50 protein-coding genes (1 of these 50 running past the window's edge) are annotated in these 57,671 nt (G+C 61.9%); 22 read left to right on the forward strand and 28 right to left on the reverse strand.

The features are described 5' to 3' along the window. Positions 1-266: 266 nt before the first annotated feature. The 10 genes from H6B15_RS09760 to H6B15_RS09805 all read right to left on the reverse strand — a co-directional run bounded on the left by H6B15_RS09760 (position 267) and on the right by H6B15_RS09805 (position 11,895). Positions 267-2,024 carry an Rqc2 family fibronectin-binding protein gene (locus tag H6B15_RS09760; protein ID WP_204647801.1) on the reverse strand — a complete coding sequence of 586 codons (1,758 nt, stop codon included), beginning with the start codon at positions 2,022-2,024 and terminating at the stop codon, positions 267-269. A 54-nt stretch (positions 2,025-2,078) separates the two neighbouring features. Next, a complete protein-coding gene (locus H6B15_RS09765) occupies positions 2,079-2,828 on the reverse strand; it encodes a Nif3-like dinuclear metal center hexameric protein (RefSeq protein ID WP_204647802.1) in 750 nt (249 codons plus the stop codon). After that, entirely contained in the window at positions 2,819-3,496 is a 678-nt protein-coding gene (locus H6B15_RS09770) for a class I SAM-dependent methyltransferase (RefSeq protein WP_243424364.1), read from the reverse strand. Before H6B15_RS09770 ends, H6B15_RS09765 begins: the two co-directional genes overlap by 10 nt. Next, a complete protein-coding gene (locus tag H6B15_RS09775; RefSeq protein ID WP_204647804.1) occupies positions 3,483-3,689 on the reverse strand; it encodes a DUF1858 domain-containing protein in 207 nt (68 codons plus the stop codon). Before H6B15_RS09775 ends, H6B15_RS09770 begins: the two co-directional genes overlap by 14 nt. A gap of 89 nt (positions 3,690-3,778) precedes the next feature. After that, positions 3,779-6,052 (reverse strand): DUF2142 domain-containing protein, encoded by a 2,274-nt coding sequence (locus tag H6B15_RS09780; RefSeq protein WP_204647805.1) that lies wholly within the window; start codon positions 6,050-6,052, stop codon positions 3,779-3,781. A gap of 213 nt (positions 6,053-6,265) precedes the next feature. Then, complete coding sequence (gene dnaJ, locus H6B15_RS09785) at positions 6,266-7,441, reverse strand: molecular chaperone DnaJ (protein ID WP_204647806.1); 1,176 nt, start codon at positions 7,439-7,441, stop codon at positions 6,266-6,268. A gap of 100 nt (positions 7,442-7,541) precedes the next feature. Further along, the gene (gene dnaK / locus H6B15_RS09790) at positions 7,542-9,377 is read right to left on the reverse strand and encodes a molecular chaperone DnaK (protein WP_204647807.1); all 1,836 of its coding nucleotides are present in this window, start codon (positions 9,375-9,377) and stop codon (positions 7,542-7,544) included. Between the two features lie 133 nt (positions 9,378-9,510). Beyond that, complete coding sequence (gene grpE / locus H6B15_RS09795) at positions 9,511-10,152, reverse strand: nucleotide exchange factor GrpE (protein ID WP_204647808.1); 642 nt, start codon at positions 10,150-10,152, stop codon at positions 9,511-9,513. Continuing rightward, positions 10,149-11,174, reverse strand: a complete 1,026-nt coding sequence (hrcA, locus tag H6B15_RS09800) for a heat-inducible transcriptional repressor HrcA (protein ID WP_204647809.1) — start codon at positions 11,172-11,174, stop codon at positions 10,149-10,151. The genes grpE and hrcA overlap by 4 nt, the downstream gene beginning before the upstream one ends. A 178-nt stretch (positions 11,175-11,352) precedes the next feature. Then, complete coding sequence (locus H6B15_RS09805; protein ID WP_204647810.1) at positions 11,353-11,895, reverse strand: stage V sporulation T C-terminal domain-containing protein; 543 nt, start codon at positions 11,893-11,895, stop codon at positions 11,353-11,355. 151 nt (positions 11,896-12,046) lie between these two features. Here H6B15_RS09805 and H6B15_RS09810 point away from each other — a divergent pair, with 151 nt between their 5' ends. After that, positions 12,047-12,523: an NUDIX hydrolase gene (locus H6B15_RS09810; RefSeq protein ID WP_204647811.1), complete on the forward strand. Its 477-nt coding sequence runs from the start codon at positions 12,047-12,049 to the stop codon at positions 12,521-12,523. Between the two features lie 84 nt (positions 12,524-12,607). Here H6B15_RS09810 and H6B15_RS09815 read toward each other — a convergent pair whose 3' ends face one another. The 4 genes from H6B15_RS09815 to rfbA form a co-directional block, all read right to left on the reverse strand. Beyond that, positions 12,608-13,603, reverse strand: a complete 996-nt coding sequence (locus H6B15_RS09815; RefSeq protein WP_204647812.1) for a hypothetical protein — start codon at positions 13,601-13,603, stop codon at positions 12,608-12,610. Between the two features lie 142 nt (positions 13,604-13,745). Beyond that, on the reverse strand, positions 13,746-14,810 hold the full coding sequence (gene rfbB, locus H6B15_RS09820; protein WP_204647813.1) for a dTDP-glucose 4,6-dehydratase: 1,065 nt from the start codon (positions 14,808-14,810) through the stop codon (positions 13,746-13,748). Between the two features lie 3 nt (positions 14,811-14,813). After that, positions 14,814-15,725 carry a dTDP-4-dehydrorhamnose reductase gene (gene rfbD, locus H6B15_RS09825; RefSeq protein WP_204647814.1) on the reverse strand — a complete coding sequence of 304 codons (912 nt, stop codon included), beginning with the start codon at positions 15,723-15,725 and terminating at the stop codon, positions 14,814-14,816. 21 nt (positions 15,726-15,746) lie between these two features. Beyond that, the gene (gene rfbA, locus H6B15_RS09830) at positions 15,747-16,631 is read right to left on the reverse strand and encodes a glucose-1-phosphate thymidylyltransferase RfbA (protein WP_204647815.1); all 885 of its coding nucleotides are present in this window, start codon (positions 16,629-16,631) and stop codon (positions 15,747-15,749) included. Between the two features lie 423 nt (positions 16,632-17,054). Here rfbA and H6B15_RS09835 point away from each other — a divergent pair, with 423 nt between their 5' ends. Beyond that, positions 17,055-17,918 (forward strand): AraC family transcriptional regulator, encoded by an 864-nt coding sequence (locus H6B15_RS09835; protein ID WP_204647816.1) that lies wholly within the window; start codon positions 17,055-17,057, stop codon positions 17,916-17,918. Between the two features lie 87 nt (positions 17,919-18,005). On the opposite strand, the gene H6B15_RS09840 is transcribed toward H6B15_RS09835, so the two are convergent. Next, positions 18,006-19,001, reverse strand: coding sequence for an asparaginase (locus H6B15_RS09840; protein ID WP_204647817.1), 996 nt, complete (start codon positions 18,999-19,001; stop codon positions 18,006-18,008). 229 nt (positions 19,002-19,230) lie between these two features. Here H6B15_RS09840 and H6B15_RS09845 point away from each other — a divergent pair, with 229 nt between their 5' ends. The 4 genes from H6B15_RS09845 (at position 19,231) to H6B15_RS09860 (ending at position 23,394) form a co-directional block, all read left to right on the forward strand. Continuing rightward, a complete protein-coding gene (locus H6B15_RS09845) occupies positions 19,231-19,611 on the forward strand; it encodes a BlaI/MecI/CopY family transcriptional regulator (protein ID WP_204647818.1) in 381 nt (126 codons plus the stop codon). After that, on the forward strand, positions 19,608-21,581 hold the full coding sequence (locus tag H6B15_RS09850) for a M23/M56 family metallopeptidase (RefSeq protein ID WP_204647819.1): 1,974 nt from the start codon (positions 19,608-19,610) through the stop codon (positions 21,579-21,581). The genes H6B15_RS09845 and H6B15_RS09850 overlap by 4 nt, the downstream gene beginning before the upstream one ends. Positions 21,582-21,594: 13 nt before the next feature. Further along, the gene (locus H6B15_RS09855) at positions 21,595-22,833 is read left to right on the forward strand and encodes a murein hydrolase activator EnvC family protein (protein ID WP_204647820.1); all 1,239 of its coding nucleotides are present in this window, start codon (positions 21,595-21,597) and stop codon (positions 22,831-22,833) included. Positions 22,834-22,938: 105 nt separating this feature from the next. After that, positions 22,939-23,394: an Lrp/AsnC family transcriptional regulator gene (locus tag H6B15_RS09860; RefSeq protein ID WP_204647821.1), complete on the forward strand. Its 456-nt coding sequence runs from the start codon at positions 22,939-22,941 to the stop codon at positions 23,392-23,394. A 45-nt stretch (positions 23,395-23,439) separates the two neighbouring features. Here the strand turns inward: H6B15_RS09860 and H6B15_RS09865 are convergent, their stop codons facing one another. The 7 genes from H6B15_RS09865 to H6B15_RS09895 form a co-directional block, all read right to left on the reverse strand. Then, positions 23,440-24,180 carry a hypothetical protein gene (locus H6B15_RS09865; RefSeq protein ID WP_204647822.1) on the reverse strand — a complete coding sequence of 247 codons (741 nt, stop codon included), beginning with the start codon at positions 24,178-24,180 and terminating at the stop codon, positions 23,440-23,442. Continuing rightward, a complete protein-coding gene (locus tag H6B15_RS09870) occupies positions 24,143-24,739 on the reverse strand; it encodes a zf-HC2 domain-containing protein (RefSeq protein ID WP_204647823.1) in 597 nt (198 codons plus the stop codon). The genes H6B15_RS09865 and H6B15_RS09870 overlap by 38 nt, the downstream gene beginning before the upstream one ends. Beyond that, positions 24,736-25,218: an RNA polymerase sigma factor gene (locus H6B15_RS09875; protein WP_207751523.1), complete on the reverse strand. Its 483-nt coding sequence runs from the start codon at positions 25,216-25,218 to the stop codon at positions 24,736-24,738. The genes H6B15_RS09870 and H6B15_RS09875 overlap by 4 nt, the downstream gene beginning before the upstream one ends. A 133-nt stretch (positions 25,219-25,351) precedes the next feature. Further along, positions 25,352-26,020: a hypothetical protein gene (locus H6B15_RS09880; RefSeq protein ID WP_204647825.1), complete on the reverse strand. Its 669-nt coding sequence runs from the start codon at positions 26,018-26,020 to the stop codon at positions 25,352-25,354. Further along, positions 26,017-28,041 (reverse strand): hypothetical protein, encoded by a 2,025-nt coding sequence (locus tag H6B15_RS09885; RefSeq protein ID WP_204647826.1) that lies wholly within the window; start codon positions 28,039-28,041, stop codon positions 26,017-26,019. Before H6B15_RS09885 ends, H6B15_RS09880 begins: the two co-directional genes overlap by 4 nt. Before the next feature lie 48 nt (positions 28,042-28,089). Next, the gene (locus H6B15_RS09890; protein ID WP_204647827.1) at positions 28,090-29,754 is read right to left on the reverse strand and encodes a DUF2142 domain-containing protein; all 1,665 of its coding nucleotides are present in this window, start codon (positions 29,752-29,754) and stop codon (positions 28,090-28,092) included. A 111-nt stretch (positions 29,755-29,865) separates the two neighbouring features. Further along, complete coding sequence (locus tag H6B15_RS09895) at positions 29,866-30,849, reverse strand: NAD-dependent 4,6-dehydratase LegB (protein WP_204647828.1); 984 nt, start codon at positions 30,847-30,849, stop codon at positions 29,866-29,868. 386 nt (positions 30,850-31,235) lie between these two features. Between H6B15_RS09895 and H6B15_RS09900 the strand changes: the two genes are divergently transcribed. Then, a complete protein-coding gene (locus H6B15_RS09900; RefSeq protein WP_204647829.1) occupies positions 31,236-32,642 on the forward strand; it encodes a CNNM domain-containing protein in 1,407 nt (468 codons plus the stop codon). A gap of 167 nt (positions 32,643-32,809) precedes the next feature. Here H6B15_RS09900 and H6B15_RS09905 read toward each other — a convergent pair whose 3' ends face one another. Beyond that, positions 32,810-33,898, reverse strand: coding sequence for a sugar kinase (locus H6B15_RS09905; protein WP_204647830.1), 1,089 nt, complete (start codon positions 33,896-33,898; stop codon positions 32,810-32,812). A 241-nt stretch (positions 33,899-34,139) separates the two neighbouring features. Between H6B15_RS09905 and H6B15_RS09910 the strand changes: the two genes are divergently transcribed. The 6 genes from H6B15_RS09910 to hflX are packed head-to-tail and all read left to right on the forward strand — an operon-like array spanning position 34,140 to position 41,346. Continuing rightward, positions 34,140-35,630, forward strand: a complete 1,491-nt coding sequence (locus H6B15_RS09910) for an MBOAT family O-acyltransferase (RefSeq protein ID WP_204647831.1) — start codon at positions 34,140-34,142, stop codon at positions 35,628-35,630. Positions 35,631-35,632: 2 nt separating this feature from the next. Next, the gene (locus H6B15_RS09915; RefSeq protein WP_204647832.1) at positions 35,633-36,607 is read left to right on the forward strand and encodes a hypothetical protein; all 975 of its coding nucleotides are present in this window, start codon (positions 35,633-35,635) and stop codon (positions 36,605-36,607) included. 25 nt (positions 36,608-36,632) lie between these two features. Further along, positions 36,633-37,952, forward strand: coding sequence for a surface carbohydrate biosynthesis protein (locus H6B15_RS09920; protein ID WP_204647833.1), 1,320 nt, complete (start codon positions 36,633-36,635; stop codon positions 37,950-37,952). 33 nt (positions 37,953-37,985) lie between these two features. Then, entirely contained in the window at positions 37,986-39,422 is a 1,437-nt protein-coding gene (locus H6B15_RS09925; RefSeq protein ID WP_204647834.1) for a lipopolysaccharide biosynthesis protein, read from the forward strand. A gap of 13 nt (positions 39,423-39,435) precedes the next feature. Next, complete coding sequence (locus tag H6B15_RS09930) at positions 39,436-40,026, forward strand: GNAT family N-acetyltransferase (protein ID WP_204647835.1); 591 nt, start codon at positions 39,436-39,438, stop codon at positions 40,024-40,026. Next, a complete protein-coding gene (gene hflX, locus H6B15_RS09935) occupies positions 40,027-41,346 on the forward strand; it encodes a GTPase HflX (RefSeq protein WP_204647836.1) in 1,320 nt (439 codons plus the stop codon). An 80-nt stretch (positions 41,347-41,426) separates the two neighbouring features. Here hflX and H6B15_RS09940 read toward each other — a convergent pair whose 3' ends face one another. The 4 genes from H6B15_RS09940 to H6B15_RS09955 all read right to left on the reverse strand — a co-directional run bounded on the left by H6B15_RS09940 (position 41,427) and on the right by H6B15_RS09955 (position 47,421). Beyond that, on the reverse strand, positions 41,427-42,341 hold the full coding sequence (locus tag H6B15_RS09940) for an SPFH domain-containing protein (RefSeq protein ID WP_204647837.1): 915 nt from the start codon (positions 42,339-42,341) through the stop codon (positions 41,427-41,429). Positions 42,342-42,420: 79 nt separating this feature from the next. Beyond that, entirely contained in the window at positions 42,421-42,861 is a 441-nt protein-coding gene (locus H6B15_RS09945) for an NfeD family protein (protein WP_204647838.1), read from the reverse strand. 206 nt (positions 42,862-43,067) lie between these two features. Further along, entirely contained in the window at positions 43,068-44,918 is a 1,851-nt protein-coding gene (locus H6B15_RS09950) for a glycoside hydrolase family 13 protein (RefSeq protein ID WP_204647839.1), read from the reverse strand. A gap of 97 nt (positions 44,919-45,015) precedes the next feature. Beyond that, positions 45,016-47,421: a glycogen/starch/alpha-glucan phosphorylase gene (locus tag H6B15_RS09955; RefSeq protein ID WP_204647840.1), complete on the reverse strand. Its 2,406-nt coding sequence runs from the start codon at positions 47,419-47,421 to the stop codon at positions 45,016-45,018. Positions 47,422-47,712: 291 nt separating this feature from the next. Here H6B15_RS09955 and H6B15_RS09960 point away from each other — a divergent pair, with 291 nt between their 5' ends. From H6B15_RS09960 to H6B15_RS09980, 5 genes are all read left to right on the forward strand, one after another. After that, the gene (locus tag H6B15_RS09960) at positions 47,713-48,081 is read left to right on the forward strand and encodes a cell division protein ZapA (RefSeq protein WP_204647841.1); all 369 of its coding nucleotides are present in this window, start codon (positions 47,713-47,715) and stop codon (positions 48,079-48,081) included. Positions 48,082-48,083: 2 nt separating this feature from the next. After that, positions 48,084-50,156, forward strand: coding sequence for a peptidase U32 family protein (locus H6B15_RS09965; protein ID WP_207751524.1), 2,073 nt, complete (start codon positions 48,084-48,086; stop codon positions 50,154-50,156). 23 nt (positions 50,157-50,179) lie between these two features. Further along, positions 50,180-50,629, forward strand: coding sequence for a dUTP diphosphatase (dut, locus tag H6B15_RS09970; protein ID WP_204647842.1), 450 nt, complete (start codon positions 50,180-50,182; stop codon positions 50,627-50,629). A gap of 87 nt (positions 50,630-50,716) precedes the next feature. Next, on the forward strand, positions 50,717-51,277 hold the full coding sequence (locus tag H6B15_RS09975) for a Maf family protein (RefSeq protein WP_204647843.1): 561 nt from the start codon (positions 50,717-50,719) through the stop codon (positions 51,275-51,277). A 94-nt stretch (positions 51,278-51,371) separates the two neighbouring features. Next, the gene (locus tag H6B15_RS09980; RefSeq protein WP_204647850.1) at positions 51,372-52,391 is read left to right on the forward strand and encodes a rod shape-determining protein; all 1,020 of its coding nucleotides are present in this window, start codon (positions 51,372-51,374) and stop codon (positions 52,389-52,391) included. 52 nt (positions 52,392-52,443) lie between these two features. On the opposite strand, the gene dnaK (H6B15_RS09985) is transcribed toward H6B15_RS09980, so the two are convergent. Further along, positions 52,444-54,234, reverse strand: coding sequence for a molecular chaperone DnaK (gene dnaK, locus H6B15_RS09985; RefSeq protein WP_204647844.1), 1,791 nt, complete (start codon positions 54,232-54,234; stop codon positions 52,444-52,446). 192 nt (positions 54,235-54,426) lie between these two features. Here dnaK (H6B15_RS09985) and H6B15_RS09990 point away from each other — a divergent pair, with 192 nt between their 5' ends. The 4 genes in view from H6B15_RS09990 to H6B15_RS10005 are tightly spaced (at most 35 nt apart) and all read left to right on the forward strand, a layout consistent with a single transcriptional unit that may run on beyond the window. After that, positions 54,427-55,206: a GntR family transcriptional regulator gene (locus H6B15_RS09990; protein ID WP_275950989.1), complete on the forward strand. Its 780-nt coding sequence runs from the start codon at positions 54,427-54,429 to the stop codon at positions 55,204-55,206. 13 nt (positions 55,207-55,219) lie between these two features. After that, complete coding sequence (gene hisB, locus H6B15_RS09995) at positions 55,220-55,807, forward strand: imidazoleglycerol-phosphate dehydratase HisB (RefSeq protein WP_204647846.1); 588 nt, start codon at positions 55,220-55,222, stop codon at positions 55,805-55,807. A 35-nt stretch (positions 55,808-55,842) separates the two neighbouring features. Further along, a complete protein-coding gene (gene glyA, locus H6B15_RS10000; RefSeq protein WP_204647847.1) occupies positions 55,843-57,096 on the forward strand; it encodes a serine hydroxymethyltransferase in 1,254 nt (417 codons plus the stop codon). A gap of 22 nt (positions 57,097-57,118) precedes the next feature. Continuing rightward, positions 57,119-57,671, forward strand: the 5' portion of a protein-coding gene (locus tag H6B15_RS10005) for a threonine aldolase family protein (protein WP_204647848.1). 494 nt of this gene lie beyond the right edge of the window; only the first 553 of its 1,047 coding nucleotides appear in the window; it begins with the start codon at positions 57,119-57,121; its stop codon lies beyond the right edge, outside the window.

The following is a 57,671-nucleotide window of genomic DNA, read 5'->3' on the forward strand; positions in this document are numbered from 1 at the left end:
GGTGTGGGCGCCGGGGTTGGGGCGGGGTCCGGTGCAGAGGATTCACCGGTGCAGGCACACAGCAGCAGCCCGGCGGCAAGGGTCAGGGACAGGCAGGCAAGGCGGGCGCGCATGGGACATTCCTCTTTTCCCGGCTGCTCCTGCAAGGACAGCGGGACAGCCTTTGTTTCTTATCCCCAGTATAGCATAAAGCGCGTTCCTTTCCCACCAAAAGACGAGAAAAGAACGCGCTTTTTTACAGATGTATCCTACTTGTATCCGGTTGCCTATTTCACCCGCAGCTGTTCTTCCAGACCGGGGCGCGGGGTGACATACACGGTGGTATACACCTCATACAGAACCATGCCCGGCTTGGCGCCGTTGGCCTTCCAGATATTTTTCACCTCGGTGGTATCCACCGGCACCTTGGCCCCGCCGTTCTGGCTGGAATGGAGCACCGCCAGTTCGGCCGCCTCCTCCTTGGTGGTGTCGGGGATGTCCTCGCCCCGGCTCATGACCACGGCATGGCTGCCGGGGGCTTTCTGCACATGGAACCACAGGTCCTTGCCCCGGGCGGTGTGCAGGGTGAGCTTGTCATTCTGGGTATTGTTGCGGCCCACCAGGATTTCAAAGCCGTCGCTGGAGCGGTAGCGCAGGAAATCGGCGGGTTTCTGCCGCTTGTCCCGCTGTTTGAAGTATTTCAGGTAGCCCTGGCTCTTCAGTTCGGCCCGGATCTCATTGAGGGCCTGCTCCCCGGGGGCGGATTCCACCTCATACAGCACAGTGGCCAGATACTCGATCTCGGTTTCCCCTTCCACCAGCAGTTTTTTCAGCATTTCGCCGGCGGTCTGCTTCTTCTTATAGTCCTTGAAGTACTTCTGGGCGTTTTCGTTGGGCCCCAGGCGGGGGTCCAGCCGGATGGTCATAGGCTCCCCGGTGTAGTAGTTTTCCACCGTGGCCTCCCGGTCTCCCTTGTGGATGGCCCACAGGTTGGCCTGGAGCAGTTCGCCGCACAGGCGCAGGGTATCGGCCTTCTGGCTCTGGGCCTGCTCCTCCCGCCGGGCCGCCTGTTTGCGCACAGCACGCTCGTACATGTTGTGCACCGCCTTGTACAGTTCCCGGCTCTTCTGGCGCAGGCGCTCGGCCCGGTCCTTGGTGGCGTAGTAATCCTCCAGCATGACGCTGTAGGAAGGGTACTGGGTCAGCTGGGCCTTGCCGCCGTACTGCTGCGGCGCAAAGAAGCTGAACTCCACCGGCTTGAGGGAACCGTCCGCCTGGGGCAGCCGCACCGCCGTGGGGTGTCCCCCGGCGGCGTGCTCGGCTTTGAGGTCATCCAGCGCAGCACACAGGGCCTGCCGCTGCTCCTCGTTCAGGTCACAGGCGGCCAGGGCGGTCTCGCCGCCGAAGGCACGCCAGGCGGCCTCCCGCAGCACCACCGGGCCCACGCCGCCCACCGACTTGCCCAGGGCCTGGGCCACGGGCAAGTCGGTCCGGCAGGCAGCCTCCACCACGGCTGCCCCGCTCACCGCCAGAAAATCCGGCTTGTTGGGCTTGGGCGGCAGAGTGTAGGGCAGGCCGGGCAGCAGCTGGCGGATCTCGCTGTCCTCAAAGTCCACCCGTTTGAGGGCGTCCACGATTTTGCCGTCCCGGAACAGCACCAGGTTGGAATACCGGCCCATGAGCTCGGCGGCCAGGGTGTTCACCACTAGGTCCCCCATCTCGTTGGTGCAGCGGAAGTCGAAGAAGACGACGCGGTCTCCCGGTTCCCGGCGCAGATCGATGAGGCGACCGCCTGTAAGGTGCTTGCGCAGCAGCATGCAGAAGCCCGGCGGGGTAAGGGGATTTTCAAAGGTTTCCTGGGTCAGGCAGACCCGGGCGGACCCGCTGCGGGCCGACAGAAGCAGACGATAGGTCTCGGTGCGGGTGCGCAGGGTGATGAGCACCTCGTCCCGGGTAGGTTCAAAGATCTTGTCGATCTTGGCATCCAGCAGCTTGTCCCGCAGCTCGGCGGCGACCAGGTCCAGGGTTGCGGCATCCAGTGCCATGGTTGTTCTCCTCTTTCCAAAAGACGGTTTTGCCCGGATGGCCAGGCAGATGAATCAAAGATAGGCAAACGGGTCGGTGTCGGCCAGGGACAGGGTGATGCGCACCTCGTCCGGCAGGGCGGCGGCCAGATGTTCGGCCAGCACCCGGGTGACCGGATGTTCGGTGGCCCAGTGTCCGGCCACCACCAGGCCGATGCCCTTCTGATGGGCCAGCAGGGCGATGTGATGGGCGGCCTCCCCGGTGACCAGGCAGTCGGCGCCCAGGTCGATGGCCTCCTGCAGGTAGCTGCCCCCTGCCCCGCTGACTTCCGCCAGGCGGGTCACGGGGTGATCGGCTTCCACATACTGGGGATGGGCTCCCAGGCGCCGGGCACACAGCTCAGCCAGTTCGGCGGCGGTGGTGGACTTTACGGTGCCGATGCGGCCGCAGCCTTCGGCAAAGGATTCGGTATCTTCCATGCCCAGAATTTCCGCCAGGGTATCGTTGACGCCGCCGGCGGTGGCATCCAGGTTGGTGTGCATGCAGATGGCGGAGATGCCATTTTTCAGCAGCAGCGCCGGCACATCGTCGGCGCCGATCTGCTTGAGAGGATTGAAGATCACCGGGTGGTGGGACACGATGAGGTCACAGCCGCTGTCGGCAGCTTCCTTCACCACATCGGCGGTGATGTCCAACGCCACCGCCACGGCGCTTACCGGACGGCCGGCATCCACCAGCAGGCCCACATTGTCCCAGCTGCAGGCCAGCTCCGGGGGTGCGAATTCTTTGAGAATCTGCAAAACTTGCTGTACGGTCACGGCCATTTTCCTGCCTCCACTTCTGCAATTAGGGCGTCCACCCCGTCGGCTTCCGGGCCGTCGGGCAGGCCCCTGCGGTATTTTTTCAGCTTTCCGGCCTGTTGGGCGCGGTATTCTTCGGCACCGGGCTGGCCCTGTACCAATCCGCACAGGCACCACAATCCGGTGGGGGTATGAGGGTTGCCGGTATAGCGGGCGTTCATAACGGCATACCAGCGCCCGGCGGCGTGGGCCAGGGTTTCCCCCTGCAGGGTAAAGCCTTTCACAGCCAGCCAGCGGCGCAGCAGGCTGTGTTTGGTGGCGGGCACCAGCACCAGGTTGTAGGCCGGATCGAAAACCCAGGGGGCGGCTTCCAGAATCTCCATGATGGTCTGGGCCCCCATACCGGCGATGACGATGTCGGTGACCTCCCCGGGGCGCAGCACCTCCAGCCCGGACCCCAGCCGGAACTGTACCTTGTCCCCGTAAGGGGCACAGGCACGGCGGGCCTTAGACAGCGGGTCGGGGCGAAGATCACATGCAAAAACCAGCGGGCAGCGTCCGCTGCCCACCAGCCATGCACTGAGTTTGCCGTGGTCACACCCGATATCCGCCGCAATGCCGCCGGGGCGGACGAATTCCGCCGCCGCCGACAGCCGGGCGTCCAGGTGCGGTACCGACTTACTGCTTGGCAAAGTATTCATTGAGCTGGGCGACCAGAGTGTCGGGGTCCAGGCCATGGACGGCGCAGGCCTGCTCCACGGTTTCGCCGTGGGCAGCCATGCAGCCCAGGCAATGCATGCCGGCGTTCTGGAAGATGGGCACACAGCCCTGGGCGGGGTCGTTCTTCAGGATGTCGATGATGATGGTATCTCTCTGAACAGTCATGGTAAATTCCTTTCCTGCAGCCGGGATTTCCCGGCTGGATGTTTGATTGTATCAGAACCGGCACAAGGCCGGATTCCGGCATAAAAAGATCAGGTCATCTGCCACTGGGCATACAGCCCGGCGCCCTGCAGCAGTACCAGCGAGGTGAGGCAGACGGTGGCCATCACGGCGGGCCGGGCCACGCTGCGGCGCACCGCAAAGGTGCGGGTACCGCCCAGCAAGATCAGGGCCAGGGGCAAAACCGGCAGCCAGTACCGCCCCTGCACGCCGAAGATGGTGGTGTAGTTGATGGGGGTCCAGCTGAGGGCCGCGAAGAAGGTCAGCCCCACCACCAGGGCCACGATGACCCAGCCCCCGGCGCGCACACGCCCCGGCAGGGACGGCGCATCGGTGTGGGGCAGGCAGGCTGCCAGCAGGGTCAGCACAAGGCCCACGCCCAGCAGCCAGCTGACCGTGATGGGATAGACGATGGGTTCGCCCAGCGCCGTGCCCAGCAGGCCCTGCAGCCAGGAGGCGCCCTCCGCACTCACCGAGCGCAGCAGCAGCTTGATGGTGCCGGGCAGGTTGCGGCAGATATAGCCGGCGGAGTAGGTGTAGATGGAATCGCCGTTGGCCTGGACGCTGTCCACCAGCTGTTCGGGGGTCAGGCCGCCCCACATGTGGGTCAGCCGCCAGAACATCACCGGAACGGCCACACACAACCCCACCGCCAGCACGCCATAAAAGACCTTGCGCAGGCGGGGGCTTCTGTGTATTTTCCAGTATACAAGGGCCAGCAGGGCGGCGGCAATGACCACGGCAACGGCAGCGCGGGTCAGACCCACGTTGTCCACGTCCCGGGTGGCATACACCAACGCGCCCAGGTTGAGGTTCACCCAGCCCAGCACCGCCAGCGCCAGAGCCAGCACCTTGACGAGGATGCCCGGGCGCACCTGCCATCCGCCCAGCGCCACGGTGGGCGCAGCGGGATGGCGGCGGGGGTCCAGATGGGCCGCCGGCACCATGAGCACCAGGGCGGGCACCGGCAGATAGATGGCCTTGGCCGGGCCGATGAGGAAGGCCAGAACCGCCAGCAGCACCAGTTCGGCACGACGGGCGGGACGCTGGCGCAGAGCGAAGCAGAGGGCGGTGAAGCAGAAGACCAGCCCCAGCACGGTGGCGTCGGCGGAAAAGCTGGCTCCCAGCTGCAAGGTCTGGGGCAGCAGGCTCACACAGGTCAGAAGGCCTTTCCAACGTTTGGGAGCCAGGGCCACAGCCAGTGCCGCCAGAATCAGGTAGACCAGCAGATTGCCCAGGCGCCCTGCCAGCAGCATACCGTGGAAGCCGCGGCCCAGCAGACGCGCCAGGGCCACCCCCAGGGTCTGCCCCAGGTACAGGGTATGGTTGAAACTGCCGCCCACGGTGAACTCACTGGAAGTATCGGGCAGGTTTGAAGCAGTTGTATCCCCCAGGTGGGAGAGATATTCCTTATAGGCAAAGATACCAATATCCCCGCTCTGGGCCGCGAAATACGGGGCGTCGCAGGAACGGACCAACAGCCGCCAGCCGTCCTCTTCCCCGTTGGTCAGGGGCTGGCCCAGCAGCTCACTGGCTGCCTGGTAGCTGTTGGCCAGATGGGTGTATTCGTCGGGGCCCACCAGAGGCGGCGTCACCACGCTGAACGCGCCGCCCAGCAGCAGGCCGCCCACCAGCACCACGGCCCAGAAGGCCCGATGCCGCACCAACAGCGCAAAGGCCAGCATCACCGCCGCAAAGAGCAGCCCCCCCAACACGGCGGACAGGGTGCGGGACCAACGGCCGGAATAATCCACCACATACTGCACCGCCGCCGTGGCGTCCAGATTTTTGCCGGTATCGTACTCTTGCAGGGGCATGGCGCCGGACAAACCGGAATCTTCGGCGGGGGCGGCGACGGTTTCACTGACCCACAATCCGATGGGACAGCCGGCATCGTCGCCGATTGTGCCCTCATACCACACATGCAGATACAGTGTTCCCGGATCGGCGGGGGTATACGCCCGGTCAAAAATCACCGCGGCAAAGGTATTGTCCTTGAGGGTGATGCAGTCCAAAGCACCCTGGGCCAGAACCTGGCCGGCTTCATCGGTCAGCTCTGCGCACAGTTGTCCGGTGGCAAAGGCATGGTTGTAGGTGGTCAGGTTCAGGCGCACACCGTACAGCTCCTGGCCTGCCTGCACCGGCAGGGCCTGTACCAGGCCGTCCGGTTGCGGCAGTTCCACCGTCCGGCTGTAATCGTCGTTGACGATTCGGTACACCGGCTGATCATCCACCCGCTGGGACAGGTCATACCCCGCCCAGGCCAGCACCAGCACTGTCACAATCGCCAGCAGGAGCCTTGCCAACACAAGGCGGTGCCCGGCGACAAACTCTTTGATTTTTTGCAACGGTCTTTCGTCCTTTCCTGTCTTGCGTTGCCCGTCTGTGCGGGCGAAAAAGGATGGTTGCATACGGGTTTTATTATATCCCAAAACCGGGCAAAGCGCAACCGCACCGCACACAAAAAGCCGCGCCCCACCGGGGACAGCCCCGGCAGGGCGCGGCTTGGCGCTTATGGGTTATTTGTTGAAGCGATCGCGCAGGTTCTTGAAGAAGCCCTTGCGCTTTTCGTAGTTGTCGTCCTTGAGGGAATCATCAAAGGCTTTCAGGGCGTCGCGCTGGGCGCGGGTCAGCTTCTTGGGGATTTCCACTTCCACGATGACATACTGGTCACCGCGGCCGCGGCCGTTCAGATACTGGATGCCCTGGCCGCGCAGACGGAAGCGGGTGCCGCTCTGGGTGCCTTCGGGGATGCGCTGGGAAACCCGGCCGTCCACGGTGGGCACTTCAATCTCATCGCCCAGCACCGCCTGGCTGTAGGTAATGGGCACACGCACGGTCACATCGTAGCCGTCCCGCAGGAAGATGGGGTCGGGCTTGACGGTCACATGGACGATCACATCACCGGCCGGGCCGCCGTTGGAACCGGCATCGCCCTGGCCGCGCAGCGCGATGTTCTGATCATCGTCGATACCGGCGGGAATGTTGACTTCCAGCGTCTTGCGTTTGCCCACCTTGCCGGTGCCCCGGCAGGTTTTGCAGGGGTCCTTGATGACGGTACCGCGCCCGCCGCAATGGGGGCAGGGCTGCTGGCTCTGCATCACACCGAAGGGGGTGCGCTGCTGGGTCACCACATACCCGCGGCCGTTACACTGGGGGCAGGTTTCGGGGCTGGTACCCTTGGCGGCACCGGTGCCCTGACAATCGGGGCAGGATTCCTGCCGGTTGATGGTAACCTTCTTGGCGCAGCCGTGGGCCGCCTCCTCAAAGGTCAGGATCACACTGGCCTGGATGTCGTGGCCCTTGCGGGGCGCATTGGCGCGGGTACGCCCGCTGCCGCCGCCGAAACCGCCGAAACCACCGAAGCCGCCGCCGAAGATATCGCCGAAGATATCACCCAGGTCCACGCCGCCAAAGCCGCCCGCGCCGCCGAAACCGGCGCCGCCGTTGGCCGCGGCATAGTTGGGATCCACACCGGCAAAGCCAAACTGGTCGTACCGCTTACGCTTTTCCGGGTCGGACAGAACGTCGTTGGCCTCGTTGACCTCTTTGAACTTTTCCTCGGCGGTCTTGTCGCCGGGGTTCAGGTCGGGGTGGTACTTTTTGGCAAGCTTGCGGTAGGCACTTTTGATCTCGGCTTCGCTGGCATTCTTGCCGACGCCCAGGACCTCGTAGTAATCTCTTTTGTCTGCCATAGAATCACACCTTTATTTCTGTACAAGCCCCACAATGGCCGCCGCCGGAAATCCCGGTGGCGGCCCAATGGGAACTTACTGGATTTTGATTTTGGACAGATCAGACTTCATGGAAGTCGGCGTCAACGGCGCCGTCATCCGCCTGGCCGTTGTTGGGAGCCTGCTGGCCGGGGTTCGGCTGGCCCTGGGCGCCCTGCTGCTGGGCAGCCTGCTGATAAACCTTCTCGCTGATGGCGTAGAAAGCCTTCTGCAGGTCGTCCTGCTTGGCCTTGATGTCATCGATGGTGCCGGACTTCAGGGCTTCCTTCAGGGCGGACAGCTTGGTCTCGACTTCGCTCTTCTCAGAGGCGGAAACCTTGTCGCCCAGCTCGTTCAGGGCCTTCTCGGTCTGGAAGACCATCTGGTCGGCGTTGTTGCGGGTGTCGACCTCTTCGCGGCGCTTCTTGTCCTCGGCGGCATACTGCTCGGCGTCCTTGACAGCCTTGTCGATGTCGTCCTTGCTCATGTTGGTGGAAGCGGTGATGGTGATGCTCTGTTCTTTGCCGGTGCCCAGGTCCTTGGCGCTTACGTGCACAATGCCGTTGGCATCGATATCAAAGGTAACTTCGATCTGAGGCACGCCACGGGGAGCCGGAGCGATGCCGTCCAGGTGGAAGGTACCCAGGCTCTTGTTGTCGCGGGCAAACTCACGCTCGCCCTGCAGGACGTTGACTTCCACGCTGGGCTGGTTGTCGGCAGCGGTGGAGAAGATCTGGCTCTTCTTGGTAGGAATGGTGGTGTTGCGGTCGATGATCTTGGTGCAGACACCGCCCAGGGTCTCAATGCCCAGGCTCAGCGGGGTGACATCCAGCAGCAGCAGGCCCTTGACGTCGCCCTGCAGAACACCGCCCTGGATGGCAGCGCCCACAGCGACACATTCATCGGGGTTGATGCCCTTGAAGGGTTCGCAGCCCAGTTCCTTCTTCACGGCGTCATAGACAGCCGGGATACGGGTGGAACCACCGACCATCAGGACCTTCTTCAGGTCGCTGGCCTTCAGGCCGGCATCGGCCAGAGCCTTGCGGACAGGGGTCATGGTGCGGTCGACCAGATCGGAGGTCAGTTCGTTGAACTTGGCCCGGGTCAGGGTCATATCCAGATGCTTGGGGCCGTTGGCGTCAGCGGTGATGAAGGGCAGGTTGATGTTGGTGGAGGTAGCGCTGGACAGCTCGATCTTGGCCTTCTCAGCGGCTTCCTTCAGACGCTGGGCAGCCATCTTGTCCTGACGCAGGTCGATGTTGTTCTCGCGCTTGAAGTCCTCGGCCATCCAGTCGATGATGCGCTGGTCGAAGTCATCGCCGCCCAGGTGGGTATCACCGTTGGTGGCCAGAACTTCGGTCACGCCGTCGCCCATCTCGATGATGGAGACATCGAAGGTGCCGCCGCCCAGGTCGTAGACCATGATCTTCTGGTCGGCTTCCTTATCGATGCCGTATGCCAGAGAAGCGGCCGTGGGTTCGTTGATGATACGGCGCACGTTCAGGCCGGCGATGGTGCCGGCGTTCTTGGTGGCCTGACGCTGGCTGTCGTTGAAGTAGGCAGGCACAGTGATGACGGCCTCGGTGACAGGCTCGCCCAGGTAAGCTTCGGCGTCGGCCTTCAGCTTGCTCAGGATCATGGCGCTGATCTCTTCGGGGGTGTAGTCCTTGCCGCCGGCATGAACCTTTTCGGCAGTGCCCATCTTACGCTTGATGGAAGAAATGGTGTTTTCGGGGTTGGTGATGGCCTGGCGCTTTGCCACCTGGCCCACCAGACGTTCGCCGGTCTTGGTGAAACCGACAACGGAAGGCGTGGTGCGGGCGCCTTCGGAGTTGGCAATAACGACGGGTTCGCCGCCTTCCATAACGGCGACACAGCTGTTGGTAGTACCAAGGTCAATACCGATGATCTTACTCATAGTGTAAAACTCCCTTCAATTATCTTTCCCTTTGCCCTCTTGTCAGGGTCTGGGGTTGTTGTTTTGTTTATGGTTCGATGATGATTGGAAATATCTGATTTATCTGAAACGGGCTTTGCACCCGGTTCATGCTTTATTCGGCCACAACCACCGTGGCGTGGCGGATGATCTTGTCGCCGATCTTGTAGCCTTTCTGGAAGACCCGGACCACGGTGCCGCTCTCCTGCCCTTCTTCGGGCGGAACCTGCTGCACGGCGTTCATGAACTGCGGGTCAAAGGGCTTGCCCAGGGCTTCGATCTCCACAATGTGGAGGGTATCCAGGGCTTTGGCGGCTTTGTCCAGCGTCATCACAACGCCCTTCTTGTAGTTTTCGTCGGTGCAGTCGGCGTTGGCGGCCATATCCAGGGTATCCAGGATGGCCAGGATCTGGGTGACGGCGTGGCTGACACCGTCGTTGAACTTCATATCAGCTTCCCGGGCGGTGCGCTTGCGGTAGTTGTCATATTCGGCCGCGGTGCGCAGCAGCTGGTCTTTCAGCTCCTTGTTCTTGGCTTCGGCCGCTTCCAGCTTGGCCTGGGCGGCTTCCAGCTCCCGGTTCTTCTTGCCGAACCAGTCTTTCTTTTCTTTTTCCGGCTTGGCATCTTTGTCTGCCTTGGGGGCGGTGTCCTCGGCGTTGGGCTCAGCGGCGGGTGCCGTGTCAGCCGGAGCGCTCTGGGCTTCCGCCGCGGGTTCGGCCGCGCCGTTGGGCTTCTTGGTTTCGTTTGTAGAGCTCATGTCTGCTCCTCCTGCTTTTTTCCGGACATCTGCTGCCCGAGTTTGGTTGCAAAATATTCAAGGATGGGAATCATCTGCTGGAAATGCATCCGGTTGGATCCGATGAGAGCCACCGTGCCGGTAAGCCCACCGCCCGCCAGATACCGTTTGCTGACCACGCAGACACCCGGCATTTCGGGGCGGACATCCTCACCCAAAGTGGCGGTGAGTTTGTTGCCATGGGGTTCGATGAGGGTGCGGGCCGCTTCGCTGTCGGAGAAAATCTCCAGAAGCAAGCCCAGATTTTTGCGCACATCGGTCATCTGGGCCAGATGCTGCGCACCTTCAAAATAGACCCGCGGTGTGGTGCGCACCAGCGCTTCGGCGGCGCGGACCACCGGAGCCAGGCGCTGCCCGGCTGCCAGCAGCAGCTCGGCGCTCAAGGTCTCGGTCACGTCCTCCGGCACCACAAAGGTCAGGTTGCAGTTGAGCTGGGTGGCCAAAGTCTGGGCGTCGGCGCGGGAGAACCCGTCCGCCACGCGGGCCACCCGGGTCCGCACGCCGCCGGCGCTGGTCACGGCCAGCACAGCCGCGGTGTAGCGCCCCACCTGTACCACCTCAAAGTGGGCGATGCAGAGGTCGTCAGACCGGGGCGTGGTGACCGCCGCCGCCAGGCCGGTGGTCTCGGCCAGGGCGCGGGCTGCGCTCTGGGCCAGCTTTTCCGGCTCAGCGTCCATGGCGGCAAAAAGCTCATCAATGTGTTCGCGGTCCTGTTGGGGCAGCTCGGTGACGCCCGGGGCCCCCAAAAGATGATCCAGATAATAGCGGTAACCCTGTGCGCTGGGCACCCGGCCCGCACTGGTGTGGGGCTGTTCCAGCAGCCCCAGCTTGGTCAGGGCGGCCATCTCGTTGCGCAGTGTGGCGCTGGAGAGGGCCATGTCGAAATAATTGGCCAGCAGGCCGGAACCGACCGGTTCCCCGTCGGCCCCGTACAGGGCGACGACGGCTTCCAGAATGCGCTGCTTGCGCCGGTCCATTGCCATGCCGCCCACTTCCTTTCGTTCTCGTTTAGCACTCTCTATCTCCGAGTGCTAAGTCTATTATAGCTCACCTTCCCCCGCTGTCAAGAGTTTTTGTAGAAAAGTTTGAAAGTTTAACAGTTTTGACACAAAGCGACCCGCGGACACTTCCCGATGCAGGGTCGATCCGCGGGTCATGGGGTCATTCTTCCATCCATTTTGCCAGAAATGCCGCCGCTATGGCAATGGACGCGGCAGTGTGCTCGTCCGGAGCGGGGTCCTTGGCGGTTCCCAGCAGCAGCACGCCGCCTTCCACGTCCCCGTGGGCCACAATGGGGGCCGCGCACAAAATCTGGCGGTCGCTGCGTTCCAGTGCGCGCATGCGCCGTTCGGGATCATCAGGGGCGGTGTAGGGGGTGCGCATGGCCAGCAGTTTCTGCATGGCATCGGACACCGGACGGCCTTTCAGTTCCCCCTTGTTGGGGCCGGTGGCCGCCACAATGGTATCCCTGTCGCACACCAGCACCGGACGGCGCAGGTTTTTGGACAGCACATCGGCGTACACCCCCGAGATCTGTCCCAGCTCCACCAGGGGGGAATATTTCTTGAACACCACTTCCCCGCCGGAGTCGGTAAAGATTTCCAGCGCGTCGCCCTGGCGGATGCGCTGGGTGCGGCGGATTTCCTTGGGGATGACCACCCGGCCCAGCTCGTCAATGCGGCGCACGATTCCTGTTGCTTTCATATCGATTCTCCTTGAACTTCTGCTTTTGGTATTTGCTTCCTTGGCTGTTGGTATTGTCTGCATCCCCAGCCAAATTATGCAAGCAAAGACATTTGACCCTTGCCGGGCAGCGTGGTAAGATGGAGAAAATCATCCTACCGGGAGGCGTAGTATGGAGTTGTTGCAGACCACCCTGTGTTATCTGGAGAAAGACGGGCAGTACCTGATGCTGCACCGGGTGAAAAAGGAGCAGGACGTGAACAAGGACAAGTGGATCGGCGTGGGCGGCAAGTTCGAGCCCGGGGAGGATGCGGTGGCTTGTGCCCTGCGGGAAGTGTGGGAAGAGACCGGCCTGACCATGCACACGCCGCTGTACCGGGGCATTGTGGACTTTTTCTGTCCGCCCTGGCCTGCCGAGCGGATGCACCTGTTTACCTGCATCGATTTTTCCGGTGAGATGCGTTCCTGTGACGAAGGCGACCTGGAATGGGTGGACAAAAACGCCGTTCCTTCCCTGCCCATCTGGGAGGGCGACAAGATTTTCTTTGACCTGCTGGCCAAGGATGAGCCCTTCTTCCATCTGGCACTGCACTATGACAAGGACGTCCTGGTGCGTGCCTGCCTAAATGGCCAGGACCTGCCCCGGTGATTTTTCTTATTCCTTATATATAAAATAAAAGCGAAAACAGCCCCGCACGGTGTTGCATCCGCGCGGGGCTGTCTGTTTTCTGATTTAATCGGAGGTCGCCGTGGAGGTGGCCGGTTCGTCGGTGGATTCTGCGGAAGAATCGCCGCCGTCGCCGCCATCGCCGGTTTCGTCCCCGGTATTGTCCTCGGTGGGCGTCTCTTCTCCGGTGGTTCCGTCCCCGGTGTTGCTTTCGTCGGTATTTTCTTCCGGCACCAGCTCTTCGGAGGCAGTGTCGCTGCTGTTGGCGGCATCGGTCATGGTGGAATCCAGCTGTCCCTGCACCATCGCCTGGGGATCATCCACCGAGCTGGTGGGAGCCGGTGTGGCGGAATCCTGGGTCTCCACCTGCATTTCGCTTTCCTGCAAAGCGGTCAGGTACCACTGGCGGTTCTCGCCGCGGCTGAACACAAAGTCCATGTACTTGGTGGGCTCGGTGGGTGCCGTCAGGGAAAGTTCCCCTGTGGAGCTGTTGCTGATGGTAGGAATGTAACCCACGGTGACGTAGGTCTTGCCGGACTGGGTCCAGATTTTTTCCACTTCCGGGGTGTACAGGCCCACGGCGCCGGTAACCGGCACCAGATAGCCCTGGCGGTCGGCATCATAGTTGTAGATGAACTCTTCGGTTTCGAAGCTGCCCTCTTCCAGGGGGTAATCCGGTCCCAGAAGGTTGGTCAGGTAGGTGTCGATCTCCAGCTGGGGCAGGATCAGCGATCCGGTCTCGGTATCGCGCTCGTAGTCGTCCAGTGTACCGTCCTTCTGGGCCTGGTAGACGGTGCCCCAGATAGCTGCCTGACGGAACACGGTGGAATCCACCGCCGAAACATCATCAAAGGGCAGTACGTCGAACATAACCAGGCCGTAGACACGGTCGGCAAAGCGTTCACGGCGGTCAGAATCGTCCAGCGCGGCGCGCAGGGCAGCCACACACCAGTTCAGGACGGTGAACAGACCGATCACAACCAGGACAAGCGCCACAGCGCCCAGCATCTGGCGGGCCAGACGGCGGCTGTTGCGCAGTTGTTCCTCACGAGAATTTGCCATGTAGGGGTCTCCTTATAGATCAATCAACAGAAATACCAAAAGCGGGCGGCAGATTGCCGCCGCGTGTCATATGTTGCAGTATACCACAAACGCCGCCGCTTTGCAAAGAGCCGCGGCGGCGTTTTTAGGGTATTTGAAAATTTTACTTGTTCTTGTACATCTGCTCGTAGTATTTCTGGTAATCACCGCTGGTGACATGTTCCATCCACTCGGGGTTGGCCAGATACCAGTCGATGGTCAGCACAATGCCCTTCTCGAAGGGAGTTTCGGGGTACCAGCCCAGATCATTCTTGATCTTGGTGGGGTCGATGCCGTAGCGGCGGTCATGGCCCAGGCGGTCGGCCACATGGGTGATCAGCTCTTCGCTGATGCCCTCATCCTTCAGGCGGTCGTGCAGCTGGGCAATGACGGTCTTGACGATGAAGATGTTGGGGCGCTCGTTGTGGCCGCCCACGTTGTACACCTCGCCCACCTTGCCGTCGGAAGCCACCATGTCGATGGCCTTGCAATGGTCCATGACATACAGCCAGTCACGCACCTGCATGCCGTCGCCGTAGACCGGCAGGGTCTTGTGATGCTTGGCGTTGTTGATCAGCAGCGGAATCAGCTTTTCGGGGAACTGATAGGGGCCGTAGTTGTTGGAGCAGCGGGTGATGTTCACCGGCATGCCGTAGGTGTCGTGGAAGGCCATGACGAACATGTCGGCGCTGGCCTTGGAGCTGGAGTAGGGGCTGTGGGGGCACAGCGGGGTGGTCTCGGTGAAGTAGCCTTCAGGGCCCAGGGCGCCGTAGACTTCGTCGGTGGAGACCTGCAGATACTTCTTGCCTTCCTTCCAGGTGCGGGCGTCGGCATCATACCAGGCGTTCTTGCAGCACTGCAGCAGGTTCACAGTGCCCAGAACATTGCTTTCCACAAAGATTTCGGGGTTCTTGATGCTGCGGTCCACATGGCTTTCGGCGGCGAAGTTGATCACGTAGTCGGGGTCATACTCTTCCATCAGCCGGTTGACCAGTTCGCGGTCGCAGATATCGCCCTGCACAAAAATGTGGCGGGGGTCCCCCTCAATGTCCTTGAGGTTTTCCAGGTTGCCGGCGTAGGTCAGCTTATCCAGGTTGACCAGGCGGATATCCTCATGCTTTTCCAGCATGTAGTGCACAAAGTTGGAACCGATAAAACCGGCACAGCCGGTGACAAGATAGGTTTTCATAAATTATTCTCCATCCCAGTTTTTGAAAAAGTCATTGATGGCGTCTTTCCAGTCCCGCATATCGTCGCCCACGGTGCAGCGCAGAGCCCGGTTTTCCAGGGCGCTCCAGGCCGGGCGGTTGGCGCTTTCGGGGTGCGCAGCCGCATATTCGGCGCTGGTGCAGGGTTTGACGGTGCAGGGCAGGTTGGCCAGACGCATGATCTCGGCGGCAAAATCATACCAGCTGCAAACCCCGTTGCAGGTGCAATGGTAGGTGCCATAATCATGGCTGATTGCCAGTTTCAGCATATGATAGGCCAGGTCCACCGCATTGGTGGGGTTGCCCAGCTGATCGTTGACCACCGTGACTTCGCTGTGGGTCTTGCCCAGGTTGACCATGGTCTTGACAAAGTTCTTGCCGTGGTAGCCGTACAGCCAGGCGGTGCGCACGATAAAATGGCGGCGGCAGAACCGCTGCACATACTGTTCGCCCAGCAGCTTGGTCTGCCCATAGGCCGAGACCGGCGCGGGCACACAGCATTCATCCAGCGGGGTATGGCCGTCCGGACCGTTGGGGGTGCCGGGAAAAACATAGTCGGTGGACACGTGGATCAGGCGGGCGTTGATCTTGTCGCAGGCAATGGCCAGATTCCGCGGGCCCAGGGCGTTGACCTTGAAGGCCGCATCCCGGTTGGTCTCGCAGCCATTGACATTGGTGAAGGCCGCACAGTTGATGACGGTATCCGGCTGGTGGCGGCGGATATAGGCCACCGTGGCTTCCCGGTCGGTGATGTCCAGGTCGTCAATGTCCACGGGAATGACCGTCGCCTTGCGAAGACGTTCGGGCAGTGGCCCCAGCACGCAACCTTCGGCGCTGAGCTGCCGCTGCAGTTCGGTGCCAAGCTGCCCGCGGCAGCCAGTGATCAGAATTTTCATCCGGTAGATGTTCCCCCACTCTCAATACTTGAGCTTGTCATCGGCCACATTGCGCAGGTGGGCGCCGTACGGGCTCTTGCCGTAACGTTCGGCGCTTTCCAGCAGCTTGGCGCGGCTGATCCAGCCATATTTATACGCGATTTCTTCCGGTGCGGAAATCTTGATGCCCTGACGCTGTTCGATCATCCGCACAAAGTCGGCCGCTTCCACCAGGCTGTCCATGGTGCCGGTATCCAGCCAGGCATAGCCACGGCCCAGCAGCTGCACATCCAGCATGCCATCCTTGAGGTACATTTCATTCAATGTGGTGATTTCCAGCTCACCGCGGGCGCTGGGCTTGACCTTCTTGGCCCGCTCCACCACGTCGTTGCTGTAGAAATACAGACCGGTGACCGCATAGTTGCTCTTGGGATGAGCGGGCTTTTCCTCGATGGAAGTGGCCCGGCCATCGGCGTCAAAGGCAACAACGCCGAACCGTTCCGGGTCGTTGACAAAATAGCCGAACACGGTGGAACGGCCGGCCTCCGCGTTGGCGGCGGCGGCTTTCAGCCGCTTGGAGAACCCGGCCCCGTAGAAGATATTGTCCCCCAGCACCATGGCGCATGCATCCCCGGCAATGAACTCCTCCCCCAGCAGGAAAGCCTGGGCCAGGCCGTCCGGAGAAGGCTGCACCTTATACTGCAGATGCAACCCGTACTGGGACCCGTCCCCCAGCAGCTGTTCAAACCGCGGGGTATCGGTGGGGGTGGAGATGATCAGGATGTCCTGGATGCCGGCCAGCATCAGGGTGGACAGCGGATAGTAGATCATGGGCTTGTCGTACACAGGCAGCAGCTGCTTGGAAGTGACCATGGTCAGGGGGTACAAGCGTGTACCGGCGCCGCCGGCAAGGATGATACCTTTCATAGTTACAACTCCTGTTTCGCAGTGCGCCCGCCCATCCCAAAGGGGCAGAAATCGGCACAGTAATTATTTCTAATGATTATAACGTAAATTCATGGCCATGACAAGGGCCACCACAAAAATATCCCCTCACATTAGGTAAAGATGAATAAAACTCCCGCGTCAAAAGTATATGGGTTTGCATATTTCGTACATTTTTGGTAAAATATAGAATATAAAACATTGATCAGTATCCAAAAGCATACTCCCCTTTAGGGAATGGGTTATGGATTTTGTAAAATATTCTGTCGCACTTTACCCTCAACATGGCACAACCAGAATGTTTCCGCTATAGGAAGCTTTCTGTTTTTGTGAATATTCTGCTTGCGATGAGCACGGAACAGCGCAGCCGCGCACATCGTATGCGGGAAGGAAGTGATTGGGAAAATGTTGACCTTCAACATGGACGTGGAACCGCGCAGCCGGTGGCTTCGGACCACGCCCGGTGCCGCGGCGCTGGCCCAGCCATATTTCTGCACCGAAGCCGGCCAGTTTTTCGGCCGGGCCAGGTTTGCCACCGCCCGCACCGACAAGGAATGCTTTCTTCTGCTCTATACGGTAGAAGGCGCGGGCCTGATTGAGCAGAACGACACGCAGGTGACCCTGGGGCCGGGATGCGCGCTGCTCCTAGACTGCCGGACACCGCAAAACTACGGCACTGCTCCGGGCCACGACGCCTGGCACCATTACTGGGCCCAGATCGAAGGCAGCGGCGTACATGCCCTGGCATCGATTCTGTGCCCGGAAAAGCGCCCCGAACCGGTGGAACTGGCCCCGGATACGGCCCTGGAATCCTTTGGCACCCTGCTGAACTGCCTGGAGACCGAAACCGCCGCCAGTGCCGTAACCGCCGCATTGGCCCTGCACAACCTGCTGGCCGCCATGGCGCAGCGCCAGCTGGCTGCCGACTCGGCCGCGGCAAACCGCCGGATGATTGACGAGGCGGTGGCACATATCCGTACCCATTACGCCGAATCTCTCTGTCTGGATGAGCTGCTTGCCAGCGCTCACATCAGCAAGAGTTATTTTCTGCGCCTGTTCCGCCAGTACATGGGCACGACGCCGTATAACTTCCTGCTGTGCTACCGCATCACCAAGGCCAAGGAACTGTTGGCCCAGACGGATCTGCCTGTGGGTGCCGTAGCTCATCAGGTGGGGTTTGGGGATGAAAGCAACTTTTCCACCCGTTTCACCGCCATGGTGGGGCAAAGCCCGCTGCGGTACCGGAAAAGTACATTGCGCGCCAGATAGGACATTGCCATGCATACAACAAATACCCCGCAGGGTCGTGGAGCTTTCCACGGACTCTGCGGGGGTTCCTTTTTTATAGGCCGCATTTTAGACCACGTCAAACTGTACGGGGGTCAGGAACAGGCGGGATACCTCCGCCCTGTCACAGGACTGCCCCAGTGCCCACATCAGTTTGACGGCGGCGGCTTCGGGGGTCATGTCCCGGGCTTCCAGCACGCCGGGCAGTGCCTTGGCGGCGCGGCCCACTTCATACACGCCCAGGTCACTGCCCTCGTGGGGGACCTGGGTGGTAAACACCACCAGACGGCCTGCCGCGCACCAGTCCCGGACCGCCGCGAACAGTTCCCCGTCGTCCCCGCCGGGCAGTCCCCCTACCCCGAAGCTTTCCAGAATCAGGGCTTTGCAGTGGTCGGCCAACAGCGGAATGATGTCCGCCCGCATACCGGGAATCAGGCGCAGCACAAACACCGAGGGATCCAGCTTTTCATAAAAGCGGACCTGGCCGTATTCCGCCGGTCGGGGCAGAAACGGGATCAGCCGCAGGTCCCGGAATTCGGCGGTGTTGGGATAGTCAATGCTGGAAAAGGCGTTGAAGCTCTTGGTGCGGGTCTTGCGGGCCCTGGTCCCCAGAATCACCTTGCCGTCAAACACCAGCTGCACGCCCCAGGCCGTGTCGTGGCAGGCATACAGCACCGCCCGGTACAGATTGTTGCGGGCGTCGGTATCCCGGTTGTAAATGGACTTCTGGCTGCCGGTGAGCACCACCGGTTTGGGGCTCTGCTGAATCATGTAGGACAGTGCCGCGGCGGTATAGGCCATGGTGTCGGTGCCGTGGGTGATGACGAAACCGTCGTAATCGTCATAACGGCGGCGGACCTCGGCGGCGATCTGTGCCCACTGTGCGGGCCCCACGCTGGTGGAATCCAGATTGAACAGCTGGACCGCGTCCATATGGCACACACCGGCCAGTTCCGGCACACAGGCCAGCAGCTCGTCCGAGGTGATCATGGGGGCCAGCCCCCCCGCCGCAGTGGGACGGCTGGCAATGGTGCCGCCGGTGGCAAGTAACAGAATACGTTTCATGGATGACTCTCCTTAGTTGGTTGCTCTTGTCCGATTATAGCACAACCATGTCCGCTTGGACAGCCAGTTTTTTCGCTTTTTCGGCAGGGCGGTCTTGACAGGTCAATCCGGGCATGCTACAGTGTTAGCAAGCAAAAGTCTATTGTAATAGACCAGCCAAAACAAACCGGTCTGCGCCGGAAATTGTTGAGCAGACACGGTTCACCATCACGAAACGAGGTCAACTTTCATGGAAAAGATGCTGCGCCTGGCCGAAGGCGAATACCGCTTTGCTACCCTTGTATGGGAGAACGAGCCCCTGCCCAGCGGGCAGCTGGTACGTCTGGCGGCCGACGCTCTGGGCTGGAAGAAAAGCACTACCTACACCGTTCTGAAAAAGCTGTGTGAGCGGGGCATCCTGTGCAACACCGACGGTGTGGTGACCTCGCTGGTGAAGCAAAGCGCCGTACAGCAGCAGGAGAGCACTGCCGTGGTGGACCGGACCTTCGGGGGCAGCCTGCCCCGCTTTGTGGCCGCCTTTTTGAATGAGAAGCCCATCTCCGAGGCCGAGGCCGCCGAGATCCGGGCCATGCTGGATGCGGCCCGCACCGAACAGGAGGACAACCAATGAATGAACTGGTAAGGTCTCTGCTGACAGCAGGGATCGGCGGCGCGGCGGCGGCCCTGGTTGCCTGGGCTGTGTGCGCCCTGCTTCGACGGGCCCGGGCCCCGGGTTGGCTGTTGTGTGCCCTGTGGCTGGCGGTGGGGCTTCGGTTTGCGGTGCCGGGCGGGATTCTTCCCGTCACCATCCCCCAGCCGGAAAGCGAAAGCCTGCAGCACCTGGCCGTTGTGGCCGAGACGGTGCGGGATACCGCCCCCGAGCAGGCAGCCGCCCAGGCGGTACAGGCGCTGGACCTGGCGGGGCTGGAGCTGACCACCGCGGAGGAAACCGCCTTTACCGTCAACTGGGTCCTGTGGGCCGGGGTTGTATGGGCTGCGGGCGCCCTGTTCTGCCTGGGCCGGGCGACCCTGGCCGGTCTGCGGCTGCGCCGTCGGGTGGCCCTTGCCTGCAAAACGGAGGACGGCTGCTACACCTGCGCCGAGGTGCACGCTCCCTTCACCCTGGGATTCCTGCACCCGCGGATTTATCTGCCCGCCGACTTGCAGGGAGAAGCCCGCCGGGCGATACTGCTTCATGAGCGCACCCACATCCGCCGGGGCGACTGCCTGACCAAACCTTTGTATTATCTGGTAGTTTGTCTGCACTGGTGGAATCCGTTGGCCTGGCTGGCCTTCGCCCAGTTTGAGCACGCCATGGAATGTGCCTGCGACGAGGCCGCGTTGGGCGGCTGTACCGCCGCCCAACGCGGGCTGTATTGTGAAAGCCTGCTGCGCTACGCCACCCGACGGGTTCCGGGCGGTGCCCTGGCCTTCGGCGCGCCGGGCGCAGGGCAGCGCATCCTGCACGCGCTGCGCTACCGGGCCCCCGGCAAGGTGATGCTGGGCCTGTGCGTGGCGGTGGCCACACTGGCCGCAGCCGTGCTGCTGGCGCGCCCCACCCTGGCCCAGGAAGCCCCCGCCGACACGACTGATACCGCGCAGACTTCCCTTCCGGCAGCCAGTGTCCCCGCAGGGACGGAAGACACACCGGAAGAGGCCCCCCACACCGAAGAGGCGCAAAGCCTTTCTGTTTCGGGGGACGCCGTGAGCAACGACCGGTTTGATCCGGTGGGCGGCTTCATCCTGCCGCTGGAAGAGTACAAGTACTACTCCCGCAAGATGAGCTACTACCACAAGGGGGATGACCTGGCCGCAGAGGCGGGCACACCCGTGCTGGCCGCCGCCAACGGCGTGGTGACCTTTGCCCAGTTCCATTACAGTTACGGAAACTGCATTCTCATCGACCACGGTATAGATGCAGACGGCCGGCATTGGTACACTTTGTACGCCCATCTGCGGGACATGGCCGTGGCAGAAAATCAAGTGGTGACCCAAGGCCAGCAGATCGGCACGGTGGGCAGCACCGGAAATGCCACCGGCAACGCCCTGCATTTTGAGCTGCGCTGCGACGATACCCTGCTGGCACCCACCATGTACCTGCCCTACACCCAGACCGTGCCGGTTCTGGCGGCGGAGGAAGGTTTGCTGCTGCCCGACATGCTGGAGGATTCCACCATCCACAACGCCATCGCCAAGCGGGCCATCGACAGTCCGGCCCCGGACCATCTGGCCTATCCCCTGCCTGAAACCACCTCCGTCACCGTCAAATACGTGGCTTACGATCATGCCGGACTGGACCTGCGCGCCGACGAGGGCACCGATGTACTGGCCGCCGCCGACGGTATGGTCCTTTATGTCGGCCAGGACCGTGTCAACGGCTGGACGGTGATTCTGGGCCACGGAAGTGACAGCGCCGGCCGGCCCCTGACCACCATGTATTCCCACCTGCAAGAGAAGCCGGAGGTGCTCATGGGGCAGCTGGTGACCGCCGGGCAGGTGATTGCCCAATCGGGCAACACCGGCAATTCCACCGGCCCGCACCTGCACTTTGGCGTCTATCTGGACGGCAGCGCCGTGGACCCGCAATCCTGGCTGAACTGAGAGAATGCACCTTATGAAACACAAATTTTTCAACGGCACCGCCCGGCTGGCGGCGGTGCTGGTTTTTTGCATCCTTTTTTCCCTGTTCGGCAGCTGTTTTGCCGTTTTTGCCGCCACCCAGCAGGAACTGCAGCAGCAGTTGGATGCCGCCAAAGAGGCCTACGACGACGCGGCCCAGAAGCAGGAAGACCTGGAAAAGCAGGCAGAGCAGACACAGGAACAGATTGGGGAACTGAACGACCGGACCGAACAGATTACCGCCCAGCTGAGTTCGGTATACAGCGCCCTGGTGGACGCCCAGACCCAGCTGGATGCCGCCCAGGGAGAGGCCGACGCTGCCCAGGCAGCTCTGGAGCAGAAGCAGGCGGAATACGACACCCGCTGGGACGAGGCCAAAGAACAGCTGGCCGCCATGCAAATGCTGCATTACAGCGGCAGCCTTTCGATTCTGAGCCAGGTGACCGATCTGTTCCAGCTGCTGAACTTTGCTCGGGCCCTGACCGACATCAACGATAAGAACACCGAGGTCCTGACCCGTCTGAACGACGAAGCCGCCGCCCTGGAGGAGACCCGGAACCAAGCCCAGGCCGCTGCCGAAAAAGCGGAGGCAGCCCGGGACGAATTGCAGACACAGCAAGAGAATCTGCAGGCCACTTCCGACCAGCTGGCCCAGGCCCTGATGGAAGCCAACGCCAACCTGGATGAGCAGCAGGCCGAAGCCGAAGCCCAGGCCCAGATCACCGAGGAGGCAAAAAAAGCCTATCAGCAAGCCACCGCCGAGCTGGATGCCTTTGCCAAGAGCCAGAACAGCAAGTATACCTCCGCCACCCTGTACTGCAGTCTGGATTTCGGCTGTGCCCTGACCCCTGGTATGAGTATCAGCTGCAACTTCGGGGATCCGGACGGCATCGACGGTTCTCCTCACGGCGGCACCGATTTTCCGGCCGCCAAAGGTACGCCCATCTATGCAGTGGCGGACGGGGTGGTCAGCGCCGCCCGGGCCATGTCCAGTTACGGCAACTGTGTGCAGATCAGCCACGGCACCGCCGACGACGGCAACAACTACGCCACCCTGTACGCCCACATGTCCTCCATTGCCGTGAGCGAAGGTCAGACCGTGACCAAAGGGCAGGTCATCGGGTATGTGGGCAACACCGGTGCTGTCAGCGGCAAAAACGGCGGGTATCACCTGCATCTGGAACTGCGCATCAACGGAACCCGCACCAACGCCATGAACTACATTCCTCACTGAGTTTCCGCGCCGCACTTAACGATATTCGGTCTTTGCCTTTACCTTTTACAAAAACTGTGGTACAATACCGAATATCGTTAAGCCGCACCGGGAGGGATTGCTGGGATGGACCATATTGACCGTAAGATCATTGATATTTTGCAGCGGGATGCCCGCGCACCGCTGAAACAGATTGCCGACCAGGTGTTTTTGTCTTCCCCGGCGGTGTCTGCCCGCATCGCCCGGCTGGAGAAGGATGGCTGTCTGACCGGGTATCAGGCCCAGGTGGACCCGGTGAAGATGGGATATCTGGTCAAGGCGTTCATCAATCTGGACATGGACCCCCAGCGCAAGCCGGAGTTTTACCCCTATATCCAGGCCTGCCCCCAGGTGGTGGAATGCTGCTGCGTCACCGGAGATTACAGCATGCTGATTGAGGTGCTGTTTGCCACCACCCAGGAGCTGGACACCTTCATCAACCAGCTGCAGCAGTACGGGCGCACCCGCACCCAGATCGTCTTTTCCACCCCGGTGGAACATCGGGGTGTGCCGGTCAGCCGCCCGGAAGAAGAAACCGAATAAAGCCAAAGCCCTCTGCCAACTTTCGGCAGAGGGCTTTTTGTGTTGTCAGGGCAGGGCGTCCACCTCCGCGGCGGTCAGCGGCCCCAGGTTGATGTCATTTTCGTATTTTTTCCCGCCGGAATATATCAGGTCCACTCTGTAATAGGCAAGGTCCAGCCCGGCGGCGTCAAAGGCGGCTTTGGCATTTTTGAGCAGGGCGTTGGCGTCGGCCTCGGTGGGCAGGCGGTCGGTGTAGACCAGGTAGAAACTGGCAGTGAGGGGCGGCAGGTTACCGGGATCATAGGGCATATCCAACGTAAGGCCCCAATCCTCCGGAGTGCCCTCCCAGCTTTTGCCGGGCTGCACATCCAGCCAGTCCGGGTTCATCCCTGCATTGTTCAGCGCCGTGGTCATGTCCTGCTTGGCGGCTGCAATGATGCGCACCCGGGTGTTGTTCAGATTGGTCACATCCTCCTCATAGGTAGTGCTGCGCACCACACCCCAGGAAAGAATCACCGTAAAGCTGGTATCCTGGCTGGTCATGGACTGCACCCGCACCCAGTAGCTATACCCTGTATCATACCAGGCAGAGACGGCAGTAAAGTTGTTGCCGGGCCACTGTTCGTCGGCATATTCCACTGCGTGGTGCCGGGCCCAGGCCAGGCTGATGGGATCTCCCAGCGCATACCCGGCCGCAAACAGGATCAGCAGCACGATGAGGATGCCGCCCGCCAGAGCAGCGGCGCGGCGGCTTCTGGTGTGGGGACGATCAGCGGTCCTGACGGATGTCTTCTTCCCATGCATCATGGGGTTCCTCCTTTCTCAGTGCATAGCGGAACAGGGCGGCAGCCAATGCACCCAGGGCACACAGAACCGCATACAAAAAGCCGCACAGGATTCCCAGGCTCAGGCCATCGAAAAAGTTGTACCAGTCCCCCTGTGCCAGACGGCCGGCCAGATACTGTCCGCTGGGCCACAACATCACGGCTGTGGTCAGGACCCAGACCAGCAGGGGCAGCCACCGCGCCCGCCGGGGAGACAGCCACTGCACCCCGGCCCCCAGCACCGGCAGCAGGAGGATGTTGTAGCCCGCCTGGCCGGTGTTGGCCAGGGCCATTCCCAGAATGAGTCCCGCGGCGGTCATGGCCCCCTGCCAGGCATACAGGCGGCGGCGAATACGTCCCAGCACCCGGTCCCGGTGCAGGGACGGCGGCGGGGCTTCCTCGCCCCAGAGCTCGCGGCAGGCCGCACAGTGGGCCACATGTTCCTCCACCGCCCGGCGGGATGCCTCGCTGGCCACGCCGTCCCGCACCAGGGGCAGCAGGTCGCGGCAGATGTCACAGGGCAGGTCATATTCGTGGGTCACAGCAACCCCTCCTTTCGCAATGTATCCTTGAGCCAGTGGCGGGCCCGGCAGTCGATGACCCGGGCCGACCCAGGGCTGATGCCCAGCTCGGCGGCGATGCGGTCATAGGGCACACCCTGCACCCGCAGGGCCACCACCCGCCGGGTGCGCTCATCCTTCCGGGCCAGCAGCGCCCGGATGCGTCCCAACAGTTCCCGCTGCACGGCGGTGTCGGGCAGAGTGTCCTCCACATACAGTCCCAGCAGGTCATCATAGCTGACGGTGGGGCGCCGCCTTCGCAGATCCTGCAGCCACAGATGCCGGGCAATACCGAAAAGCCAGGTTTTCTCCCCTGACCGGGCTTCGTACCGGTCGATGCTCTGCAAGGCCTGCAGAAAGGTTTCGCTGAGCAGGTCCTCCGCCCAGGCCGGGTCATGGGTCAGGCTGACCAGATAGCGGTAGACGTCGTCACGGTAGGCGGCGTACAGTTCTTCCATCATCTTCACGGCGGCGTCCTTCCTCCTTTCCGGTCATCTGCCTATATGTCCGCTTTTGGGCCCTGTTGTTACAGATTTTTGCAAAAAAAGCCGGGCCCGCCATCTTCCAGCGGGTCCGGCCGAAGGGTATTCAGATTTACACGCCGCGGAAGATCTGACGCAGCACAGAGAGAAAACCTGCCGCCACCGCCGGGGCAAACAGCAAAAGAATCCACTGTCCCCCGTCCGGCACAAAGCGCAGATACCAGGGGGTGGGCGGGTTCAGTTCCACCCCGGTGAGCAGGGTTGGCACGCCGCCCACGCTGTCGGGGTCGATGCGCAGTCCGGTGACGGTGACCCCGCCCAGGTCAAAGACATAACTGCCGTCGCTGTCCTGCCAGGCGTAGACTTTCTGGGTTTCCCGGTAATCGATCTGGCCTGGTTTGAGGTAGTACAGCGTCACACTGCCCGGGGGCAACAGCTGTTCCACCTGCAGGTGGACCTGCTCCAGGTAGATTTCCCCTTCCCACAGGATGTGGGGATCGTTGTCGGTGGAAAGATACCAGTTTTCCCGGTCATCGGGGGCGGTGCTCCAGGGGTCTTCCCGGTAGTTCAGGAAGCTCTCATAGGTCAGGTCCTGGGGCGTCAGAGTCATCTGACGCAAAGACCCGTCCATCTTGTGGTTGAGCATGAGGGCACTGTCCACCAGGGCATACACCAGCCACAGCATCACCGCCAGGGCGTAGCAAAGGCCCAGCAACCGCACGGGACGGAAAACCAGGTTCCAGCGGGAATGCCCGCCTTTATGGGAAGACACGCGTTTCATTGTACCACCCCGCTTTCCGCCACAGCCACCGGTACAAAGGAGTACGCGGCGTCACGGCCCATGAATTTGTACAGGGTGGCAGGCTGGTCGGCGGTGATGCCTCCCTCAAACCGGTCGCTGAAGTCCCGTTCCAGGTAATCATCCGCCCGGTCCAGCACCAGATAGGTGCAGCCCTTCTCCTCCATATAAGCTTCCAGCGAATTCACCGAGCAGACCGCCTCGTGCTCATACAGTTCCCAGTTCAGGCTTTCCACCAGGTTCATGAAATCCGAATCCCAGCGGTTGGAGTAATCGCCGTCGCCCCACCACACGCCGCCGTAGCCGTTGACCACCTTGGCGGTGAGTTCGTACTTGTAATAGTACCAGCGGGTGGCGTCATCCCCCTGGCTGATCACCAGCACCCGGTCACCCCAGTCCAGCACCTCGTTCATCACAGCGGCGCGGGATTTCACGTCCGCCCGGGTGGTGTACACGCTGTCCGCGCGGGTCCAGAACCCGGCGGTGGGCACACCCCGCCAGGCAAAGATCCCCAGCACCCCGGCCGCGGCCAGGGCCAGCATTCCGGCCCCCGCACGGCGCTGCCAGGCACGGACGGGAATGGCGCTGCTCGCCTGCCCCAGCAGGCAGAAGGTGGCCAGCACCCAGCCCTGCAGGTAGGGGGTGAGGTAGCGCTCGTAATCCTTGAGGGCGCTGCCTTCTTCTTCCGAGAAATTGTAGAAGTACAGAATCAGATGGAACACATACAGCGCCGCAAAGCAGAAAGCCAAAGCCAGGAAGGCCGCCACCACCCGGCGGCGGGCATGGCCCTTGGGGGCGCTGACGGCGGCCGCCAGGGTGAGCACCAGAACCAGGGCCACCACCATGACCGGAGCCCCGACAAGGCAGACCTTGCGGGTAAAGAATGCCTGGCCCATAGCCTGCATGATCTGGGCAAAGCGTTCTTCCCGCCCGATGCCCAGCAGCTGGCGGATACCGCCGGAAAGTACAGCGCCGTAGCCCATCTGGCCGCTGCCCACGGTGGCGGCGCCGGAATCGGGGGCCATGGCGGCGGTGTAGCGGCTCCAGCTGAGGAAAACCGCCAGCACCGGCACGGCCAATACGGCGGTGCGCAGAAAACGGCCGCCCACATGGCGGGGCGTGACGCCTTCCGCCGGCCAGGCCGTACCGAAAAGCTGGTCAATGCCGATGACAAAGACCGCGATGAGACCATAGGCCAGACCAATGTCCTTGGTCATGGCCAGCATAGCCAGTGGCAGGGCCGTGGCATAAAAGCAGGTGCGGCGCCCGCCACCGGCGTAGTACAGGCACAGGCTGCCGCCGAACAGAGCGGCCAGGGGCAGGTCGGCCATGGCGTTCTGGTAGACGGTACTGGCGGTGCCCGCCGGGGCCGTGCTGAAGAAGAAGGGCAGCACCGCCCCCACCGCAAACACCAGAATGCCTTGTCCCCAGCGGGCCCGGGGCAGCACGGTGGCGGGGGCCAGGGCGGCCAGGGCCAGAATGTCGATGGCGGCCATACACTGCCATTCGGAGAATTGCCCCGGCGTGCGCTGGAACAGGTAGGACAGCAGGCTGGTGGCCGGATAGGTGAAGGAAGCGGTCAGATTGACCGGGTCAGCCACATACAGGGCGGCCCGTTCCGCCACCATCTTGGGGGCCAGGCCCCAGGCGGTGAACTCGTCCCACTGGGTGAACATGGGCTGCAGGATGCCGAAGAGCACCCACAGGAAAGCGGCGCCCCCCAAGAACAGCCAGAATCCGGCGCTGCCCATGGCGTCCCGGACGGCCCGGGCACCGGCGCGCACACCGCAGTACACCCCCGTTGCCAGCAGAATGGCCAGCACCAGAAACAAGCCCACGTGCAGCATGCCCGGCAAAGCCGAGATGTACAGCACCACCACCGCACCGCTCAGGGTGGGCAGCGGCAGCAGGGCGGCATCATACCGGGTGCAGGCTGAAAAGCAGAGGCAGAACGCGCCCAGAAACGCCAGCACAAGCAGGCCGGTCAGAATGGGTATCAGCATAAGGCAGGTCCTTTCTTGACAAGGCCGCCGGAAACCGGCGGCCTTGCCTTACAGCTGAATGGTATAAAGTGGTCCCACAAAATAGTGCTGGAACAGCAGCACTGCCCCGAACAGGGCATGGGCGCCGAACAGCGGCACCGCCCATCTTTCGGCCCGGTCCGCCGGAACCGACGGTGCCAGCATCCGGCGCAGCACCGGGACGGCCAGCAAGGTGAAGATCAGGAATACCGGCAGGAAGTACCGGGCCTGCAACCCCACCACCCGCACCATAGCCACCGGGGTGTAGGTGATATACATGGCGGCGATGGCTCCCAGGGCATAGACGACGGCAAAGACACCCAGCCCGGCCCCGCGGCGGCGGTCCAGTGCGGCAGGCTGGGGGGCACACAGCAGGGCGGCAACCAGCAGGAACACCGGCCCCACCAGGTTCAGCGCCTGGATGGGCATGTCCTTCCAGCCAAAAACACCAAGCTGACCCAGGAAAAACTCGTTTTCGCACAAGGTGCCCCAGAAGGTGGCCACACTGCGCAGCGGGTTGGCCAACAGAAAGGCCAGCTGCTGCCCGCCGTTCACCGCTTCCCCGCCCTGCCGGGCAATGACGGGATAGTTGGCCCGCAGCACCCGGGCATAGGTTTCGGTGGCCATGATCACGGCCCAGGCTCCCGCCAGACCGCCCAGGCTCCACCACCAGCGGCGCCCCCGGGCCTGCCAGGTGCGCAGCGGCACCAGCAGAAGCAACACAACCCACAGCAGGTTCAGATAAGGCTTGGCCACATTCACATACAGGCAGGCCGCCAGGTAGAGAACTGCGGTTTTGGTGGTCCAGTTTTCCCGCAGCAGCAGGGCGATCATGAGATAGTAGCAGGCCAGCAGGGTGGCGTCGTAGCTGAGGGAAGCCCCCATGAACAGGGACAGAGGCAGCAGCATGACGCCCAGCAAGACCGGACGACAGCGCCGGGTCTGCCGCAGGGCCAGCCAGCAAAGGGCGGTGTAAGCCAGCAGATTGCCCAGTCGGCCGCCGTACAGGCATCCCAGGGCGCCCAGTCCCACCAGCCGGGCCAGGGCCATGCCCACAGCCCCGGGCAGGAAGGGCAGAATCAGAAAGCTCACCGGCTCGTGCACCGGTTCTTCGGCCGGGGTATCCCTGTGGGCAAAATAGTCGGCAAAGCTGTCGGCAATGCTCTGGATGGCGCCGTCACTGCCCACCTGTTTGAGGGCATAGCCAGCGGAATCGTAGGGCTTTTCCTCCCCGGTATCGGGGTCGGTTCCCACTCCCACCGAGGTGTGGGCGTTCACCCACCCGCCGGGGAAGGCACTGACCAACGCTGCCACATCATCGGGATAGGTGCGGTTGTAATCGAAATCGAACCGGCCCGTGGAGATGGCATAGGTGCGCAGGTAATGATCGGTCTCATCGGGGGTCTGCAGCGGCGGATTGGCAAAGCAGAACAGTATGCCGCAGAGCAGCAGACACACCGCCCCTTTGGCGGGCAGGGTGCGCAGGCGGCGCAGGACCGCCGCGGCCGCCACCACCCCCAGGCACAGGGCCACACAGCCCAGGGTGGGCACCAGCGGGGAGCCCCGGCTGTCCAGGTAAAAGAAGACCCGCCAGTAGTATGCCCACAGCACACCGACCACAACCGCCACAGCGGCGACCAGGCCCCAGCGCAGGGCAGGATGGGCCGGAATACGGAAGGGTTTGTTTTCCTTCATCAAACGGAAACTCCTATTACGACAGAATCAAAAACCGGGCCGGCGGAAGCGCTGCAGCAGGCCGGCATGGCCGCCGCGCCCCAGGCCCCGCCGGCCCCGGTATGCGGACAGTTACAGGATGTACTGTCCGATCTTATACGAATCCAGATGACCGCGCAGAAACTCGATGGTTTCGGCCAGGCCCTGCTCAAAGGTATACTTGGGCGCCCAGCCGGTGAGCTGGCGCAGCTGGGTGGAATCGCCCAGCAGCCGGTTGACCTCGCTCTTTTCGGGGCGCAGGCGCTCGGCCTCGCAGACGATCTTGGCATTGGGGTTGATCTGGGCAATGAGCTCGTGGGCCAGATCCCCGATGGAGTGCTCCACGCCGGTGGCAATGTTCAGTTCCCGGCCGATGGCGGCGTCACAGTCCGCAATGGCCATAAAGCCGGCGGCAGTATCCTTGACATAGTTGAAGTCCCGGGTGGGGGTCAGGTTGCCCAGACGGATTTCGGTCTGGCCTGCCAGCAGCTGGGTGATGATGGTGGGGATGATGGCCCGGCCGGACTGACGGGGGCCGTAGGTGTTGAAGGGACGCACAATGGACACCGGCAGGTTGAAGCTGCGGTAGAAGCTTTCAGCCAGGCGGTCGGCGCCGATCTTGGTGGCAGAATAGGGGCTCTGGCCCTGGAAGGGATGCTTTTCATCAATGGGCACATACTGGGCGGTGCCGTAGACCTCGCTGGTGGAGGTGACCATGACACGGGCGGTGTCCAGCTCCCGGGCGGCGTTGAGCACGTTCAGGGTGCCTTTGATGTTGGTGTCCACATAGCTGTCCGGGCTGTGGTAGGAGAAGGGAATGGCGATGAGGGCGGCCAGGTGGAACACCCGTTCCTGCCCGCGCATGGCGGTGCGCACACCGTTGGGGTCCCGGATGTCCCCCATGAAGATATCCATCTCGTTTTTGATCTCCGGCGGCAGGGTGTCGATCCAGCCCAGGCTGCCGAAAGAGTTGTACAGGCAGAAGGCACGGACCTTTTCGCCCTTCTTGACCAGTTCTTCGGCCAGGTGGCTGCCGATAAAACCGTCGGCGCCGGTAACCAGAACAGTATGAGACATAAAACAGTTCTCCTTTGTAAAAGAGGCGCGGGCGGCAGGCGCCCGGCACAGGTATTCCAATATATTACAAATTAGTATACCCGATTGGGCGCTCAATTTCAACCTTGGGGACGCATTTTGCCCCTTGCTTGACACTGTGCTCCTTTTGCAGTATAGTAATAGATGTTCTATTCAGATGCGCCGCGGGGCGTTCGCCGCTCCGCCATGCAGAAAGGAAATTCGAGTTTTATGAACGCCGACGGTGACAGTAACCCGCGACGAAAGGTGAATCAGCGAGAATAACAAAGGCAAAGCCTGTGCCCTCTGCGGCATTGGGCTCTGCCTTTTTTTGCTGCGTCATCCCCTGTCGCACCTATGTTTCAACCATTTGAAGGAGTGTTTTTTTCGTGGAAAATCTTCCCGCCCAAATTCTGCTGCAGGTGGTTTTCATCCTGCTCAACGCGTTCTTTGCCGGGTCCGAGATCGCGTTTCTTTCCCTGTCCCCCATCAAGCTTTCCAAACAGGCCGAGGACGGTGACAAGACCGCCGCTGCCCTGTTGAAAGCGGTGGAAAATCCCAACAGCTTTCTTTCGGGCATCCAGGTGGCCATCACCCTGTCCGGCTTCCTGTCCGCCGCCTTCGGTACCGAAAACTTCTCCGGTTATCTGGACCGGTTCCTGCTGGAGACGCTGGCCCTGCCTTTGCCCGCCGGGGTGGCTTCGGTGATTTCCACCGTGGTGGTTACCATCATCATTTCCTTCTTTTCCATCGCCTTCGGCGAGATGGTCCCCAAGCGGGTGGCCATGCAGAAGCCCATGATGTTTGCCGTGCCCGCCATCAAGGTCCTGCGGGTGGTCAGCGTGGTTTTTGCTCCCATGACTGCCCTGCTGGACCTGTGCACCAACGGGTCGCTGCGGCTGCTGGGCATGAAGACCGAAGCCGAGGACGGTGTGGCCAGCGAGGAAGACCTGCGCCTGATGGTGGAGTCCAGCGGCGAGCAGGGCACCATCGACCAGGACGAGCAGGAATGGATCGAGAACGTGTTCGACTTCGGGGACACCACCGCCAGCAATGCCATGACCCCCGAGCCCGACGTGACCGCCTTCTCCCTGGAAGACAGCGACCAGGAGATCATGGAGACCATCCGCCGCACCGGCCTGAGCCGGTATCCCGTGTACGAAGAGGACATCAACGACATCTGCGGCATCCTGAACGCCCGGGACTTTCTGCTCAACCTGCAGGAGGAATCTCCCCGCCCGCTGAAGGAGCTGCTGCGTCCCGCCTATTTTGTGCCGGAAAGCGTCCACGCCGACCAGCTGTTCAAGGACATGCAGTCCCAGAAGCAGCATCTGGCCGTGGTGGTGGATGAGTACGGCGGCACCGCCGGCATCATCACCATCGAAGACCTGCTGGAAGAGATTGTGGGCGATATCTTTGACGAGTTTGACCCCGCCGAGCCCCAGGACCTGACCCAGGTGGGCGACGGTGTCTGGCGGGTGGCCGGCTCCATGCGGGTGGAAGATTTTGCGGAGGAAGTGGACTTCGACCTGCCGGAGGACCGGGATTATGACACGGTGGCCGGCATGATCCTGAGCTGCCTGCCCAGCATTCCCGAAGATGGCGCCACCCCCACCGTCCAGGTGTGCGGGCTGCAGTTTGATGTGCAGACCATTGAGGACCGGAAGATCCTGTGGGCCATTGTGCGCAAGGTGACGCCGGAACCCACCCCCGAGGAGGAGGACGCCCGCCGCAAACGCCGCAAGCGCGACCGCAGCGAGGAAGAAGACAAGAGCGAACACACCGAAAAAGAGTGACAAGAGAAACCGGGAGGCCTGCGGGTCTCCCGGTTTTTGTGTGCGGCCACGTTTTTTCCCGGTAGAGGGTGTGAATATTCCACCGGACCCTGTTTTTTGGTGGAAAAAGGCCCCGCGCCCTGCCGGCAAAACCGGTCATGGCGCGGGGCCGCAGCGCCGGGATGCTCTCAGCGCTTGATGTCGTAGTTCATGTTCATCAGGTTGCGGATGCTCTTGGCATCGTCGGTGATGTTGGCGTCGCCGTGGATGGTGTGCTTGATGGCGCTGGATGCCACCGCAAAGTTGATCATGTCCATGGGGCGGTACTGGTGCATCATGGCGTAGATCAGACCGCTGGCAAAGGCATCGCCGCCGCCCACACGGTCCAGAATGTTGAAGGTGAAGAGTTTGCTCTCGAAGGTATGGCCTTCGTACCACATGAAGGCTTTCAGGCTGTTTTCGGAGCCGGAATGGGCATAGCGCACATGGCGGGCCAGGCACTTGATGTTGGGATAGCGATCAATGAAATGCTGGAATACCTCGTCCTGCTGCTCATAGCTGGGCTGCAGGGGCACACCGTCCTTCCAGTCGCCCTTGGAGTGGTCCTCCTCATCCTTCCACAGATGATAGGGCTCAATGCCGAAGAGCACATCCACATACGGCAGGCACTTGGTGCAGAAGTCCCGGGCTTCTTCCCAGGTCCACAGGCTGCTGCGGAAGTTGCCGTCAAAGCTGACGGTCAGCCCCTTCTTCTTGGCGGCTTCCAGGCAGCGCAGCACAAAGTAGGCACAGTTGTCGCACAGAGCCGGAGTGATGCCGGACAGGTGCAGCCAGTCGTAGCCTTCCAGCAGTTCATCCACATCCACCTTGGTCAGGTCATATTCGGTAAAAGCGCTGTGTTTGCGGTCATAAGTAACCTTGCTGGGGCGGATGCCGTACCCGGTTTCCAGATAATAGGTTCCCAGGCGATGGGTGGGGGTTTCTTCCGGGGTGGAAAGAATCATGGGGGTGCAGTGGACGTCGTTGGAACGCAGCCAGCGCACCGCACTCTTGCCCAGGGAGTTGTTGGGCACCACACTGAAGAAGGTGCTGTCCACCCCCAGATTGGCCAGAGCCAGGGCAATATTGGCTTCGCTGCCGCCGTAGCTGGCTTCGAAGCTGGTGGCCATGCGGATTTTTTCGTAGTTGGGCGGGGTCAGCCGGAGCATGACCTCGCCGATGGTGATAAACTTGGCCGGGCTTTCGTTATCCACCAACAGCGGATTATAATTTTCCATAGCGTCCCTCTTTTCCGCCGGTACGGCTGGGCACCGGCTCTTGTTTGTTCGTCTCTTTCATTGTATTCGATTTTATCGGAGATTTCAACGGAAAATTGCGGCTGTTTTCGTAAAAACCGTGCAATATGACCCTGTTTCGCCAAATTGTCCGCCGGGCGGTTTTTCCTTTACACAGAGCGAAAAAAAAGGTATAATGTTTTGATAGTATGTCACTAATTCAGTGGGAAAGGAGCCCCCTTACATGGGCTTGCAAACCATCCAGTATATGTTCTTCCTGGCCGTGGTGGCCGGGGTCTACCTGCACCTTCCCCGCCGTGCCCAGCCGGTGTTGCTGCTGGCGGCTTCCTGGGTGTTCTACGCCCTGACCGCCGGGGGATATCTGGCTGTCACCCTGTGCATCGGCGCCTTCACCTATCTGTGCGGGCTGGGCATTGCCCGCAAGGACGGCGCCCACAAACAGGCCTTTGTCCGTCTGGGCGTCATCGGCAGTGTAGCCATCCTGGCTTTCTTCAAATACTTCGGCTTTCTCAACGCGGTGCTGCCCGCGCCCTTCCAAATCATCATGCCCCTGGGCATCAGCTTCTACACCTTCGCCGCCATTTCCTACCTCATCGATGCGGGGCGGGGCGACTGCGAGGTGGAATGCAGTCCGCTGTACTATCTGCTGTTTCTCACCTTTTTCGGCACCGTGACCCAGGGTCCCATCCCCCGGGCCGGGGCTCTGATCCCCCAGCTGCGGGCCGAGCACCGCTTTGACGCCCAGCGCACCGTGCGGGCTTTGCGGCTGTACGCCCTGGGCCTGTTCAAGATGGTGGCGGTGTCCGACGTGCTGGGCATGGTGGTGGACGAGGTTTTCGGCTCCTGGCAGAACTACGGCGGCGGAATGCTGATTCTGGCGGCGGTGTTCTACACCTTCCAGCTGTACTTCAACTTCAGCGGCTATTCCGAGCTGGCCCGGGCCACCGGCCTGGTCCTGGGCCTGGAACTGGCCGAAAACTTCAAGACACCCTTTTTCGCCACCAACTTTTCGGGATTCTGGAGCCGCTGGCACATCAGCTTTTCCTCCTGGCTGCAGGATTATCTGTTCATGCCTCTGGCCTGGGCCGACACCGAGCGCCTGACCGGCGGACGTCTGCGCCGGTTGCCTCCGGAAGTCTGCGTCTTCATCGTCTTCTTCGTGTCCGGTTTCTGGCACGGCAACACCCTGCCCTTTGTGGTGTGGGGTCTGCTGCAGGCACTGTACCGGGTGGGGGAAGAACTTTTGCACCGCCGCCTGGGCAAGCCCAAAAAGAAGGCTCCCGCCCAGGTGCTGTGGGGCAAACGGGCAGGCGTGTTTGTGCTGTGGACCCTGAGCATGGTCTTTTTCCGCATGGGGTCCGGCAACGGCACCGTAGGCGCCTGTTTCGGGTATCTGGCCGGCATGGTGCGGGGGCTTTCCCCCGTCCGGTTTGCCGGTGATGTCTACACCGCCGCGTACAACGGATTCTATGCCAACACCATGATGGTGGGAGCCTACTACGCCTTTGCGGCGGTGGTGCTGGCCCTGGCCCTCTTCCTCGACTACCGCCGCTGCTTCGGGTTCAAGAACAAGGGGTCCGAAGTGATGGTGGCGGCCATCCCCGGCGTTCGGCGCCAGGCGCTGTATCTGGTGCTGGTGACCCTGATTCTCATCGGCTACATCCTGCAGAACGGCGGGTTTGCGGCCGGTCTGGGCATGTATGCGGGGTACTGATCATGACAAACAGAAAGGCGGGTGCCCACGGCATGCTGCATATCCTCAAACGCCTTGCCCTGCTGCTGATTCCGGTATATCTGTGGCTGGCGTTCTTTGTGGCGTTTGAACCCAACAACTATTTCGGCCTGAAAGAAGACACCGATTCTTCCCAGCCGGTGGCCCGGGTGCGGGCCTACCAGCAGGCCCCCGGCGACCGGCTCATCATTGGAGACAGCCGCCTGGCCCACTTTGACATGGACCTGGTCCGCGAAGTGTCCGGCCAGGAATGGCAGAACCTGGCTTTCGGCGGCGCCAGCCTGCGGGAAAGCCTGGACCTGGCGGACTTTGTGCTGGATTCCGGCAACGGGGTGGATGCCATCCTGTTTGAGCTTTCCTTTTACACCGTCAACGCCAACTATGACACCGACCGCTTCTCCACGCTGGAGGAGACGCTGCGCAATCCCCTGGCCTACTGCCTGAATCTGGAATACAACGTCAACGCCCTGACCATGTTCATGAACATGGTGAACAACACCCCGGACAGCATCGAGTCCGGCGACTGGGGGCCGGCGGATTATTTCGACGCCGACGGCAACCCCATTCCGGTACACCGCAAGCTGTACGAGTATCCCGGGCTGATCGACGAGAAGTGCCGCAGCTGGTCGGTGAACGAGGAAGAGCTGGTGCGCCTGGGTGAGCTGGCCCGGCGCTGCAGCGAAGAAGGCGTGGAGCTGACCATCGTGCTGCCCCCCATGGCGGACCTGGTGCGCACCGAAGTGTGCGTGCCCTACCGTATCGACGAGAGGATGCAGCAGGAAGTCCTGCCGCTGCTGGCGGACTGGAGCGAGGAGTACGGCTGCACCGTGCTGGATTACGAGTGGGGCGGCAGCTGCATCACCGACGACGACACCCAGTTCTTTGATGGATTTCACCTGGACGAGAAATACGGTCTGCCGGACTGGACCCGGCAGCTGTTCACCGAGATGGGCGCCTGAGCGGCCCCGGTAAGGAAGCATAAATATGGCCTTGGATTTTTTGATTTTATATGAGCACACCGTGCGGGAATACGAAAGCGACCTGCTGCTGAAGCTGGAGCTGGAACGCCGCGGGTATTCTGTGGAGATCCGCCAGCTGCTGGACCCCAAACACCTGCGCCTGTTCGGGCGGGACAAGCCCGAAGTGCTGGTGGCCAGCTGCATGTATGACAACGAAGCCATCAACAGCCATGTGTACAACAACATCGGCCGGTGCAACAAGATCGTGAACCTGCACTGGGAGCAGATGCTCTCCGACACCCAGGAGGAGGGCGACTGGTTCAATATGAACGGCAACGCCAAGCGCTGTGTGCAGACCTGCTGGGGCAAGCGCACCGCCGCCCGGCTGCAGGCCCACGGCATGGAGGCCAAGAACACCCCCGTGACCGGCGCCGTGATGATGGATTTTCTGCGCCCGGAATTCAAAGGCTACTTCAAGGACAAAACCGCTCTGTGCCGGGAATTCGGCCTGGATGAGCACAAGCACCTGCATCTGTATATTTCCAGTTTCGGTTACGCCAGCATGTCCGACGCCGAGGTGGCCGAACTTTCCAAGATGGCGGGCACCGATTTCACCGGCTTTGCCCGCACCAACCGGCTTTCCATGGCCGAAACCCTGGACTGGTTTGACCGGTATCTGGCCGAGCACCCGGAGGTGGAACTGGTTTACCGCCGCCATCCCAGCGAATGGAACAGCCCCGCCCTGGACGCGCTGGCCAAAAAGCGCCCCAACTTTCATGTGATCTTTGCGGACAGCGTAAAGCAGTGGATTGTGGCGGCGGATTCCATCTCCATCTGGATGAGCACCTCCATTGCGGAGGTATACATGGCAGGCAAGAGCTGCCACATCCTGCGTCCCACCCCCATCGAGCACGAGTACGACCCGGTGATCTACAAGGGCGCCCGGTATGTGACCGATTACGACGGCTTTGTGGCCGCCATGGCGGAGGAGAATCCCCCCTTCCCCATTCCGCGGGAAGTGATCGAAGGATACTTTGACCCCAGCCAGCGCCCGGCCTATCTGCGCATGGCCGACCTGCTGGAGAATGTGTACAAGAACCCGCCCCGGGATACCCCCATGGGCGAAGGTTTCAAGCCCCACTTCAATCTGCTGAAATTCGTGGCCCTGTGGGGGGTACATCTGTTGTACCGCCACGGGTGGGAGCCCAAAAAGGTCTTTGCCTTCTGCCCGCCTCTGGCCAACTTCGCCCAGCGCATCTACGGTTATGTGGACAAGGCCCACGTCACCCCTGAACAGGTCGAGGCCATGACCGCGCGCATCCGCCCCTACGTGACCGCCCGCTGACCCGTCCCCACCCTTGCACCAAAGGAGCATACCATGCCCGACACACCCAAAAAGCAGGAATCCTTTCTCGGCAGCCTGATGAAATATTCGGTGGCCACCTATCTGGGCTTTCTGATCAGCGGCGCCGCCCTGGTGGTCAAGGGCGTTCTGCCCCCCGACCGCTACGCCGTGCCCGCCTCCTTCATGGCCTACACCACCTCGCTGATGAACGTGGGCATGCTGGGGTTGGACCAGGGACTGCTGCGCTTTTTCCGGGAACCGCCGGAAGGCGCCACCGGCCGGGGCATGTTTGCCGCCAGCACCCGCCTTTCTCTGCTGGTCATGGCGGTGGTGGGGCTGGTGGGCTCCGCTTTCTTTGCCGAACCCCTGTCCGCCGCCTTCGGCCTGGGCCAGAACGGGGCCATCCTGGTGCCGTTTTTGTTCCTGAACGCCGCGCTGTACATGCTGGTGCGGTATCTGAACGTGCTGCTGCGGCTGGAAAACAACGTCCGGGCCTACACCGCCGAAACCCTGTGGATGCAGGCCTGTCTGAACCTGCTGTATCTGCTGCCGGGATTTTTCACCAGCAAAACCTGGGTGTTCATTGCGGCGGCTGTGGCCAGCTTCGGCTGCGTGGCCATCGCCTTCTGGTTCAAGGCCAAGGCCCCCATCCGGGCGGGCAAGGTTCCTTACAAGGCGGTGTATCGCCAGATGGTCCCCTACAGCATTGCCCTGGCCCCCGCCGCCGTGCTCACCCCGCTGTTTCAGTCCGTCTGTCTGTCCTTCCTGGCCAGCAACACCTTCTCCCAGGGGTTGTTTGCCTTTGCCTACCAGCTGTCCATGCTGGTGACCACCGTACAGGCCGGTTTTTCCACCTACTGGGGCCCTTACGTGTTTGCCCATTACCGGGACGAGCAGGCCCGCATCGGACGGATTCACGACCTTCTGAACTTCCTGATTTTCGGATTTTTCTGCCTGCTGGTCATGTTTGAGGACATCATCTTCCTCATCTTCCCCAGCAAGGAACCCTGCATGCGGTTCTTCCCGCTGATGATGCTGGCCGCGGTGTTCCTGATCCTGATGGAAGGCACCGTCTACGGCAACGCTATCGCCCGCCGCCCCCACCACGACACCATCGGTGTGGCGGTGGGTGTGGGCATCGAGCTGGTGCTGTGCATCTGGCTGGTGCCCCATTACTCGGTGACCGGGGCCGCAGCGGCGCTGGTGGCCGGCAATGCGGTGATGTTTTTGTACCGCACCGTTACCGGGCAGTACTACTACCGTACCATCCCCAGCTACCCCCGCACCATCTCCGGATTTCTGCTGGCTTTGGCCGCCGGCGCCGTCGGGGTTGTATTTTACCAGCATTTTGTGGTAAAGTTTGTGCTGGTGGGAGCGATTCTCTTTATCTACTGCACCCTGTACCGTCCCCAGCTGCAAAAGCTGTGGCAGCTGGGAATGGGCCTGCTGCGCAAGCTGGCCCGCCGCTGAGGAGGTGGCCCTGATGGAACACCTGGGCACCGTGCCCCTGTCCACGCCGCGGCTGAACCTGCGGCGACTGACCTTTGATGATTGCCGCACCATGTTCGACAACTGGGCCGGAGACCCGCTGGTGACCCGGTATCTGCGCTGGGACGCCCACCGGGACTGGACCGTCACCGCCGAGTATCTGTACGAGGTGGAAAAGCATTATTGCGACCCCACCTTTTACAACTGGGGCATTTGCCTCAAGGACGGCACCCTCATCGGCACCATCGGTGTGGTGCCGGCGGAGCGGATTGCCGCCGAAGGCTGGCAGACCCTGCCCGCCGATCTGTGCACCACCGATATCTGGGAGCCCGGGTACGCCCTGGGCCGCACTTGGTGGGGGCATGGATATGCCACCGAAGCCATGGCGGCGGTGCTGGATTTCTGGTTTGCCCGGGTGGGTGGACCCTGGCTTTCCATCTGCCACGCCATCGAAAATCCCGCCAGCGGCCGGGTGATTGAAAAATCCGGCTTTACCTATGACCACGACGCGGTATACCACAAGTATGACGGCACACCCGTGCCCTGCCGCGCGTATTATAAAAACAACCCAAACAAGGAGATGTAAATGGACGACTTTACTCTGGATTTCACATCCGACCCTCTGAGTACCCTGGACGATCTGGACCCCTTCCCTTCCGACCCGGAAGAGGAACACCACGCCATTCCGGTGGTTCTGCTGGCCCTGGACCAAGGAAAGTTTGATGCCCAGCGCAGCCTGGATGAACTGGCGGCCCTGGCCGAAGCCAATGGCATGGAAGCCGTGGCCACCGTTACCCAGAAGCGCTCCACCCCGGAGGCCGCTACCATGCTGGGCGAAGGCAAGGTGGCCGAAGCCCGGCTGGTGTGCATGAACACCCGGGCCGAAGCGGCCATCTTTGACGGCGAGCTTTCGGGCAGCCAGATCCGCAACCTGTCCGCCGCTTTGCAGGTGGAGGTGCTGGACCGCACCATGCTGATTCTGGAAATCTTCAAATCCCGGGCTTCCACCAACGAAGGCAAGCTGCAGACCGAACTGGCCATGCTGCGCTATCAGCTGCCCCGCCTGCAGGGGCTGGGCGAAGCGCTGAGCCGCCAGGGCGGCGGCGGTGGCGGTGGCGGCGGTGCCCGCCGCGGCGCCGGCGAGACCAAGCTGGAACTGGACCGGCGGCACCTGCACCATCGCATCGAGCACCTGGAAGGACGGCTGAAGGAGCTGGAGAAGCGCCGGGGCGAAACCCGCCGTGCCCGTCAGAAGAACAATGTGCCGGTGGTGGCCCTGGTGGGCTACACCAACGTGGGGAAATCCAGCCTGATGAACGCCCTGTGCGGGGCGGAAATCTTTGAGGCTGACATGCTGTTTGCCACCCTGGACCCCACCGCCCGGCGCCTGACCCTGCCCAGCGGTCTGACCGTGGTGCTGGTGGACACCGTCGGCTTTGTGAGCCGCCTGCCCCACCATCTGGTGGATGCTTTCAAGAGCACCCTGGAGGAAGCCGCCTACGCCGATGTGATTCTGAAGGTGGCAGATGCCAGCGACAACGAGGCCGCGGCCCAGCTGGCCGTGACCGATGAGGTATTGGAATCCCTGGGGTGTTCGGACATTCCCCAGATCGTGGTGTACAACAAGTGCGACAAGCCCGGCGCCGTCTCCTTTGACCCGGCGGTGCTGCTGACCAGCGCCAAGACCGGCCGTGGTCTGGATGAACTGCTCAAGCGTCTGGATGAGACCCTGTCCCATCGGGTGCGCACCATCGAGGTGCTGCTGCCCTACGACAAGCTGTCCTTGGCGGATATCCTGCGCAGCCGCGGCAGCGTGGCCGAGGAGGAATACCGCGCCGACGGCGTGTACTACAAGGGTACCGTGAAGATTGACGATCTGCACCGGTTTGAAGAGTATATGCTCTGATTATCTTATATAAACGGCGGGCCCGCCGTACCGTGATGGTACGACGGGCCCGTTTTTTTGTATTTTGTATAAAATTGGGGTTACTTGCCGGCGGCACCGCTGGTGTCCCCCGCCACCGCCTTGATGGCGGAAACGGTGGCAGCCATGTCCTGCATGTTGCTGGGCACAATGATCTTGGTGGCCTTGCCGTCCGCCACCCGCTCCATGGCTTCCATGCTGCGCAGGGCCAGCATGTTCTCGGAGGGGGCGGCTTCGTTGATCAGGCGGATGGAGTCGGCCTTGGCCTTCTGCACCAGCAGCAGGGCCTGGGCCTGGCCTTCGGCCTCCCGGATCTTCTGTTCCTTGACGGCCTCGGCCCGCAGAATGGCACTTTCCTTCTCGCCTTCGGCGCGGGTGATGGCGGCCTGCTTCTCGCCTTCGGCCAGCAGAATGCTGGCGCGCTTTTCCCGGTCGGCCTTCATCTGCTTTTCCATGGCGGTGCGGATTTCCTGCGGCGGCTCGATGTTTTTCAGCTCAATGCGGTTGACCTTGATGCCCCAGCGATCGGTGGCTTCGTCCAGGGTGGCGGTGATCTTGGTGTTGATCAGGTCACGGCTGGTCAGGGTTTCATCCAGGGACATGGAACCGATGATATCACGCAGGGTGGTGGCGGACAGGTTTTCGATGGCGGCGATGGGCCGGGTCACGCCGTAGGCGTAGGCCTTGGCGTCAAACACCTGGAAGAAGACCACCGTGTCGATCATCATGGTGACATTATCCCGGGTAATGACCGGCTGCGGGGGAAAGTCGGCCACCTCTTCCTTGAGAGAAACCCGGCGGGCGATGCGCTCGATGAAAGGCACCTTGATGTGCAGGCCGGCGTCCCAGGTTTCTTTATAGACGCCCAGCGATTCGATGACGTAAGAGTTGGATTGCGGAACAATGACGATGCAGCGCACAATCACCACCAGTGCAACCACCAGCAGGATGGCGACGAGAATGACTCCCCAGGGCATGAGATTACCTCCTTCTACTTTGAAAAAATGCTATTTTTCGCCAAAGCGGCGCCAAAACAGGGGCGCGCCGCCGGCATGCTTATACGGTTTCTTCCACAGGCGCGGCGCACACCGTCAGGATGGCGCCGTCGGCGGCGGTCACCAGGCAGCGGGTGCCCTGGGGCAGAGCTTCCTCCGCCCGGGCCTGCCAGTCCAGGCCGTCCACCCGCACCCGGCCGATCTCTCCGGGCAGAATGGCCTGCAGCACCACACCCCGCTTGCCCACGCTGAGGGCCGAACCGTTGGTGACCGGGGCTTTTTTGTTGCGGCGGCGGGCCGCCAGGGTGGGAACCATGATGGCCAGGGTCACGGCGGACACCACCGCAAACACCAGGAACTGAACGGGCAGCGAATTGGTGAACAGACTGACGATCAAAGCCACGGCCGCCCCCACCGCAAACCAGATGGAAATCAAGGCGGTTGTGGCGGCTTCGGCAGCCACAAAGACGATGACGGCGATGAGCCATATAATGCTATCCATAGCTTCGAATCCCTCCTTCTGCTATCTGGCATAATCTTAACAGCCGGGGATTGTAAAGTCAATATACCCCCTTGTAAAATTGTGAAAGCTTTGCCGGGCGGTTCCTGTCGCTGCGCAAAAAATGCCTTGCCCTTCCCAGAATATGGCACTGCCTGGCCCCGGATGCAAAAAAACGACCGCTGCCCCAATGGACAGCGGTCGTTTTCTCAGTAGATTTTGAAGTAGCCCACATTCCGGGGATGGTTGTCCTCCACCAGAATGGTGAACCCGCCGGGATTGACCTCGGCGGATTTGCCGAAGGCCTGGGTGCACAGCAGGTGCGGGCCGCGGTTCAGGATGACTTCGGCGGTCTGGGTTTTGCCCACGCGGCGGAAGTGCAGCACATCCTCCGCTGCCTCCACCAGCTCGATGCTGCCGCCGTCGAACGCGTCGCAGCTGCGGCGCAGGTTGGCCAGGTTGGCCAGCGGGCCGCGCAGACGCTTTTCGGTGCTGTTCCAGTCGTAGAACGCCCGGTTGAAGGGATCGCGGTACCCCTGCATGGCAATCTCGTCCCCGTAATAGACGCACGGCACACCGGGCAGGGTGTAGATCAGGGCGTAGGCCAGCAGCAGACGGCGGATGGCGTCCTCCATCCGGGCAGCCGGGATACGCCGGCCGCTCTGCCAGAAGCGGTCCCGCCCGTTGGCGGGCTCGTCCGCAATGGCGGTGATGGCCCGCTCGGTATCATGGGTGGACAGGAAGTTCATGGCACAGTCCAGCGCCGGTTTGGGGTAGTTTTCGCAGATGGAAAGGATGCGGTCGGCAATCTCCTCCGCCTTGGCGCCACAGACAAAATCAATGGCGGCGTTGCGGAAGGGATAGTTCATGGTGGTGTCCAGGCCGTGGCCACGCAGGTAGGTGCGGCGGTGACCGAAGCCTTCCTTGGTGGTGGCGTCCTCCCACACTTCCCCGATGAGGAGTTTGTCCTCGCCATGGGATTTGACGGCAGCACGAATCTTTTCTATGAAATCATCGGGCAGTTCGTCGGCCACGTCCAGCCGGAAGCCGGAAGCCCCCAAATTGAGCCAGGTATCGATGACACCGCCCTTGCCGCAGACGAACTCGGTGTAGGAGGGGGAATCCTCCTGCACTTCGGGCAGGGTTTCGAAGCCCCACCAGCTGCGGTAGCCGCACTTGTAGCCGGAGTCGAAATCGTACCAGCCGCGGTAGGGCGAGTGGCGGTCACGATAGGCACCGCCGGGGCCGTAGCGGCCTTCCCGGTTGAAATAGCGGGAATCCGAACCGGTGTGGCTGAACACGCCGTCCAGAATGATGCGGATGCCGTACCGCTTGGCCTCGGTGCACAGATCGGCAAACTGCCGGTTGGTACCCAGCAGCGGATCGGCTTTCAGATAGTCGGCGGTGTTGTACCGGTGGTTGGAATGGGCCTCAAAGATGGGATTGAGGTAGATGCAGCTGATGCCCAGCCTTTGCAGGTAGGGCAGTTTCTGCTGGATGCCCACAAAGTCGCCGCCGTAATAGTCCATATTCAGGTAGCCTTCGGGCTGTTCGGTGGGCCAGAAATAAGGTTCGCCGGTCTTGTCCGGGCGGTAGATGCGGTCGGCAAAGGGCATGGGCTTGTTGGGCACGCCCTCGCAGAAGCGGTCGGGGAAAATCTGGTACATGGTGCCGTTCTTGATCCAGTCCGGTGTTTTGAAGTCCGGTTCATAGACGGTCAGCTGCCAGCAATCCCCTTCCACCCAGGTCAGTTCGCCCTCGGCATTGGCGCCGCGGCAGATTTTGCGGAAGTCGGTATACAGATCAAAATAATAGAAATACAGGCCCGACGTGGTGGGCTTCACCGTGACCGAGAAATGGTTGGAGCCCTGGTCCTGCCCGTCAAAGTCCATGCGGTAGTGCACAGGGTCTTCCCGGTCTTTGGTCAGCACCAGATGGGGGTCCACATAGCCGTAGTCCTGGGGCACATCCAGGTGCAGGGTGACCGCCGTGCCCGCCGGCACGGCCCCGAAGGGGGTCTTGAATTGGGGCAGGCGGCTGTTGAAAAAGGTATGCGACATAGATTGATCGTCCGTCCCTTCAGGGTGAGTTTACCCGAAAAGACCGCCGCACAAAAACGGCGGCGGTCGGGTTTCGGAAAGTCAGTTTACGGGCGGCTCAGCGAACCGGGGTGGCGCCCCAGATATCGCGGGCGTAATCCATCACCGAACGGTCGGCGGAGAAGATGCCGGCGTTGGCGATGTTCATCAGGCTCATGCGGTTCCAGGTTTCGCGGTCACGATACAGCTGCTGCACAGTGGCCTGGGCACGGCGGTAATCCTTGAAGTCGGCCATGACCATATAGGGGTCGCTGTTGCGCAGGTTGTTGGTGATCTCGCTGAAGTTTTCGCCGTTCCAGCCCTTCTCCAGCAGATCCAGCACCGCCATGGCAATGTTGTCGTCGGAGATATAGGCCTGGGGATGGTAGCCCATGCCCTTCAGAGCGTTGACCTCGGGGGTCAGCATGCCGAAGATGATTTCGTTCTCATGACCGGCGGCATCGGCGATCTCCACGTTGGCGCCGTCCAGGGTGCCCAGGGTGATGGCGCCGTTGAGCATGAACTTCATGTTGCCGGTGCCGGAAGCTTCGGTGCCGGCCAGAGAAATCTGCTCGGACACTTCGGAGGCGGGCATCAGCTGTTCGGACAGGGTGACGCAGTAGTCTTCCAGATAGACGATGCGCAGCTTGCCCTGCACAGCGGGGTCGGAATCAATGAGCTGGCCCAGCTTGCAGATCATGCGGATCATCTGCTTGGCCATATAGTAGCCGGGGGCCGCCTTGGCGCCGAAGATATAGGTCTTGGGGATGAAGTCGGCGTTGGGGTTGGCCTTCAGGTACAGGTACTCGGCCGCGATGTTCAACGCGTTCAGGTGCTGGCGCTTGTACTCATGCATGCGCTTGACCTGGCAGTCGAAGATGGAATCGGGGTCAATGAGCTGGCCGGTGGCGCGCTCCAGATAGTTGGCGAACTGCACCTTGTTGGCCCGCTTCACGCCGTCCAGCTTCTTCAGGAAAGCCTTGTCGTTGGCGAACTTTTCCAGCTTCTTGAGCTGGGAAGCGTCGGTCTTGAAGCCGTCACCGATGCTCTCGCTGAGCAGATCGGTCAGGCCGGGGTTGGCGCACAGCAGCCAGCGGCGGTAGGCAATGCCGTTGGTGACGTTCTTGAAGGCCTTGGGCTTGTACAGGAAGTAGTCGTGGAAGACGCTGTCCTTGATGATCTCGCTGTGCAGCTTGGAAACGCCGTTGATGGAATGGCAGGTGTAGGCGCAGATGTTGGCCATGCGGACCTGGTTGTCGCCCAGGATGGCCATATAGTCGATCTTGCCCTGGTCGCCGGGGAAAGCCTTGGCCAGGTCGGCGCGGCAGCGGCGGTCCATCTCGCAGACGATCTGCCAGATGCGGGGCAGGGTGGAACGGAAGATGTCCACATTCCACTTTTCCAGAGCCTCGCTCATGACGGTGTGGTTGGTGTAGGCAAAGACCTTCTGGCAGATGGCGAAGGCATCTTCCCAGCTGTAGGAGCACTCATCCAGCAGGATGCGCATCATTTCGGGGATGGCCAGGGTCGGATGGGTATCGTTCAGCTGGATGGCCACCTTGTCGGGCAGGTTGTCCAGGGTGCCGTACTGGTTCAGATGGTTGCCCAGGATATCGGCCACAGAGGCGGCGGAGAAGAAGTACTGCTGACGCAGACGCAGGATCTTGCCTTCGGTGTGGTTATCGTTGGGGTACAGGATCTTGGAGATCAGTTCGGCGGAAGCGCTCTGGCTGATGGCGGTGTTGTAGTTGCCGGCGTTGAAGCTGCTCATATCGAAGCTGGGCGCCTTGGCCTGCCACAAACGCAGCTTGGCCACGCCGGACGTGCCGTAACCGGCCACATACATATCGTTGGGCACAGCGATGACGCTGTTGTAGTTTTCGTACTTGACATGGTGGAAGCCGCCGTCCCAGGTCTCGATGGCCTGGCCGTCAAAACGGATTTCCTGGGCCTGGTCGGGATGGCTCTTGATCCAAACCTGGCCGCCGGGCAGCCAGTTGTCGGCAGTTTCCTGCTGCCAGCCGTCCACGATCTTCTGCTTGAAGATACCGTACTCGTACAGGATGGAATAACCGGTGCCGGGGATGCAGTCGGTGGCCATACCGTCCAGGTAGCAGGCCGCCAGACGGCCCAGACCGCCGTTGCCCAGACCGGCATCCGGTTCCTGGTTGTAGATGCTGTCGATGTTGACGCCGGCCTTTTCCAGAACAGCCTCGGCCACTTCGTTCAGGCCCAGGTTGAACAGGCTGGTGCGCAGGCTGCGGCCCATCAGGAATTCCATGCACAGGTAGTAGACCTGCTTTTTGCCTTCGCCCAGGGTGCGGGCCTGGAATTTCTTCTGCTGATCGGACATGATCTGGCGCACGATGGCGGCCATGCAACGGTAGATCTGATCCACCGAGGCAACGTCCAGCGTGACGTTGCACTCGCTCATCAGGGTATCCTTGAGCAGCTTATCGAACTCTTTTTCCGTATATTTCACCAAAACGACTCTCTCCTTCTACAGAATTTCGCGTTTTTGTCAAGCCGACACAATGGCGGCTTCTGGGTCCTGAGGCAGGCGGTTTGACACATGTTTAGCAAACCACTTGATTTTTATTATAGTAAAAATCTTCCTATTTAGCAAGGGTTTTTGCCCTCATCGCGTGAATTTTGCATTTTTACACAAAAGGGCTTTTTCTCGGCCCGGTTTTATACTATAATATAGTATACCTGTGAACAATAGCGTAGAGTCTGATTTTCCAGAAAGATTTTTATGCAGCAAAGGAGTTTCAGTATGCCTACTTCCAAAGTACGTTTGAATATTTGCGGGTCCAGCTATGTGATTGCCACCACCGAGAGTGAAGACTATATGCAGAACCTGGCGGACCGCCTGAACCTGGATATGAACGAGCTGATGTCCTCTTCCAACACGGTGTCCATCACCACCGCCGCTGTCATGACCGCCCTGAGCTACCGTGACGAGCTGGAAAAGGCCAGCGGCAGCGCCGACAACATGCGCCGCCAGATCAAGAATTACCTGGAGGACGCCGCTTCCGCCAAGATGGCCGCCGAGGAACTGCGCCGGGAAAACGACGCCCTGCGCAAGCAGGTGGACGACCTGCGCCGCCGCCTGAACCTGCGGGACACCGCCCTGAACGGATGAGCATGGCCCACAAGATTCCGGGGCCGGAGATCCTGGCCCCGGCCGGAAATGCACAAATGCTGAGCGCCGCTGTTTACAGCGGCGCTGATGCTGTTTATCTGGGTCTGACCGGGTACAACGCACGGCGCAGCGCCGGCAACTTCACGCCGGAGGAACTCTGCGACGCCGTGCGCTTTTGTCATGCCCGGGGGGTGCGGGTCCATGTGACCCTGAACACCCTGGTGTTCGGCAACGAACTGTCCGGTCTGGCCGATGCGGTGCGGGCCGTGGCTGAAGCCGGGGCCGACGCGGTGATTGCGGACGACCTGGCCGTGGCGGCCTTGGTCAAGCAGATCGCCCCCGGACTGCACCTGCACGCCTCCACCCAGATGACCATCCACACCCCCGAGGGGGCCCGGCAGATGGCTGAGATGGGCTATGACCGGGTGATCCTGGCCCGGGAGCTTTCCCTGGAGGAGATCCGGGCGGTGGTCAAGGCCAGTCCCATCGAGGTGGAAGTTTTCATCCACGGTGCCATGTGCATGGCGGTGAGCGGCCAGTGCATGATGAGTGCCTTTCTGGGCGGACGCAGCGGCAACAGGGGCGCCTGTGCGGGCCCCTGCCGCCTGCCCTTTGACGCCACCCCCGGGCTGCGGCCCGGCCAGCCGGGCACAGCCTGCCATCTGAGCCTGAAAGACATGGACCTGGTACCCCATATGGCGGCCCTGATGGACGCCGGGGTGGCCAGCGTGAAGATTGAGGGACGGCTGCGCACCCCCGAGTACGCGGCCGCCGCCGTGGCCGCCTGCCGGGCCGCCCGGGAAGGCAAGGCCTACGATGAGACCCTGCTGCGGGACATCTTCTCCCGCTCTGGCTTCACCGACGGTTATCTGGTGGGACGCAACGACAAAAACATGTTCGGTGTACGCACTCAGGCAGACGCCGACGCCACCCGGGCGGCCACACCCAAGGCCCGGGAGCTGTTCCGCCGGGAACTGTCCCGGATTCCGGTGACCTTCTCGGTGGAAGTGCTGCCCGACAGCATTGCCCTGACCGCCGCCGACGCCGAAGGCCGCACCGCCCGGGCGGTGAGCCGCACTGCGCCCCAGCCCGCCCAGAAGGACCAGAGCGAGGCCATCACCCGGGCGCTGTCCAAGACCGGCGGCACCCCTTTCTGTGTGGGAGACATCCAGCTTCCGGAGGAAGCCCGCACCGCCTTCCTGCCGGGCAGCGAATGGAACGAGCTGCGCCGGGAAGCGCTGGAGCGCCTGCTGGAATTCCGCAGCGCGCCGGCCCCCAAAGAGGTACATCCCTGTTCCCTGCCCGTCTGGACGCCCCGCCGTCCCGGTCTGCCCAAGCTGGCCGCCCGCTTTGAGCGGGCCGAGCAGATTCCCGCAGACCTGGCCGACAAGCTGGCTTTTCTGGTTCTGCCGGTGGGACAGGCTGCCAAACTGCCCGAACCGTTGCGTTCCCGCACCCTGCTGGAACTGCCCCGGGTATGCTTCGGCGCCGGTGAGGAAGCCGTCAAGGCTGCCCTGGCGGCCTGTGAGGGCCAGGGCTACAGGGGTGTGGTGCTGAACAACCCCGCCCATCTGCGGTATGCCACTTCCCTGCCCCAGTACGGCGGCATGGGCCTGAACGTGACCAATCCCGTATCTGCCGGGCGCTGGCGGGACCTGGGCCTGCAGGGGATGCTGGTTCATCCCGAAACGCCCCTGCCCGCCATGAGCCTGATCGACCCGGGCCTGCCCACCGCCGCCCTGTGCTACGGCCACATGCCCCTGATGCTGACCCGGGCCTGTCCGCTGAAAAACGTGCGGGACTGCAAGGGCTGTTCCCGCAGCGGCAGCCTGCGGGACCGCAAGGGCCGGGATTTTCCGGTGCGGTGTTCCGCCCCTGCCATGGCCGGCATCCGCACCGTCTACAATCCGGTGCCGCTGTACATGGGAGACCGTCTGAAGGAATTGCCAGTGGATTTTGCTCTGGCCGCCTTCACCCTGGAAGATTCCGACCGGGTCCACCAGATTTTGGAGCTGCTGCTGGCGGGCCGTGGATTTGACAGCGAGTTCACCCGCGGATTATACTATACAGGTTGAACCTGCCCCCAAAAGGAGACAATATGGAACGCAAGACCGTGAAATTCAAGCGGCTGAATCCTGCCGCCAAGGCTCCCGCCTACGCCACCGCCGGCGCGGCGGCCGCCGACCTGTGCGCCCTGCTGGACGCGCCCCTGACCGTGGAACCCATGCAGCGGGTGCTGGTGCCCACCGGGCTGGCCATCGAACTGCCCGGCCCCGAGTGTGTGGCCCTGGTATATGCCCGCAGCGGGCTTTCCATCAAGCACGGCCTGTGCATGGCCAACGGTGTGGGCGTGGTGGACAGCGACTACCGGGGCGAATTGAAGGTGCCCATGGTGAACCTGGGCACCGAGGCCTATACCATCGCCCCCGGCGAGCGGGTTGCCCAGCTGTGCATTGCACCGGTGTGGCAGGCCGATTTCGTGGCCGCCGATACCTTGGGCGATACCGCCCGGGGCGAAGGCGGGTTCGGGTCCACCGGCCGGGGCTGAGAATCCCCCCCTTGCGGCCGGAAAGCTAAATTTCGCCAGGATTTGATTCCGCAACGCTATATAATAGCCAACGAAAGGAAACATCCCATGTCATTGATCCTTGCATCCGGCAGCCCCCGCCGCCGGGAACTGCTTGCCCTGATCACCAAGAACTTCACCGTCTGTGCCAGCGACGTGGACGAAAGCAAGATTGCGGCGGACTGCCCCGCCCATCTGGCCCAGGCGCTGGCCGTGGCCAAGGCCCGGGCGGTGGAGGTGCAGCACCCGGAGGACATCGTTCTCGGGTGCGACACGGTGGTGGAATGTGACGGCGAGGTTTTCGGCAAGCCAAAAGACGAAGCCGACGCGGCCCGCATGCTGCGGGCACTGTCCGGTCGCACCCACCTGGTACATACCGGGGTGTGCGTCTGCGGCGGCGGCAAGGCCGCCTACTGTGTGGAAACCTCCCGCGTTCACTTTGCCCCCATCGCGGAGGAGGATCTGCTGCGCTATGTGCGCACACCGGAGCCTTACGACAAAGCCGGAGCGTACGCCATTCAGGGCCACGCCGCGCTGTGGTGCAGCGGCATTGAGGGATGTTATTACAACATTATGGGTCTGCCCGTCCATCGAACGGCACAGCTGCTGAGCCAGTTTATGGCACTGTGATCGCTCCTGGCGCCGGGAGCCCGGCGCAAAGGAGAGCACAATGGCAAATTTTCTGACCCGATTTTTTCACAGCATCAGCGAGGGACTGCACAACATGTTTACCAAAGATATCGGCATTGACCTGGGCACCGCCAACACCCTGGTGTACATGAAGGGCCGGGGCATCATCATGCGGGAACCCAGCGTGGTGGCGGTGGACACCCGCACAGATGAACTGCGGGTGCGCAGCGTGGGCCACGAAGCCAAGGCCGTCATCGGCCGGGCACCGGGCTCCATCGTGGCGGTGCGGCCCCTGAAAGACGGCGTCATCGCCGACTTTGACATCACCGCCGCCATGCTGCAGAGCTTCATCCGCCAGGCCTGCGGCAAAAGCCTGTTTGCCAGGCCCCGGGTGGTCATCTGCGTGCCTTCCGGCGTGACCGAGGTGGAACGCCGGGCTGTACGCCAGGCGGCCGTGCGGGCCGGCGCCAAGCAGGTCACGGTGGTGGAAGAACCCATGGCCGCCGCCATTGGCGCAGGGCTGCCCACCACCGACCCTGTGGGCAGCATGATCGTGGATATTGGCGGCGGCACCGCCGAGGTGGCCGTGATCAGCCTGTCCGGCATTGTGGCCAGCCGCAGCGTGCGCTGCGCCGGCGATGCCCTGGACCAGAGCATCATCGCCTTCATCAAGCGCAAATACAACCTGCTGGTGGGCGAACGCACCGCCGAGCAGATCAAGATCGAGATCGGTTCCGCCTGTCCCCAGGACCCCGAAACCTCCATGGAGATCAAGGGCCGCAACCTGGTGGACGGTCTGCCCAAGGACATTCTGGTCCGCTCCGAAGAAGTCCGGGAGGCCATGAGCGAATGCCTGATGCGCATTGTGGACGCCATCAAGGACACTCTGGAATGCACCCCGCCGGAACTGTCCAGCGATATCATTGACCGGGGCATCATGCTTTCGGGCGGCGGCGCTTTGCTGCGCGGGCTGGACACCCTGATCCAGAACGAGACCGGCATCGAGGTACACATTGCCGAAGCGCCCCTGGACTGCGTGGCCCTGGGCGCCGGTGCGGTGCTGGACCGTCCTTCCCTGGCCGGACAGCGCCGGGAAGAACCCAGCTATCTGTAACCCAACAAACCAAAAGAGGCTTCCCGCTGTGGGAAGCCTCTTTTTCCTTGATTTATTGTGCCGCGGTGCGCTGTTCGCTTTCCCAGGCAGCCAGCAGGGATGCCGCTGCCTGTTCCAGCTGTTCCCGGGCCTCCACCACCGCCTGGGTGTCCACCGGGGTCATGGTTTCGGCCTTCTTGCGGCGGGTCTGCTTTTCCAGCGCTTTCTCCGCCTCCTTGATGTGGTTCTTGCTCTCCCGGTCCAGGGCTTTGCCCGCCTTGCTGCCCAGAGCCGTGTTCACCCGGTAGAGAGCGCTTTCCGCCGCGTTCAATGCCTCGATGGCGGCTTTGCGTTCCTTGTCCTGCCCGGCATACATGGCCGCGTCCCGCATGGCCCGCTGGATTTCCTCCTCGCTGAGGTTGGAAGTGCCGGTGATGGTGATGCTCTGATGCTTGCCGGTCTCCAGGTCCTTGGCGCTGACCGTCACAATGCCGTTGGCGTCGATGTCAAAGGTGACCTCGATCTGGGGCACACCAGCCCAGGCCCGCTTGATTCCCTTGAGGGTGAAGGTGCCCAAAAGCTTATTATCCCGGGCGAACTCCCGTTCCCCCTGCAGCACTTTGATTTCCACGGTGGACTGGAAGGGAGCCGCCGTGGTGAAGATCTTGGAAAACCGGGTGGGGATGGTGGAATTGCGCTCGATGAGGTGGGTGGCCACACCGCCCACCGTCTCGATGGACAGGGTCAGGGGGGTCACATCCATGAGCAGCAGGCTCTCTCCGCCGCTGGCCAGCACCTCGCCCCCCAGCCGTCCCCCCTGCACGGCGGCTCCCAGGGCCACGCATTCGTCGGGGTTCAGCGTCTTGGAAGGCTCCAGATCGATCATCCGCATCACCTTGGCCTGCACCGCCGGAATGCGGGTGGAACCGCCTACCAGCAGTACCTGATCCAGGTCGTTGGCGGCCAGCCCCGCATCCCGCAGGGCGTTCTTCACCGGCAGGGCGGTGCGCTCCACCAGATCGGAGGTCAGTTCGTCGAACTTGGCCCGGGTCAGGGTGGTTTGCAGATGCACCGGTCCGTTGGCCGTGCTGGCCAGGAAGGGCAGGTTGATATCGGCCTGGCGGGCGCTGGAAAGCTCCTTCTTGACCTTTTCCGCCTCCTCCCGCAGGCGCTGTACCGCCACCGGGTCGTTATGCAGGTCCACACCATGCTCGGCGCGGAAATTTTCCATCAGCCAGTTGGCGATGCGCTCGTCAAAGTCGTCGCCGCCCAGGTGGTTGTCGCCGCAGGTGGCCAGCACCTGCACGATGCCGTCCCCGATCTGGATCAGGGAGACATCAAAAGTACCGCCGCCCAGGTCGTACACCATGACGGTCTGGGCCTTGCCGTTGTCCAGCCCGTAGGCCAGGGCTGCGGCGGTGGGTTCGTTGATGATGCGCCGAACATTCAGCCCTGCAATGCGCCCGGCATCCTTGGTGGCCTGGCGCTGGGCATCGTTGAAATAGGCCGGTACGGTGATGACCGCCTCGGTCACCGGTTCGCCCAGGTAGGCCTCGGCGTCCGCCCGCAGTTTTTGCAGGATCAGGGCACTGATCTCCTGCGGGGTATAGCACTTTCCGTCGATGGGAATGCGGGCGTCACTGCCCATCTTGCGCTTGACGCTGCAGACAGTGCGGGCCGCGTTGGTGACCGCCTGGCGCTTGGCCGGGTCGCCCACCAGTCGTTCCCCCGTTTTGGTAAAGGCCACCACCGACGGGGTGGTGCGCTGCCCTTCCCGGTTGGGAATCACAACCGGGCGGCCGCCCTCCACTACCGCCACACAACTGTTGGTGGTGCCCAAATCAATTCCGATGATTTTGCCCATTGCGTATAAGTTCCTTTCCGAAAAAAGCCGGCCCGCAATGCCGGTTAGGCACAGAAATCCCGCTTTCCGCGCCCTGTTTACATTTATTTTAGCGCGAGGGTCGGGAAAATGTGTTGCCAAATCGTAAACAGTATGCGAAAATTGCGGGACGGCCGCCGCGGCGCCCCTTTGGGTTGACGATGCCGCACGGGAATGGTATATTTTGTACTATACCTGAACGGGTGTAATCGTAGAACAGGAGCCATTTTCGTGACGCAGAATTATACAAGTCGTGATATTTATAACCAATTATACAACGAGATCATGTCTCTGCAGCGCAAACCCGGTGCGGTGCTGCGGGAAAACGCCCTGTGTGAGGAATTCGGCGTTTCCCGCACCCCCATCCGCAGCGTGCTGCAGGAGCTGCGCATCGCCGGTCTGATCGAGGTCACCCCCTACAAATCCACCCACGTGACCCGACTGGACTTTGATACCATCAGCCAGCAGATTTATCTGCGGGTGGCGGTGGAAACGGCGGTATTGCTGGATTTCTGTGAGCTGTGCACCCCCGAACAGATGGAACAGCTCCACACCCGCAACAACGCCCTGCGCCGTCTGACCCTGCAGCCGGACCCGGCGCCGGAAGCCTTTTACCATCTGGACGGCTGTCTGCACGAATATTGGTTCACCGCCACCGGCAAGGACCAGCTGTGGGAGCTGATCCAGACCAACCAGAACAGCTATTCCCGCTTCCGGATGCTGGATCTGGTGGAAGCCCGCAACTTTGATGAGATTGTCAGCGAACACGACGATCTGCTGCGGGCCATTGCCGCCAAGGACACCGCCCAGGTACGTGACCTGTGTTCCAAGCATTTGTACGGCGGCGTGACCCGCCTGGGTCAGGAACTGCCCACCAAATTTGCGGATTATTTTGTGCCGGGAACCCACTGGCCGGACCCCGTGCACAAAAAGGAGGAGGCCGGCCAGGCATAAGGAGGGGACGCATATGGGACGTTCGGCTACGGTGACCCGCCAGACCCGGGAAACCTGTGTGACCGTGACCATCGATCTGGACGGCACGGGGCGCGCCGACCTGCACACCGGCATCGGGTTCTTTGACCACATGCTGGACGGGTTTGCCCGCCACGGGCTGTTTGATCTGACCGTGAAGTGTGAGGGCGATCTTTTCGTGGACAGCCACCACACCATTGAGGACACCGGCATCACCCTGGGCATGGCCATCGCCAAAGCCCTGGGGGACAAGGCGGGGATTGTGCGCTACGGCAGCTGTCTGCTGCCCATGGACGAAACCCTGGCCCTGTGTGCCGTGGACCTGGGCGGGCGGCCGTACTTTGTGTACGACGCGGCCTTTGCTTCCCAGAACTGCGGCGGTATGGACACCCAGATGGCCCGGGAGTTCTTTTACGCGGTATCCTACACGGCGGCCATGAACCTGCACCTGAAGGTGCTGTACGGCGAGAACGACCACCACAAACTGGAAGCGATGTTCAAGGCCTTTGCCAAGGCACTGGACGCCGCCACCCGCCGCGACCCCCGCATTGAAGGGGTACTTTCCACCAAGGGCAGCCTGTGAGCGCCCGCTCTGACAGATGAAAGGAGAGAAGAACCATGTACAAGGACATGATGAACACCATCGGCTTTGTGGAAGCCGCGGACCCAGAACTGGGCGCCGCCATGCAGCGCGAACTGGGGCGCCAGCGCCAGAACATTGAGCTCATCGCCAGCGAAAACATCGTTTCCCCCGCCGTTATGGCGGCCATGGGCAGCGTGCTGACCAACAAGTACGCCGAGGGCTACCCCGCCCACCGCTACTACGGCGGCTGCCAGTATGTGGACGAGGTGGAGAACATTGCCATCCGCCGGGCCTGCGAGCTGTTCGGCGCCAAGTACGCCAACGTGCAGCCTCATTCCGGCGCCCAGGCCAACCTGGCCGTCTACTTTGCCCTGCTCAACCTGGGCGATACCGTCATGGGCATGGATCTGTCCCAGGGCGGTCACCTGACTCACGGGTCCCCGGTGAACATGAGCGGCAAGAACTACAACTTCGTCTCCTACGGCGTGGACGAAAACGGCTTCATCGATTACAACGCCCTGGCCAAGCAGGTGGCCAAGGTCCGCCCCAAGCTGCTGGTGGCGGGCGCCTCCGCCTATCCCCGGGCCATCGACTTTGAGAAGCTGGGCGAGATTGCCCACGGCTACGGCGCCATGCTCATGGTGGACATGGCCCACATTGCCGGTCTGGTGGCCGGCGGCATGCACCAGAACCCGGTGCCCTACGCCGACGTGGTGACCACCACCACCCACAAGACCCTGCGCGGCCCCCGGGGCGGCCTGATCCTGACCAACAACGAATACATTGCCAAGCGGATCAATTCCGCCATCTTCCCCGGCACCCAGGGCGGCCCGCTGGAGCACGTCATCGCCGCCAAGGCGGTCTGCTTCGGCGAAGCCCTCTCCCCCGCTTTCAAGGAGTACGCCCACAAGATCGTGGAGAACGCCGCGGCCCTGGCCGACGGCCTGACGGCCCGCGGGGTGAAGCTGGTTTCCGGCGGCACCGACAACCATCTGATGCTGATTGACCTGACCGATGTGGACTGCACCGGCAAGGAGCTGGAACACAATCTGGACGAGGTGCACATCACCGCCAACAAGAACACCGTTCCCGGCGAGAAGCGCAGCCCCTTCGTGACCAGCGGCGTGCGTCTGGGCACCCCCGCCGTGACCACCCGCGGCATGGGCCCCGCCGAAATGAAGATCATCGCCGACTGCATTGCCGACTGCATCTTTGACTTTGACAACAAGAAAGACGAAGTGGCGGCGCGGGTGGCTGATCTGACCGCGCGGTTCCCTCTGTATGAATAAAAAGTGAGGCGTATACTCTGTTATGATTCGTTTTGAGTGTGACTACGGCGAGGGCGCAGCAGCTCCGGTTCTGGACGCTCTGTGCCGCACCAATCTGGAACAGACCCCCGGCTACGGGGAGGACACCTACTGTGACCAGGCCCGGGACCGCATCCGCGCCCTGTGCGGCACGCCGGAAGCGGAAGTGCAGTTTCTGGTGGGTGCCACCCAGGCCAACTTTACGGTGATTGACGCCGCCCTCAAGCCCTGGCAGGGCGTGCTGTGTGCCGACAGCGGCCACATCCATGTGCACGAGACCGGCGCCGTGGAGGCCACCGGCCACAAGTGCCTGACCCTGCCCGGCCATGACGGCAAGATCACCGCCGCCCAGGTCCAGGCCGCCGTGGACGCCCACTGGGCCAATCCCAGCCATGAGCACGAAGTCCAGCCCGGCATGGTGTACATCTCCAACCCCACCGAATGGGGCACCCTGTACAGCAAAAGCGAGCTGACCGAGCTTTCCCGGGTCTGCCGCGCCTGCGGGCTATACCTGTTTGTGGACGGCGCCCGCATGTCCTACGGCCTGGCCAGTGATG

Origin of the sequence: Gemmiger formicilis (assembly GCF_016900095.1) — a bacterium.
Classification (GTDB): Bacteria; Bacillota; Clostridia; order Oscillospirales; family Ruminococcaceae; genus Gemmiger; species Gemmiger formicilis_A.

Bases quoted from the DNA above. Each gene is read 5' to 3' on its own strand.
- H6B15_RS09975 (WP_204647843.1), top strand. From the start codon at position 50,717: ATGTCATTGATCCTTGCATCCGGCAGCCCCCGCCGCCGGGAACTGCTT.
- H6B15_RS09930 (WP_204647835.1), top strand. From the start codon at position 39,436: ATGGAACACCTGGGCACCGTGCCCCTGTCCACGCCGCGGCTGAACCTG.
- H6B15_RS09815 (WP_204647812.1), bottom strand. From the start codon at position 13,603: ATGGCAAATTCTCGTGAGGAACAACTGCGCAACAGCCGCCGTCTGGCC.
- rfbB (WP_204647813.1), bottom strand. From the start codon at position 14,810: ATGAAAACCTATCTTGTCACCGGCTGTGCCGGTTTTATCGGTTCCAAC.
- H6B15_RS09915 (WP_204647832.1), top strand. From the start codon at position 35,633: ATGACAAACAGAAAGGCGGGTGCCCACGGCATGCTGCATATCCTCAAA.
- H6B15_RS09850 (WP_204647819.1), top strand. From the start codon at position 19,608: ATGAATGAACTGGTAAGGTCTCTGCTGACAGCAGGGATCGGCGGCGCG.
- H6B15_RS09835 (WP_204647816.1), top strand. From the start codon at position 17,055: ATGTTGACCTTCAACATGGACGTGGAACCGCGCAGCCGGTGGCTTCGG.
- H6B15_RS09945 (WP_204647838.1), bottom strand. From the start codon at position 42,861: ATGGATAGCATTATATGGCTCATCGCCGTCATCGTCTTTGTGGCTGCC.
- H6B15_RS09855 (WP_204647820.1), top strand. From the start codon at position 21,595: ATGAAACACAAATTTTTCAACGGCACCGCCCGGCTGGCGGCGGTGCTG.
- H6B15_RS09845 (WP_204647818.1), top strand. From the start codon at position 19,231: ATGGAAAAGATGCTGCGCCTGGCCGAAGGCGAATACCGCTTTGCTACC.
- H6B15_RS09860 (WP_204647821.1), top strand. From the start codon at position 22,939: ATGGACCATATTGACCGTAAGATCATTGATATTTTGCAGCGGGATGCC.
- dnaK (WP_204647807.1), bottom strand. From the start codon at position 9,377: ATGAGTAAGATCATCGGTATTGACCTTGGTACTACCAACAGCTGTGTC.
- H6B15_RS09760 (WP_204647801.1), bottom strand. From the start codon at position 2,024: ATGGCACTGGATGCCGCAACCCTGGACCTGGTCGCCGCCGAGCTGCGG.
- H6B15_RS09890 (WP_204647827.1), bottom strand. From the start codon at position 29,754: ATGAAGGAAAACAAACCCTTCCGTATTCCGGCCCATCCTGCCCTGCGC.
- rfbA (WP_204647815.1), bottom strand. From the start codon at position 16,631: ATGAAAGGTATCATCCTTGCCGGCGGCGCCGGTACACGCTTGTACCCC.
- H6B15_RS09920 (WP_204647833.1), top strand. From the start codon at position 36,633: ATGGCCTTGGATTTTTTGATTTTATATGAGCACACCGTGCGGGAATAC.
- H6B15_RS09885 (WP_204647826.1), bottom strand. From the start codon at position 28,041: ATGCTGATACCCATTCTGACCGGCCTGCTTGTGCTGGCGTTTCTGGGC.
- H6B15_RS09965 (WP_207751524.1), top strand. From the start codon at position 48,084: ATGGCCCACAAGATTCCGGGGCCGGAGATCCTGGCCCCGGCCGGAAAT.
- H6B15_RS09910 (WP_204647831.1), top strand. From the start codon at position 34,140: ATGGGCTTGCAAACCATCCAGTATATGTTCTTCCTGGCCGTGGTGGCC.
- H6B15_RS09775 (WP_204647804.1), bottom strand. From the start codon at position 3,689: ATGACTGTTCAGAGAGATACCATCATCATCGACATCCTGAAGAACGAC.
- H6B15_RS09880 (WP_204647825.1), bottom strand. From the start codon at position 26,020: ATGAAACGCGTGTCTTCCCATAAAGGCGGGCATTCCCGCTGGAACCTG.
- dnaJ (WP_204647806.1), bottom strand. From the start codon at position 7,441: ATGGCAGACAAAAGAGATTACTACGAGGTCCTGGGCGTCGGCAAGAAT.
- H6B15_RS09950 (WP_204647839.1), bottom strand. From the start codon at position 44,918: ATGTCGCATACCTTTTTCAACAGCCGCCTGCCCCAATTCAAGACCCCC.
- H6B15_RS09805 (WP_204647810.1), bottom strand. From the start codon at position 11,895: ATGAAAGCAACAGGAATCGTGCGCCGCATTGACGAGCTGGGCCGGGTG.
- hflX (WP_204647836.1), top strand. From the start codon at position 40,027: ATGGACGACTTTACTCTGGATTTCACATCCGACCCTCTGAGTACCCTG.
- H6B15_RS09840 (WP_204647817.1), bottom strand. From the start codon at position 19,001: ATGAAACGTATTCTGTTACTTGCCACCGGCGGCACCATTGCCAGCCGT.
- H6B15_RS09810 (WP_204647811.1), top strand. From the start codon at position 12,047: ATGGAGTTGTTGCAGACCACCCTGTGTTATCTGGAGAAAGACGGGCAG.
- grpE (WP_204647808.1), bottom strand. From the start codon at position 10,152: ATGAGCTCTACAAACGAAACCAAGAAGCCCAACGGCGCGGCCGAACCC.
- dnaK (WP_204647844.1), bottom strand. From the start codon at position 54,234: ATGGGCAAAATCATCGGAATTGATTTGGGCACCACCAACAGTTGTGTG.
- dut (WP_204647842.1), top strand. From the start codon at position 50,180: ATGGAACGCAAGACCGTGAAATTCAAGCGGCTGAATCCTGCCGCCAAG.
- H6B15_RS09960 (WP_204647841.1), top strand. From the start codon at position 47,713: ATGCCTACTTCCAAAGTACGTTTGAATATTTGCGGGTCCAGCTATGTG.
- H6B15_RS09990 (WP_275950989.1), top strand. From the start codon at position 54,427: ATGGTATATTTTGTACTATACCTGAACGGGTGTAATCGTAGAACAGGA.
- H6B15_RS09895 (WP_204647828.1), bottom strand. From the start codon at position 30,849: ATGTCTCATACTGTTCTGGTTACCGGCGCCGACGGTTTTATCGGCAGC.
- glyA (WP_204647847.1), top strand. From the start codon at position 55,843: ATGTACAAGGACATGATGAACACCATCGGCTTTGTGGAAGCCGCGGAC.
- H6B15_RS09765 (WP_204647802.1), bottom strand. From the start codon at position 2,828: ATGGCCGTGACCGTACAGCAAGTTTTGCAGATTCTCAAAGAATTCGCA.
- H6B15_RS09980 (WP_204647850.1), top strand. From the start codon at position 51,372: ATGTTTACCAAAGATATCGGCATTGACCTGGGCACCGCCAACACCCTG.
- H6B15_RS09940 (WP_204647837.1), bottom strand. From the start codon at position 42,341: ATGCCCTGGGGAGTCATTCTCGTCGCCATCCTGCTGGTGGTTGCACTG.
- H6B15_RS09865 (WP_204647822.1), bottom strand. From the start codon at position 24,180: ATGATGCATGGGAAGAAGACATCCGTCAGGACCGCTGATCGTCCCCAC.
- hisB (WP_204647846.1), top strand. From the start codon at position 55,220: ATGGGACGTTCGGCTACGGTGACCCGCCAGACCCGGGAAACCTGTGTG.
- H6B15_RS09925 (WP_204647834.1), top strand. From the start codon at position 37,986: ATGCCCGACACACCCAAAAAGCAGGAATCCTTTCTCGGCAGCCTGATG.
- H6B15_RS09905 (WP_204647830.1), bottom strand. From the start codon at position 33,898: ATGGAAAATTATAATCCGCTGTTGGTGGATAACGAAAGCCCGGCCAAG.
- rfbD (WP_204647814.1), bottom strand. From the start codon at position 15,725: ATGAAAATTCTGATCACTGGCTGCCGCGGGCAGCTTGGCACCGAACTG.
- H6B15_RS09875 (WP_207751523.1), bottom strand. From the start codon at position 25,218: ATGATGGAAGAACTGTACGCCGCCTACCGTGACGACGTCTACCGCTAT.
- hrcA (WP_204647809.1), bottom strand. From the start codon at position 11,174: ATGGCAATGGACCGGCGCAAGCAGCGCATTCTGGAAGCCGTCGTCGCC.